Below are 57671 nucleotides of genomic sequence, written 5' to 3'. Positions count from 1 at the left end.
ATCGTAGTGTTGCTCGATGATATCCTGGAGCTGGCGAACGCTTCCGTAGCAGTTGTCGACGGCGACATCGAAGAAGCCTTGAATCTGTTCAGCGTGAAGATCAACGGTGAGTACGCGGTCAACCCCAACGCCTACTAGCATATCCGCAACAACCTTCGCAGAGATTGCGACGCGGGCTGAGCGTACGCGACGATCTTGGCGAGCATAACCAAAGTAGGGAACTACAGCGGTAATACGCTGAGCTGACGCTCTGCGGAGGGCGTCAACCATCACGATCAACTCCATGAGATTGTCGTTCGCTGGGCGACAGGTTGGTTGAATAATGAAAACGTCTTGACCTCGCACGTTCTCTTTAATCTCTACCATTACTTCGCCATCCGAGAAGGAGCCTACTGACGCCTTGCCGAGTGGAATGTGAAGTTCATCGCATACTTTTTTTGCTAATTCCGGGTTTGCATTCCCGGTAAATACCATTAGGTTAGCCACTGATATCGCCCTTGTTTGTTGAAGTCATTCAATCTGCGTTGTCGGTCTCGTAAAGAGATGGCTGGGGTGGTAGGGCTCGAACCTACGCATGACGGGATCAAAACCCGTTGCCTTACCACTTGGCTACACCCCAGTGTAAAAACTAACTAATTTGCTCTACAGGTGAATTGTTGATCCCCTGTGCTACGAAACCGTCGCATGTTTCAGGTCGCTGGCGAAAAATTGCCTCCGCGTCCTCTTTACTTTTGAATGCTGCAAAAACGCAAGCACCTGTCCCGGTTAGTCTAGCTGGCGAAAATTTATTCAGCCATTCTATTGTACTATCAATCTCCGAGTACAGTGATCTTACGACAGGCTCGCAATCATTGCGACCACCCTGCCTCAAAACGGCCGCTACTGTACTGCTCGGGGTGTCTCTTGTCAATTCGGGATGGCTAAAAATGGCAGCTGTAGAGACCGAAACACGGGGGCGTAATACAACGTACCAATGGCCTTGCGAAGGATGAGGCGTAATGCGCTCACCTATCCCTTCAACCCATGCGCTGCTGCCGCGGATAAAGAAAGGGACATCAGCGCCTAACTTCAATCCAAATGCCGCGAGTTCATCGATACTTAAGTTAAGTTTCCAAAGCTTATTTAAAGCGACGAGAGTGGTGGCGGCGTTCGAGCTTCCGCCTCCTAGACCTCCGCCCATCGGGAGCCGTTTTTGTAGCGTGATTTTAGCACCTAGTAGGCTATTCCCAACTGAGGTCTTGAGTAGCTTGGCAGCTTTAAAAATAAGATTTTCTTCGATCGGAATGCCCGAGACAGCAGGGGTTATAGTAATTTCCCTGGATTGCGCCGCAAAATTCATCGTGTCACCGAACTCAAGGAGTTGAAAATAACTTTCTAGTAGATGGTAACCATCATCACGCTGACCAATGATATGGAGGTTAAGGTTGAGCTTAGCCGGACTGAGAACTTCAATTGACATGATTGTCTCCGAAGCGCCAATTGGAGACGAGTAGGGTGATTTGCTCACCATTACGTTCGCAGACAATCCGATGAGGTAAGATATACCCATTTACCTCAAGGAATCTATCGAGTTTTACGCGAGTGCCGTTTTGCATGAAGCTTATCTGTGTAGGCGTACGTTGGTAATCTGTCACGGGGTTTTGAGGGGCAGGGACGCCATTCAACCAATGCGGCCAAGCATCGATGGGAGTGCTCCATCCAAGCTGCTCGAGCATGATCAATTCTGCTGGGCCGCTAATCAAGGTATTGTCGTTGCGGATACTCAGGTTGCTAGAATTACCACTTATTTCGGTAGCATAACTGCCGAATGGACCGCTTAAATTGATAAGGTTTGAGTGATCAAAATATCGCCAGCTAATTGTCGCAGAACCACTTTCATTACCTCGGTATCCGAGTTTACCGTTGAGTGACCAACTAGCGGGTAACGCAGTGTCATTAAGTGGAGCGGGGGCAAAGCTCTGGCATGCCATGAGCAGACTAGTAAGGAGTATAGTCATTATGCGATTCATGGACTTGTACCCCAGCTGAGGTTGGGGTATCGCTCCCGCGCGTAAGCGCGGACATCGTCGGCCTGCTTCTTGTTGCCCAACTGCTCTAGAATAACGATTAAGTGTGAAAGGATCTCAGGGTGGGCGAGCAACTGACTGGCGCGGTTGACGTTATCATAGGCCTGATCAAGGTTTCCCTGGAGATAGTACAGCCAACCTAGACTATCTAAGTAGGCTGGATTCTCAGGCTCCGCGGTTAGCGCGATAAGTAGTTGTTGCTCGGCTTCATCAAGGCGGGTCTCTCTAGATATCCAGCTGTAGGCTAGATTGTTACGCACTAGATGCGCTTCCGGGTTGTGGGTGAGAAACTCCTCGTAGTATTGCTCAAGCAGAATCTGTTCGCCGCTGCCGGTTAACAATTCAGTCATCACTTCTAGCGCGCTAAAGCTGCTAGGGTTTTGGGCGAGAATTGCGTCGGTTCGGTCCTTACAGTGAAGCGGACTGGCGCGCTGGCAAAGCTCTCCGAGTTCTAACTGGATCCAGAGCTCACTCGAATCTGGGTTGTCCCGCCGACGCTCATTATACCATTGCTCAACGCGAGTACGATCGGCGCTATTGAGCTCAATTCGCCCAAGTAGTTGAGCCACTTCGACGACACGCTCGGGTTGCTCGATTTGTAATGCCTCAGCCAATGCTGCCTCGCTATTTTGCTCGGCAAGATAAATTTCTGCATTCAATAACAGGGCACGATCAATTAAAACCGGACGCTGCGCTAGATGATCGGAGAACGCTTTAGCTTGCAACGTGAAACCTTGTGCGATCAACCAATTGGCCGTATCAATAACCCAGGCAATTGTGATACTCGGGTTTCGCAACAGCGGCCTGAAATCTGGCTCTACGCGGTCGTCAAAATATTCAGTTTTTAAGCGCTGTGTCTGAATATCTAAGCTTTGATGAGTCTGGAGGAAGTCGTTCAGTATGCGAAGAGCACGGTCTATTTCACCGGTTTCAGCTAACAGCCCTGCGGTATTCGCCACCACGGCTTCATCATCAGGATGCTCCTCGAGAAGTTGTTCCATTAGTTCAATCGATTGCTCAGGAAAGCGGTTAAAGCGCGTGAGGGCGATAGCGATGGTGACCCCTGATAAATCCGGCCTGGCGGCCTTCACAGCAGTAAGTACCTCCACGAATCGATCTTGATTCTCGGGTGGCCAGCGCATTGCCTTGGCCCCAACCGACTGGAAGAAAGGGTTAGCAAGCGAGGGATTTTTGATCTGACTCGCGAACCGAAGCGTCTCTCCATAATTTTGTCTACTCAACTGGTATCGTGCATTCGACGCAAGATAAGCATCGGAAGAACTATCCCATGAGGACCACTGGTTTAACGCTACGTTGAGATCGCCGCCGGCTTGCTGAGTATGCCAAAGTGACTCCTCGGCCAAGGAAGGCTCGTTGAAATCTTTTGCGGTCGACATCGTCAGCTCAGCAGCCTGCTGATGTTGGCCTCGAAAAGCAAAGATGTCGGCGAGAAATAAGTTTTCAACCATTTGTCTTGGTAACGGCTTTGCTGGCGCTTTTGCGCTGTCGCTATACTCCGCTTGAGGATGCTCAGGCGTGCCAGTAAGCTCAGTCGTTGTTTTGGGCGATAGGGAGCAGGCGCTTAGCACTAAAACAGTGCTGAGCATTGAAAAACTCTTAACGTGAGCAAATATTGATTTAGTCATGAGCTCCTGAGCACCGAAAACTAACATATCATTTATCCTTAGTGTAAAGGTATAATAGTGGCTTTGAAACGAAAGAATTATAATTGCTTAGCGCTTTTAGCGGCTCTGATATAGAAAACTACTTGGAACGAGATCTAACTTATATGCCTTTACTGGCGATTGGATTTAACCATAAGTCTGCGAGTCTCGCATTACGCGAACAGCTTGCCTTTGCTCCCGATGCGCTGCAGAACGCGCACCGAGCCCTGTGTTCGACATCGCATGCGGATGAAGCAGTTATTATATCTACCTGCAATCGCACCGAGATTATCGTTCATGGAGCCTGCGATACTCGTGAGATTACTGAATGGTTAGCGAACTTCCATCAAGTCAGCGCTGCAGAGCTTGCGGCAAGTCTCTATAGTTACACCGATCGAGATGCGGTCGCTCACCTAATGAAAGTAGCTAGCGGCCTTGACTCTCTGGTACTTGGCGAGCCACAGATTTTAGGACAGGTTAAATCTGCCTTTGCTGTGGCGCTCGAAGCGGGCACTGTGACAGGGACGTTCCATCAGTTATTCCAGCAGATCTTTTCGACCGCGAAGCGGGTTCGTTCGCAGACCGCAATTGGTTCAAGTCCAGTTTCGGTCGCTTACGCCGCGGTTACGCTGGCACAAAGGATTTTTAGTGACCTCTCTTCTACGCACGCTCTATTAATAGGTGCTGGCGAAACTATTGACTTGGTGGCGCAACATCTCCATCAGCACGGTGTTGCGAGCATGGTGGTAGCGAATCGAACGCTAGCTCGTGCTGAGGATGTAGCGGCTCGCTTCCAAGCGCGTGGAATCTTGCTCAGTGAGATTCCAGAGCACCTTCCGAAAGCCGATATCATCATTAGTTCTACGGCAAGTCAGCTCCCGGTTTTGGGCAAGGGCACGGTGGAAACAGCCATGAATAAGCGACGTCACCGTCCGCAATTTATGGTGGATATTGCAGTGCCTCGGGATATCGAGGGCGAAGTCGGACAACTGGAAGACGTTTATCTCTATACCGTCGACGATCTTGCTAACGTCATCAATGATGGATTAGCGGCTCGCGAGCAAGCGGCTGCGCAGGCGGTTAACATTATTGACGAACAAGTTGATCACTACCTTGAGTCGCTTCGAGCGAGAGACGCGGTAGACACTATCAAAGCATTTCGACAACAGATCAGTGAACAAAAAACGTTTGAATTGGAACGCGCCTTAAAATCATTGGAGCGTGGCGAAGATCCTGCGCGTGTATTGAACCAATTTGCCCGAGCCTTAACGAATAAAATTGTCCATCAGCCTACCAACGCGCTTAGTCAAGCGGGAAGAGAAGGGCGACTGGAAGTAATTAAGTGGAGTCGAGAATTGTTTGGTATTGATGACCAACCGACGTTACAAGAAGGTAATAATGAAACAATCGATACGTGAAAAACTTGAGCAATTAGTTGATCGTCATGAAGAAGTTGGCCAGCTGCTTTCGGATCCAGCTATTATTTCGGAGCAAAACCGTTTTCGCGAACTCTCCCAGGAGTATGCTGAAATTGAACCCGTCGTTCTAGAGTTTAACTCCTGGCAACGGGCCAATTCGGATATGGCTGAAGCAAAGGAAATGCTTGGTTCTGGCGACTCTGAAATGGAAGAGATGGCTCAAGAAGAAATTAATGAACTCGCTAGTCAAATTGCCGCAGCGGAAGTTGAACTCGAACGACTCATGCTGCCCAAGGATCCTAACGATCAGCGCAATGTCTTTCTTGAGGTTCGTGCGGGGACCGGCGGCGATGAAGCAGCGATTTTCGCTGGTGATCTATTCCGCATGTATAGCCGCTATGCTGAGGGCAGAGGTTGGCGCGTAGAAGTAATTAGTGAGCGTGACGGTGAGCATGGTGGCTACAAAGAGATCATTACTCGAGTCGTTGGGCAGGGCGCTTTCTCGGCGTTGAAATTTGAGAGTGGAGCCCATCGCGTACAACGTGTTCCTGAAACCGAATCTCAGGGGCGTATCCATACCTCAGCTTGTACGGTTGCCGTCATGCCAGAAGCTGATGAAATGGATGCGGTAGAGATTAATAAAGCGGATCTGCGAGTTGATACCTATCGCGCATCGGGCGCGGGTGGTCAGCATGTTAACAAAACAGACTCAGCAATTCGTATTACTCACTTACCTTCGGGTTTAGTCGTTGAGTGTCAAGAGGAGCGTTCTCAGCATAAGAACCGAGCTAAGGCGATGTCTTTGCTCGTGACTCGCTTGCGTGACTCGGCCGAGCAGAGCCGCGCCACTGAGCAGGCGGAGGAACGTCGCAACTTGGTAGGCTCCGGCGATCGGTCTGAGCGAATTCGTACCTATAACTACCCCCAGGGAAGAGTGAGTGACCATCGCATCAATTTAACGCTTTATAAGCTCGATGAGATTATGCAGGGAGACCTAGGCTTGGTCATTGAACCACTGATGCAGGAGCATCAAGCAGATCTACTTGCCAGTCTGTCCGAGGGCGATGCGTGAACGTAGCGCAAGCCATCGCCGCAGCGGCGGCTGAGTTACAGACATCCACGCCAGATGTGGATGCAAAGTGGCTGTTGGCGGACGTGTTAGATTGTGAGCTCACCCGCCTGACCTTAGATAGAGATAGAGCTCTGAGTAGTGAGCAGTTACAACGCTACCGTGAAATGGTTACTAGGCGTGCTACAGGAGAGCCCGTCGCCTACATTACTGGGAGCCGAGGCTTCTGGTCTATTGATCTCAAAGTGAGTGACAGTACGTTGATTCCGCGTGCGGATACAGAATGTCTGGTTGATTATGCTCTGCAGCTATCTCTCTCTGCCAAAGCCAGGGTATTAGATTTGGGTACAGGAACTGGCGCTATTGCGCTGGCGCTAGGCACTGAGAAGCCTAGCTGGAGCATTACAGCGGTTGATAAGTTCGCCGAGGTTGTCGCGTTGGCGAAGCGGAATCAAGAACAGCTGCAGTTAGCGAATGTGACCGTGGCTCAAAGTGATTGGTTTAGCGCTATTGAGGGGGAGTTTGATTTGATCATCTCTAATCCGCCGTATATTGATCCACTAGACCCTCATCTATCGCAGGGTGATGTTGTCTTCGAGCCTTTGTCAGCGCTCGTATCAGGTGAGAATGGCCTTGCCGACATCCAGATCTTAACACGTGAAGCCCGACACCATTTAGTTCACAGCGGCGTTTTGCTCATTGAACATGGTCATCAGCAAGGAGTAGCCGTTTGCAAGCTGATGAAGGATTATGGCTATGATGAGGTTGAAACCCATCAAGATTTCGGTCGTAATGATCGTTTTACTACTGCGCGCTGGCGCGGATAATTGCTTTAGGATTTCTTTATGTCGCCTCTCGTTCAGGATACCTTTAAATTTTTTAAGCAGCACTGGCGCTACCTCGTACTTTTTGTTGCCCCCATTGCGCTGATAGAGCATCTTGCCTTTCGTCAGCTAATTGACCTAACTTCAATCCAGGAAGCGCAAACGGATGAGGCTCTCGCGAATGCGCTCGCCGCGCAATTTCCAACGCTGGCCACGCTAGAGCTAATTTTTAAGCCGCTGCTAGAGGGTGTTGTTATTACGGCCACACTCACGGCGGTGATGTCCGGTGCAGTGGCGACGAAAGTAGTCATAAAACGTCTACTTACTGTTGCGCCACATTTATTGTTAGCCTTCGCGTTACGTACGGTGTTAGTTGTATTCGGCTTGTTAATGTTCATTGTCCCAGGTGTTTACTTGTATATGCGCCTAATATTGATGCCAGTTATTGTGGTGGATAAATCAGCGGGTGCGCTTTCTGCGATGAAGCAGAGTTGGCAGCTTACTGGACCGGCAATGGGTACGGTCTTCGTAGGGCTTCTGCAAATGATAATGTGGGTTTTCTTTCCGCTGTTCTTTATCGGGCAAGTGATTCCTGCCGGTGCCGCAATGTTTTTTTGGGCCGCTTTTACAGCAATAGCGCTAGCGACATTCGATATCTTTAAATGTCGGCTCTATAATGAACTAGACAAATAACTTTAAGGTTTTAAGTATGAATGTCATAACTAGGTGGGAACAATCGGTAAGTTCTAATTTTTCTAAGCTAAGTTTTCTCGCAAACTTAGCCTTAAGGATGTTTCTAGCGCCGATCTTCATTATGGCTGGGTCCAAAAAACTCAACAACATAGATAGTACTATTGCCTGGTTTGGCAACCATGATTGGGGGTTGGGTTTGCCCTTTCCTGAACTTTTAGGCTGGTCGGTGGCGCTGTTAGAATTCGCCGGAGGTTTTCTTATCCTATTTGGGTTAGCGACCCGTGTGATTGCGCTATTACTGTTTGTCACTATGATTGTCGCAGCGTTTACGGCACACTGGGCGAATGGCTGGCAGATGATTGCCGATCCGAGCTGGTTTGGTGTGAATGAACGTGTTGCTGAATCGGCGGAAAAATTGACTAGAGCGAAGGATATTCTGCGCGACCATGGTAACTACGGTTGGCTGACCTCTAGCGGCGCTATTGTCATCTTGAATAACGGAATTGAAACTGCGATTAACTATGCAGTAATGCTTTTAGCTTTGGCGAAACTCGGTGCAGGACGCTGGGTAAGTATTGACTACTGGATTGAACGAACCTTAGTCCGCAAAGTTGAAGCATCATAAATCGGCTAATTCGAGCCGTACTTAATAGGAAATGAACTTGTTAAAACGATTTTTTACCAAGAAAAAAGAATCTCTAATTGCTCCGAATGAAACCGCTACTAGCACTTCTAAGAATGTTAAAGAGGGCACAGGCGGCGATAGGAAGCGAGATAATCGTAACCGGTCTGCTAAGCCAAAGAGTGCGGCAAAGAAAAATATCGCACCCAAGGCGAAGCCTATTTGGACCGCAGCACAGTTTGAAGTTCCGGTACTGGAAGGTAAAACCCGTTTCCATGATCTTGGTATTGAAACATCACTACTGCACGGAATTGCCGATCTAGGTTTCCAATATTGTTCGCCTATTCAGGCGGAGTCTCTCCCCTTTGCATTACAGGGTAGTGACGTTGTCGGTAAGGCGCAGACCGGAACGGGTAAAACGGCCGCATTCCTGGTTGCTATTATTAATGACCTCCTCCGTAACCCCATTACCGAAGGTCGTTATGCAGGTGAGGCTCGATCGCTGGTGATCGCTCCAACACGCGAGTTGGTAATGCAAATTGCCGATGACGCTAAAGCGCTTACCAAGCATACTGATTTGAAGGTTCACACCTTAGTAGGCGGCATGGACTACGATAAGCAGCTGCGTCAGATTGAACGCGAATATATTGATATTCTGGTTGCTACGCCAGGACGCCTTTTAGACTTCGTCTCGAACCGCCATTGCTATCTTGATGAATGTGAATTACTGGTGATAGATGAAGCCGATCGCATGTTAGATATGGGTTTCATTCCCCAGGTACGCCGTATTATTCAGGCGTCACCGCGTAAGGAAAACCGTCAGACCTTAATGTTTTCTGCAACCTTCACGGATGATGTCAATAATTTAGCTAGCCAATGGACGATTGATCCTCACCGAATTGAAATTGAACCTGAGTCCGTGGCAACCGATTCGGTAGATCAAAAAGTCTACATGTGCAGTGCAGATGAAAAGTTTGACGTTTTGTATAACGTGGTCAAGTTGCCTGAAGTTGAAAACGTTATTGTATTTGCTAACCGCAGAGACACGACTCATCGACTATTTGATCGCTTGAAAGCGCATGGCTTTAAAGTGGGTATTCTGTCAGGTGATGTCGCTCAAGCCCGCAGAGTGAAGACTTTAGAGCAGTTCAAGAATGGGCAGATCAATATTATGGTCGCAACGGATGTTGCTGGTCGTGGTATTCATGTCGATGGGATTACTCATGTTATTAACTATACCCTTCCTGAAGAAGCAGAGGATTACGTTCATCGCATAGGGCGAACCGGTAGGGCAGGTTCTAAGGGCACCTCAATCAGTTTCGCCTGTGAAGATGATGCATTCCTGTTGCCAAATATTGAGGAGCTTCTTGGCGATTCACTTAAGTGTGAGCAACCTCCCGAGGAGCTTATGAAAACGGCGCCATACGTTAAGATTGAAACGAAGAGTCAGCCTCCTCGTCGTAATACAGGCCGCCGTCACCCATCAGGAAGACGATAACATCAAGAAGGCCATTAATGCCCGTGAGCGATAAAATACTCGCGGGCAACGACTGCTGCCTCAGTACGATTTTTCACCCTTAAGCGACGGTATATTGCGGTTAAATGTGTTCGCACAGTCGCTTCCGAAATAGCTAGTTGTCTAGCAATCTCTTTATTGACCAACCCTTGAACAATCAGATGAGCCACCTCTTCCTGCATTTTAGTGAGGTCGGCGGGGCGGTCTCTCACGTCATATTTTGCTGAAATAACGCGGCGAATCATTTCTTCAAAGCGTCTTAGGTCGATGTCTCGCTCTATGCTATGAAAGGGAAATGAGGGTTTAATAGTGCCGGGTTCGCCGATGATGACAATAGTCGTTCGATGGGTGTTGCTCTGATTTAACTCATCGATAATCCCTTCACTAAAACTGGATCCAGCATCAATGATCACCAGAGTAAAGGCTGCTATCGAAGGGCGTTGGTTTTCATAGTGGGGAGTCAGACAAATATTACTGACTTGATTAAACAGTGCGTCGATGGTGACAGAGATACCCTGCGCCATCAGTGCGGAGTTGGAGCAAATCAGTGTTGATATACGACTATGTCCCACTGCTTTGCTCCAAACACGTTCGTGTTTATTGAAGAATGAAAGAAATCGGCACGCTTGCTGTATACGTGGAGGTATCCAGTTCGCTCGGAAATCTTGGGTAAGGTGCTGAGCGATCGACGGCTCGAAGTGCCTCACGGTCCAAAATTCCATGGCCTGATGACTCGCTGACTACTGCAGAGACCACATTGCCAGCTTGATCAACGGTAACATCCATTATAACACGACCCTCACGACCGCGATCCAAAGCTCGAGAGGGGTAGCGAACGTTGCGGTTGGTCCATTGAAGCATTTGTGAAGAATACACCGCACCCATGAAGGCTTTCTGTGCTTCGAGTGCCGCTTCTTCTGCACTTTCATCTTCTTCAAATTCATCATCGAAACTTAATGCGACAACAACGGGCTCCGGCTCCGGCTCTGGCTCCGGTTGACGAACCGGCGCAGCCACTACTTCTACTACGGGTTCAGGTTCAACTTCGGGTACTAGCTCTTCAGCAGCAACCTCGATTTCCTCGGCGACCACCAGCCAGCTAGCGATAGCTGCGATTCGCTCATCGCTAGGCATTTCGGTATCTAGCGCTAGTAGCTCGCTGGTGTTGCTCGGTAATGACAAGATATTTTGGCGATAATCCTGGTCTACTCGCGGGCCTACCCAGTTTGCAATAAGTAGTGGCCAAAGTTCAGCGGAGTATTGTTTCAACTCAATGTCATTCAAGCTCACAACAGTGGCTTCACCTGGAATGAAGTCGATAGTAAAGCGATCGTTTTCCCGCATCCGACCTTTCAACACGGTTGCAAGGTCTAATAATTCTGTTTGGTGAGCGGTCATCTCCTCAAGGCCTGCGTTAATAGCAATACCGGAGAGCCAATACTGACGAAATTGTCGCGAACTCCAGGTTCGTTTGAGAAGTGTTAGTTCCATCTGCGCCGGCGCCCCCGGTATCCGCGCTTCGTTAGGCGTAGACGTAGGGTGAGTGACTTTTAGTTTAGCCAGGAAAATAGGCTGCCGAAGCTCTTGGTGAATGGCAACGCCGTTGAGTACTAGATTGTTTTCAGTCGCAAAATCAGCCTGGCTGAAACTGCTTAGCGATACTAAACAAAGTGCAACCAGTGCTCCGTTTATAAACTTCTTCATCGGAGAGTTCTCTCTATGTCAGGCAATAGTTTTTTTAGTTTTAATAGCCCCTACTATAACCCGATAAAAATATTGAGTACACAATCAAATGATTCATTTAAGATCATATTTATTTCCGAGTTCTGTGAGGTGTTTCTCGCAATCATTATTGTTTTTTAGTCACTATCGCTTCTAAGTAAAATTCGTCAAGATTGGCGCACTAATACATGGAAGGAAATAGAAATAGATGCGAGTACTATCAGGAAGTGAGTTATTTGAAGAGAGCACTCGACTCATTCTTAACGCGACGCGGTTTTTACGCTCGGTAGAGGCCTCATTTCCCGATGACTATGTCAGCCTGATGGCCTGCAGTCATCTCTGGTGGTATGAAGGAGGTGAGGCAGTGATTCAGGAAGGAGACTCCTCGGGTAGCGTGTTCCTAGTGGTTAGCGGAACAGTAAGCGTTAGATCTTCAAAGATCGGGGAACTAGCGGTGATAGGTGCTGGTGAATGGCTTGGTGATATGTCACTTTTTAGTGCGCGAACTCGAGCTGCCGATGTGCACGCAGAGAGCAGTGTTGCCCGACTTTTGATGATTCCAAAAAATATCTTACAGCCAACAGACAAAACGCTATCCGATCAGTTTAAACGTTACATCTATGAATCGATTAGTCAGGGAATTCGCTGGAAATTAGAGCAGGCTAAAATTAAACACCCTAGCCCGGAACTGAATGAATCCTTACTTAGGCTTTCGCGCCTCCCTGCTCGCGGTGGGGTTGAGGACTTTTATCAACTTTTAACCGAAATGGCAGCGTCTCTTGAAGCCTGGAACTCCTATCGAGAGTCTAAGTCAGTCGCGAATTAATCAGTGATGTTGACGGTAATAGGCACAGGTCTAGCTGCGCTGGGCCTTGATAGTAAAGCTGACTCGATTTGGGTGAATGTTCTCAGCGAATAGTTGATGAGCAAAGTGCTCACAAATTAATTTGCTAAGATAGAGGCCGAAGCCCAAATGGTTCGAGGATTCTTGAGACCTAAGGCTAACAAAGGCTTCGAATAATTGCTGGGTTGGTTCAGCTAACAAGGGGCCTTCGTTAGTTATCGTCATACTCACTGAGTCTTTGTCATCGATAACGCTCACGAGAATATGAGTACCCGGTGTATGAAATGAAATCGCGTTATCGATAAGTTTGGTCAAAGCCTGAGCCAGAAAGTCACCATCTGTGCTAATAAAGCGGGGCGCGGCGGAAGCGATAAACTCGATGTTGAGCGTTGGGTTAACAATACGATAGCCTTCAACGATTTGATGAACTAAGTGATTAACATTTACGGCTTCGGGTTTCACGTCACGCAGAAGTTGTTCAAGGTTTCGTGCTTCGGTAAGGCGTTGAAAAATGACCTGTAGTTGCTGAGATCCTTGAGCTGCGCGCTCAATATATGTCCCCGAATCTTCCGTAGCATGACGACGCAAATGTTCGAGACTTGATTGGATTACGGTCAGTGGCGTCTTCAATTCGTGACTTAGGCGACTGCCGAGTTGCTCCAAATATTCGGTATTCGCAACGATTTGTTGTTGCAAGTCATCAAAAACGTTGGCCAGTACGCTAATCTCATCGAGTCCCTGGCGACTCTTCCCTTGAGGTCCGAATCCCGTCATTCGGTTTTCCAGTTTCTTCAAGCGCTTAGCTAACCAACGAGCCCAAAAGCTAATGAGAATAATGATTATGATTGCACCGATAAATAGCAAGAATATCAGCTGTAAGTGACCTGCCGACCATAATACCTTGCCCATCACTTTAGGTTCGATAATGGTGAGTGTTGCGCAATTTGCAACACCACAGTCGAGACGAATGACCCCCGCTAGTGCTCCCGAGGGCCAAGCCGCAGCGTTTACATGAGTAATTGCCGGAGCATCTCTCTGCAGCGATGAGTGCTGAATGAGTTCTTCTAACTGCCAACTTGAGCTCAAGTTAATATGTTTTTCGTTGGAACGTTGTGCGGTCACTAGACTAAGTCGTTGAAGCCAATTTAGCGGTTCTGGTGTCACCATGTCACTTGAGTTCCCAGACCAAGCTAACAAGTTCAAATTATCATCAGTCAAACGAATTTCGGCCTGCTTATCCAACGCGTGATATTGGCGAAGTAACTGCTGCGCAGTAGCGTCAGTCCATACAATCGAAGGAGTGACCTCATTGTCATCGAAATTACGGAGTACTATCGACCCGGAAGAGGTCTCTATGATATGCAGTGCGATACCGAGTTGCGAACCCACTAAATCTTTAGGAATGCGTAATTCCAAGATGCTGCCTGTATTGAGGGGTTTCCAGTATCCTGAAACTCGTTGATTGACCGACTGGTCTCGTTCTCTTGCAATGATATCATTACCCAAGGAAGGAGTGATGGCGTACTGCCCGAATTCAGTGGTGATCGCGAGCTGGTCTCCCGCCACAAAGCGTCCGGACTGATAGAGGCGTTGGGGTTCATGGCCTTGGATATCAATTAATAGCCATAAATGCTGATTGGTCTCAACTGCGCTAACTTGTGCCCTCGTTGTTCCATTATTTAGTTCAGGTCGACTGTGGAGGTTTATGCCGCGCCGTGGAACCATTGCCCAATCGTCGAGGTAGCCGTCAGTCCGCATTTCACGTTGAATCGCGAAGGGGTTGATAGCAATTGAATCACTGCGTTCACTGATCAGTGAGGTTTGCGAGGACAGTAAGGTGCCAAGCGCCTCTAACCGCTGCGATAGTGTCGTGGCTTGATAGTCGCTTAAACGAACTTCGACAAGGCGCAGCGATAGTAGCCCGAACGCCGGGAGTAGCAGAAGTAGCAGGCCTATGATGCCGATTTGACGTTTCAGGGGAATCCACATTGCTTAACGGTCCGATTTAGCTTTGAATAGCGGGAAAATACTTCTGTCCTCGAATGACTGATAGTTGACTACTTTAGTGGCGCTATTATCGATGTAAGAGGATATAACTATACGTTGAGACTAACTCCAGTCTAATCGTTTACTGCGGAACATTCTAACAAATGAATAAAACACTGCTTTCTCTTATTTTCACAGTACTTCTTGTTGCTTGGTTGGCTTCAGGGGCGCTTGGTGATGACCCTCAATTAGACACATCAGTGACTGCCGGTGACAATTTCAGTGTCCGAATTGTTAACTCTGAAGCGCAAGCTCATCAGCTGATGATAGAACTTCGTGGCCGAGTAGACGCAGACAAAGAGGTGTTGGTTGCGGCTAAATTGCAGGGGCAGGTGATTGCTACCCCGAACCGCGAAGGCTCAACGGTCAAGGCAGGAGATGTGCTTTGTGAGCTGGAAGCGGGTGATCGCTACTACCAGTTAGAGCGGGCGGAATCTGCGGTTCGATTGGCTGAGCTAGAATATGAAGGTGTCAGTCGTTTGACGAATGGTGGATTACAGTCAGAGCTTGCCTTAGCCAATGCTGAGAACGCGCTTGCCGCCGCACGCTTAGCCGAGCGGCGAGCGGAATTAGCCGTCTCCTATTTGAAGATTACGGCTCCCTTTGATGGAATTGTTGAAAAGTTGCTTGCCGACGAGGGAAGTTACATAAAAATTGGCATGGGTTGTGCCCGGATGCTAGATGTCACGCCAATGATTTTTAGTGCTCAAGTGTCTGAGTCTCAAGTTCGCTATCTATCTGTGGGTCAAGTTGCGGCAGTCGAGATAGGCGATTCGCTTGAAGTGTCTTCGGCGTTACGATTTATTTCGTCACAGGCTGATCCAATCACCCGTAACTACACCATTGAGTCAGTACTAACAATCGATGAGGTAATTCCTGCGGGGTTAACAGCAAAAATGCGTTTAAAATTGGCTGAGGTCGAGGCTCACTTATTGGCGCCATCTGTACTTAGCCTCAGTACTGATGGTGTCCTGCGCGTTAAAATAGTCAATGATCAGTCTCGGGTTGAGTACGTCCCAGTCAGTTTGGTGGACGAAACTTCCGCGGGTATATGGGTGGACGGCTTACCCCAGCGTGCTCGGGTTATTGCGGTAGGTGGTGAATTTGTAGCCGAAGGTGACCAAGTCTCCGTTGAATTGATAGAGGGTTAAGGCGTGCGGACTTTCCTAAACCTATGTATTGAACGCTCTAGAACCACGCTATCAATTCTAGCTTTACTCTTAATTGCTGGGCTTTATGCGCGGAGTGATATCGCTATTGAAGCGAGTCCGGATGTTCAGGTTCCGGTTCTTCAAGTACTAATTATTAACCCAGGGATCTCCCCCGACGATGCCGAACGCTTACTGTTGAAGCCCGTTGAACTTGAGCTGCGGACCATTGATGGCGTTGACGAGCTCAATGCTGCCGCTAAGGAGAGCTTAGCTTCGTTTATGATTCGCTTCGATTCAACGATTAATATTGATTTGGCGATGAATGACGTTCGCGCTGCAATTGATCGAGCTCGAGAAAAGCTCCCAGAATCAATCGAAGAACCGGTCATTAACGAAATCTCTGCTGATAAGTTCCCCACCATGGTGGTGGGGCTATCTAGTACTGCGTTGGATGAAAGAGAGTTGTTCACCATCGCGCAGACGATGCGTCTTGATATTGAGATGATTTCCGATGTGCTATCTGCGGAGCTCCGTGGAAGCAGAGAAGAAGTCGTTGAGGTGAAGATCGATCGAGATAAGCTCGAGAACTTCAACATCACGCCTTTCGAGCTTATTCAAGCAGTGAATGCTAATAATCAGTTGATCCCAGCTGGCGAGATTGATACGGGAACGGGACGTTTCGGCGTGAAGGTTCCGGGTCTTATCGAAAGCTACTTTGATGTGATTAATCTCCCGATCAAATCAACGCCAACAGGTGTTGTGGTCCTGTCTGATATTGCTGAGATTACTCGCAGATTTAAGGACGCTGATGGATATAGCCTAATCAATGGTGATCCCGCAATTTCGATTGAAGTGAACAAACGATCGGGAACCAATCAGCTTGAAGTGGCTGGGAAAATTCGCCAGGTTGTTGATAGTTATCGGGGGGTGTATGCCGATTCACTCACCATCCAGTCTATCCTTGATCAAACTCCCCAGACTGAGCAGATGGTTAGCGAGCTTCAGGGTAATATTGTTACAGCGGTTTGCTTGGTGATGATTATTGTGGTGGGAGCATTAGGCTTCCGTTCAGGGCTCTTAGTGGGCGCTGGCATCCCAGTTAGCCTATTGATGGGAACGATTTGGATTTATCTGCTAGGTTACTCTTTCAACTTCATGGTGATGTTTGGCATGTTGTTGGCACTGGGGATGTTGATTGATGGTTCGATTGTAATTACCGAATATGCAGATAGGCGAATGGCCGATGGTGCATCGTCTCGTCAAGCATATATCTCGGCAGCTCGACGAATGTTCCTACCAGTACTTGCATCGACTGCTACGACGCTTGCGGCATTTCTACCAATGATGCTGTGGCCGGGGACAGTGGGCGACTTTATGGCTTATCTGCCTACCACGGTTTTTGCCGTGCTAACTAGCTCGTTAGTTTACGCGTTAGTTTTCGCTCCGGTACTGGGCTCGATGTTCGGTCGGTCAAATTTCACCAAAAAAGATATTGAGCATTTCCGAATATTAGAATCGAGTAATCCGGTTGAGTTAAAAGGCGCAACGGGAATGTATGCTCGCGTTCTAGCGCGACTCGTCCGTTTCCCAGTGTTAGTGACATTGATGAGTGTTGTACTGATTGTGGCCATCTATTCCGCATATGGGAAATACAGTAAAGGCGTCGAGTTTTTCACAACGTCCGAGGCGGTCTACGGTCAGGCCGCGGTTCGAGCACGCGGTAATCTATCGGCACTTGAGGTCCTAGAAGTTGTTCAAGGTGTCGAACGAAGGATTGCCGAAACGCCGGGAGTTCAAACGGTCTATACCTCTACCTATCAGCCCGGAAAGGGCAGCGGCCCAAATGAGTCTCCCGATAGAATTGCAACCGTGCTAATTCAGTTAGTTGATCATAATGACCGCGAGCTGAATTCGGCGGAGACCTTTGAACTCATCCGTCAGCGCACCGCCGATATCTCGGGTGTTTATGTCGAGGCAGGTGTTATTGAGCAGGGTCCACCAGTAGGCAAACCGATTAAGATTGAGCTTAGCGCTGTAGATAGGGAATTGTTGATTAGCCAAACGGCGCGTTTAAGTCGCTTAATACAGTCTGAAGTGACTGATCTTCGCGATATCGACGATTCACGACCGCTACCAGCAATAGAATGGCAAATTGATGTAGATCGCCGATTGGCAGCTCAGCTTGGTGCTAACGTCCTTGAAGTGGGCACCGTGGTGCAATTATTAACGAATGGTGTAGAGATTGGTGATTATCGCCCCAACGACGCTGAGGAAGAGGTTGAGATTCGAGCTCGCTTCGCGGCAGCCGAACGCCGTATGCAACAACTAAATGAACTTCGGGTCTACACTCCGAACGGCTCAGTTCCGCTATCGACTATTGCCTCCATATCGCCACGCAACGCAACGGGCACCATTGAACGCTTCAATGGTCGACAGGTGATGTTTATCAACGCCGATACGATTGAGGGTGTTCTAGCGGATACCAAAGCGAAGGAAATCATGGCGTTGGTTGAACGATATGATTGGCCGAGCGAATTGACGATTACTTTCCGAGGAGCTAATGAGGAGCAAGCGGAGTCTGCCGAGTTCCTTCAGGTCGCTATGTTACTCGCCATGTTCCTCATGGCGGTATTGCTAATATCGCAGTTTAATAGTTTCTATCAAGCCGGCCTGATTATGACTGCCGTGGTGATGTCTACCGCAGGGGTCATGGGCGGATTACTCATTACCGGTAGTGTATTTAGCGTTATCTTAACGGGAGTAGGGGTGGTGGCGCTCGCCGGTATCGTCGTTAACAACAATATTGTTTTGATTGATACCTTTAATGTGCTTCGTCGTGAGAACCCTGCGATGTCACTCTCGGAGGTTATTATTCGTACAGGCGCACAGCGATTGCGTCCAGTTTTTCTCACGACCGCAACCACCATTTTAGGTTTGTTACCGATTGCAACGAATTGGTCAATAGATGTAGTAAGTCGAACTCTTGATCATGGCGGCACTGTGGCTTCCTACTGGGTCCCTCTTGCTTCCGCAATTGTTTGGGGCTTGGCTTTTTCTACGCTCTTAACGTTGATCGTGACGCCGTGCATGCTTCTGCTTCCTCAGGCGTTAAAGCGTAATTTGCGTTGGCTTAAGCAGCAGCTACTAATTGGCGTGAGTAGAGTACTAACACGGACCTAAGCATTTTGTGACAGCTGCGGTGCAAGGAATAAATTGCACCGCTCTGCCACGCAATTCGCTATATCGGTAGTTGTGTAGTTGCCTTGAGCTCTTCCATCACAAATGACGAACTTACATCGTATAGATCGGCCTTGATCAGCGCTTGGTAAAGGCGATCGAAATCCTTCATATCAATCACAACGGCCTTAATTAAGTAGTCCAAGTCACCGCTCATTCGGTGCACTTCTAAGATATTATTTAATTGGTGGGTAATTTCTTTGAACCGCTGCGACCAATCTACATTGTGCTGATTGGTGCGCACGGAAATGTATACCGTTAAAGCCAAACCCAACGATTCAGCATTGAGAATGGCCGTTCGTGTCTTGATAATTCCTGCCTCATCGAAGTTTTGGATACGCCGCCAGCAAGCAGATTTCGACAAATTACATCGTTCCGCAATATCGCCAATGGAGAGATTACCGTCACCTTGCATGAGTCGAAGTATTTCTCGGTCTTTGTTGTCTATTGGGTTCATTTTTGAAACAATGTTCCTTTTTAGGTTATTAAAATGAAATTAAGTTCATCAATTTGTCATTTATGTGGTTCATATTAGCACAATGTGTGGTTTTTGTTTAGCTACTATAGAGCCATCTAAATTGACGAGTAGTAGAGCGATGTCTAAGCCATTGATTGAGCAAGTCCGTGCGGGTGTTATCGGTGAAACACAGGCGATCAGCACACCCTTCGGCACCAGGCCGTTAATCTATGCGGATTACACTGCGTCAGGAAGGAGTCTAGATTTTGTTGAGAACTTCATTCAACAACGGGTACTACCATACTATGCCAACACGCATTCAGAAAGTTCGCTTACGGGGCGTCAAACTACCGCGCTACGTGAAGAGGCGCGGGCTGCGATCAAGCAGTCGCTTAACGCGACCGAAGAACACCGGCTCATATTTTGCGGGTCAGGCGCTACCGCGGCCATCCATAAATTTATTGGGATAATGGGGCTACATGAAGAAAAGGCCGAGCGCCCAGTGGTTTTTATTGGGCCCTATGAGCATCATTCAAATGACCTCCCTTGGCGGGAGGCGCCGGTTGACTTGGTGCGAATTCCTTTATGCTCACAAGGCCTTATCGACGAGGCTGAGTTGACGGCTCAGCTTCGCAAGTACCAGAAGCGAAAATTACTGATCGGTTCGTTTTCTGCCGCATCGAATGTTACCGGGGTAAAGACCCCCGTTAAACGCATTAGCGCACTGCTACATAAGTTTGGCGCGCTATCATGTTGGGACTACGCAGCAGCGGGTCCCTACGTTGAAATTGATGTACAGAATACGTTGGCTAGCGGTGAAGGAGATAATAGTCTTGACGCGGTGTACCTATCGCCACATAAATTCATCGGTGGGCCAGGCACCCCTGGGGTGCTACTACTAAAATCTGTGCTGTCTGACAATGCGTGCCCAACTGTCCCGGGTGGTGGCACGGTATCTTTCGTGGCCGCAAAACGTCATACCTTTTTAACTGATATTGAACGCAGAGAAGAGGGCGGTACACCAGCGATTGTAGAGGCTATCCGAGCGGGCATCGTATTTAGCATTAAGGATCAGGTGGGGGCTTCAAACATCGTTGAGCTAGAGCATGGCTATCTTCAGCGTGCCTTTGCGGTGTGGGAGCAGAATCCGAGCATTAAAATTCTTGGTGGTACCACCTTAGATAGGCTGGGTATTGTTTCCCTGCGCTTCTTGGAGGGGAATAAGGATTTACATTACGGCTTCGTTGTCGCGCTGTTAAATGATCTCTTTGGTATTCAAGCTCGGGGCGGCTGCTCCTGTGCTGGCCCCTACGGTCACGAGCTACTTGGCTTGAGTGAGGAGCAATCGTTGGCGATAGAAGCGGCTAACCACCGCGGTGATATGGTGTTGAGACCGGGCTGGCTCCGCTTAAACTTCAACTACTTCATCGATGATGAAACGGCGAATTATCTTATTAGCGCGGTCGATTGGGTGGCTTCTCACGGCATCAAACTTCTTAATCACTATTGTTATGATCGTAGCTCAGGGACTTGGAATTATCGTGGCGAACGTCTGCCACTAACGGTCAGTTTAAGCGATGTCTTTGGTCATCGCTCGGTGCCAAACCTGTCGCCCATCGACAAACCGCTGAATCACTATATTGATCGCGCCGATGCGATCGTAGATCACTGCAACGAAACGACTGGTCGCGGCGGTTGTCGGATAGGCGATGAAAGTAAGGATCTCTGTTGGTTTGTGAGACCGAATGAGCCGGCTTAGTGAGTAAAATTCAGGTGTTAAAAATACATAGCAGTTTAGTTTGTTGATGATTCAGCTATGTATTCCGCAAGCGCCTAATCGTTGAATCGAAGTATTCATAAGATCAATCGACAATGTAGGCAATTAGCCATTGTTTTTATAAGTTGAATCCCTTATTTTGAAGTAATGAAGTGACGATGATCTATTGCACTTCTAGCGGGAAATAATGCCATAAGTGACAGTAGATCACGGCTAAAGAAAAAGTCTTTCCCGTTTATTACTCAATCTTTACCTTAGGGGAAATTATGAAAAACAATTCTCGCAGGCTACTTAGTGTAGCGATTGCTGCTGCAACGTTATCGAGTGCTGCTGCTTGGGCACAACCGGAAGGCGAAGTCGAAGAAGTAGTAACCATTGGTAGCCGAAGCGAAGGCCGTTCGGTGACTCAATCTATGGCGCCTATTGACGTGATTAGTTCTGAGAGCTTAACGTCTCGTGGTGATGGTGACATGGCTAATATTCTTCGTTCCGCCATTCCTTCCTACAATGTTAACGACCAGCCTATTTCTGACGCCGCTACGGTAGTTCGACCGGCAAACCTCCGTGGTTTAGCGCCGGATCAGACTTTGGTCATGGTAAACGGTAAGCGTCGTCATCGTGCAGCGGTTATCTCATTCCTCGGTGGTGGACTATCGGATGGTGCTCAGGGTGCTGATATTTCTGTCATTCCCGCCGCGGCGCTAAAGCAGGTAGAAGTACTTCGCGATGGTGCTGCCGCACAGTACGGATCTGATGCGATCGCTGGTGTGATCAACTTCGTCCTAAACGACTCTGCGGAGGGCGGTTCAGCTGAAGTTAAATTAGGCTCAACCTACGAAGGTGATGGCAATTTCTACACGCTTTCACTGAATAATGGTTTTGCTTTAGGGCCAAACGGATTCGCGAACCTAACCTTAGAATATGGTGAGAAGGATCCGACGAGTCGTTCAGTTCAGCGTGCCGATGCGGCGGGTTTGATTGCGGGTGGTAACACCGCTGTAGCTAACCCAGCTCAAGTTTGGGGACAGCCGGAAACTCGCGGTGATCTCAAAGTTTTTCTAAACACTGGAATTGATATTGGTAACGGCAACGAGGTCTATGCGTTTGGTAACTATGCTCGCCGTACGGTAGAGGGTGGTTTCTATTTCCGAAACCCAACTAACCGAGGCGGCATTTACTCGAACGACGGTGGCGCCAGTGATTTAATCGGTGACCTCACGGGCGATATGTCAGGAAATTGTGCAGGTTTATCTCACGAACAGGCTCAGGGCAATCCTAACTGCTTCTCATTTACTGAGATGTTCCCCGGCGGCTTTACACCTAGCTTTGGTGCTGATGTTGTAGACCTCTCCGGTGTTGTAGGCTTCCGAGGCGAACTATCCAATGGTATCAACTACGATGTGAGCTACGGTACGGGATACAACGAAGCGGCGTTCTTTATCTCGAATACAGTCAACCCTTCGTTAGGGCCGAACACTCCCACTAACTTCGAACCGGGTACTTATATCCAATTAGAAAACACCTTCAATGTGGACCTTAATAAATCAATGGGCGACTTTAATGTTGCTGGTGGTTTTGAATGGCATGAAGAAACCTTCGAAGCAAAGATTGGTGATATCGCGTCATGGGAGAGTGGCCCACTTACGGATCAAGGCTTCGGAATTGGTTCTAATGGTTTCCAAGGCTTTGGCCCTCAGGTTGCCGGCAAGTGGTCGCGTGAAAACTATGCCGCTTATGGTGATGTAGAGTGGACACCCATTGACGCCTTGACCTTGGGTGCAGCGCTTCGTTATGAAGATTTCGATAGCTTTGGTTCGACTTCGAATTGGAAACTATCTGGCCGCTTCGACTTTACCGAGTCTTTGGCTATTCGAGCTACTGCATCAACGGGCTTCCGAGCTCCAACTCCAGGTCAGGCTAACGTAGTTAACACGACAACGGCTTCGGTCTCTGATGGTATGGGCGGTCAAATGCTGGTGGATCAGGGAACGATCGCACCAACTACTGCTATGTTGATTAACTCAACCGCTGAAATTCTTCAGCCAGAAGAGTCAGAGAACATTAGTGTCGGTGTCGTGGCGCAGCTTGGTATGTTTGACATCACTGCGGATGTTTATCGTATTGACGTTACTGATCGAATTGCGTTGACCGACAACTTCGATGTGACGCCAGCTGATCGACAGGTCCTTTTAGATAATGGTGTTCCAGGAGCTGAAGGCCTAGCCTCGTACCGTTTCTTCGCCAATGACTTTGACACTCAGACTACCGGTTTGGACGTGGTAGTTTCTACCTCATTGTTCGACGATCGTGGTGATCTTTCGTTGGTATACAATTACAACGAAACGGAAGTTGTCGGTGGATCTTTGAGTGCCGATCGTCAGCGTCAATTGGAGGAAAATCTTCCTAAGCAGCGCGCGAACTTGAGCTACCGTCATATGATTAGTGATTCCTTCTACGCGATGGCGCGAGTGAACTACTACTCGTCAGTATGGGAAGCTCACCTTGATGATGCAACGTTACCCATCGATATTGATGCAGCACTTACCATGGACGCTGAGTTAGGCTACAACGTATCCGATTCTCTCGCTATTATTGGTGGTGTGGCGAACTTAACAGACGAAGCGCCGGACAACCCATGGGCTGACATCGCAGGTGCTCAGTACGCTGTGACTTCTCCCTATGGTTTCCAGGGCGGCAGCTACTACGTCCGTGTACGTTACGACTTCTAATAGGAGCTTAGGCGCCTAAAACGACAAGCCGCGATTCGATCGCGGCTTTTTTTCGTCTGTAGTATTTTGCTCGGTGCCGAAGTTTCAAAAAAAAGCCCAACTATTTAGCTGGGCTTTGGAGGTGCGTTAGCAGAATAGTAATCTTACTGCGATTACAGTGAACTGATCTCGTCGCGTTGAAGGCCCAGCTTCTTGAATGCCAACTCAGCGGCAGTCAACTTCTCACGTTCCTTCTCGATGACTGCTTCCGGCGCTTTGGCAACGAAACCCTGGTTGTTTAACTTGCCTGATATCCGAGCAACCTCTTTTTCTAACTTGGCAATCTCCTTATCAAGGCGAGCTAGCTCTGCGTCCTTATCAATCAGTCCAGCCATCGGTACCAAGACTTCCATATCGCCAACAAGCGCTGTAGCAGACATTGGTGCCACTTCATCTGAAGTAAGTACGGTGGCCGTTTCAAGTTTCGCTAGGGAAAGTAGGGTAGCGCTATTAGCCGTCAGTCGAGATTGGTCGATCTCACTCGCGTTGCGGAGCAAAACGGGAATGGGCTTACCTGGGGCGATATTCATTTCGCCACGAATAGTTCGGATGCCATCGATGAACGACTTGAGCCATTCAATATTCGCTTCGGCTTCGAGGTCGATTTTCTCGTCGTTAGCAACGGGATAGGCTGCTAGCATAATAGATTCACCGGACTGGCCGGCGAGTGTTTTAACTCGCTGCCAGATTTCTTCCGTGATGAAAGGCATGAACGGGTGTGCTAATCGGAGCGCTGTTTCCAGGACCCGAATCAAAGTACGACGGGTACCTTGCTTCAGTGCCTCTGGGCTATCGTCATTCCATAGCACGGGTTTTGATAGCTCCAGATACCAATCACAGTATTCATTCCAGATGAACTCGTAGATGGCCTGACTGGCAATGTCGAAACGATAACTACTTACTGCCTCAGCGACGGCTTTCTCGGTGTGTTGAAGGCGAGAAATAATCCAACGGTCGGCCAAACTTAGTTCGTAATTCTCACTGCCATCTTGGGCGCAGTGATGGCCCTCGGTGTTCATTAATACGTAGCGAGCAGCGTTCCAAATCTTGTTGCAGAAATTTCGGAAACCCTCAATTCGACCCATGTCGAATTTTATATCTCGACCGGTTGAAGCAAGCGAAAGATAAGTAAAGCGCAACGCATCGGTGCCGTAGGCGCCAATACCCTCAGGGAATTCTTTACGTGTCTTCTTCTCGACTTTCGCGCGCATCTTGGGCTGCATGAGACCGGTGGTGCGCTTCTCAACTAGCGTATCGATATCGATGCCGTCGATGAGATCAATAGGATCAAGAACATTACCCTTGGACTTAGACATCTTCTGGCCTTCACCATCGCGAACCAAACCGTGAACATAAACGGTATGAAACGGTATCTCGCGCTTGAAGTGAAGAGTCATCATAATCATCCGTGCCACCCAGAAGAAGATGATATCAAAGCCTGTAACCAAGACGCTGGTAGGATGGAAAGTCTTAAGCTCAGGGGTTTCTTCAGGCCAGCCCAGAGTACTAAAGGTCCAAAGCGCTGAGGAGAACCAAGTGTCTAGGACATCGTTGTCCTGACGCAGTGGCCGATCGCCAAGGTCATTCTTGGTGCGAACCTCTTCCTCAGAACGACCGACATAAACTTTACCTTGATCGTCGTACCAAGCAGGAATGCGATGTCCCCACCAAAGCTGACGGGAGATACACCAATCTTGGATATCACGCATCCACGCAAAATAGGTGTTCTCCCACTGTTTTGGTACAAACTGAATGTCACCAGACTCAACGGCTTCAATGGCTGGTTTCGCGAGTGTTTTTGCGTCCACATACCACTGATCCGTCAACCAAGGTTCAATGACCACACCAGAGCGGTCACCACGCGGAACTTTCAATTTGTGAGGTTCCACTTTGACTAGCAGGCCGGCCTCGTCAAAATCAGCAACGATTTGCTTACGTGCTTCGTCTCGAGTTAAGCCTCGGTAGGCTTCGGGCGCCACATCATTAATCTTCGCATCGGCAGTAAAGATGTTAATTAACGGCATGTCGTGACGTTGGCCCACCTCATAATCATTGAAGTCGTGGGCAGGGGTGATCTTAACGCACCCGGTTCCGAATTCAGCGTCTACATAGCTGTCGGCGACAACCGGAATATTGCGCTGGCAGAATGGTAGAGCGATCTCTTTACCAACTAGATCTTGATAGCGTTCATCATCGGGGCTTACTGCCACACAGGTATCACCCAGCATGGTTTCTGGGCGGGTGGTCGCAACCACAACATCACCACTGCCATCAGCGAGCGGGTAGCGGAAATACCACATGAAGCCGTCTTCTTCCTCTGATACCACTTCCAAATCTGAAATAGCCGTATGAAGCTTAGGATCCCAGTTAACCAGACGCTGCCCGCGGTAGATTAGCCCTTCATTGTAGAGCTCTACAAACACTTCCTGAACGGCATGTGAGAGTCCTGGATCCATGGTAAAGCGTTCGCGGCTCCAATCCGGCGATGCACCTAAGCGGCGGAGCTGCTTAGTGATGGTGCCACCTGATTGCTCTTTCCAGTCCCACACTTTCTCAATGAAGGCATCACGGCCAAGTTCCTGACGCGTCGTTTCGCCCTGTTCAAGAAGCTGGCGCTCAACAACCATTTGCGTTGCGATACCTGCGTGATCCGTTCCCGGCTGCCAGAGGGTGTTACACCCTGTCATTCGATGGTAGCGAGTCAAGACATCCATGATGGTATCCTGGAACCCATGCCCCATATGGAGGCTGCCGGTTACATTGGGCGGTGGAATCATAATCGAGTAGGGAGTGCCCTCGCCCGAGGGACGGAAGTATCCACTCTCTTCCCAGTTTTGATAAATGCGCGTTTCGATGTCTTGTGGCTGGTAGGTTTTATCCATGAGTCCTCTAAACGGTCCGCTTTGAAGCGCTACCGGAAAATACAATTGTCTTCGCGCGAGTATAACTCAAGGTACAACGTTTGTTGACTAGGAATAAAGATTTTAATGTGGTTTGGTGGCGAAATTTGACTGGAACAAGATTTTCTTGAGCTCAGATTTCGTGATAGCGCAGTGGATAGCCGCGAGATTTGTAGAACTTCCAAGCCTCGCGCTTTGCACTGGCATGCTGCTCGTCGGTATTGGTAATCTCTAGCAGGCGCGCAAAGCGACTGAAGCACTTCGAGATTTCTGTACTCAGTTGAATCATGATATCAGCTGTGGCGATAGGAGCATGAGACTCGTCATAACCGAAGGCAATTCCATTCGACTGTGGTTGGTGTGAGCCAATATAGCCAGGAATCAAGGAATGATCGGAGAGGGTGTTGAGTTGTGTTAACAGCGCATTCGCCTGTTCTTCAGAGGAACAGTGAACGTAGGTAGGGTGGCCTGCACGCCATGACTTACAGGCAAGTCTAAGCGCACAGAATGATAGCGACGCGGGGTCGCTATCATTGATCTTATAGAAGTCGACAGTGGTCATGCTGAGGCGTTGCGCAACCATTCTACCAATAGCTTCACGGGACGACCTGTCGCGCCCTTTTGTGCACCAGATAACCAAGCTGAACCGGCGATATCGAGGTGTGCCCAAGGTGTATCACCCACAAAGCGAGCGAGGAAACACGCGGCTGTGACGGAACCAGCTTCTTTACCACCAATGTTACCCATATCGGCAAAGTTGCTGTTCAATTGCTGCTGGTAGATATCCCACAGCGGCATGCGCCATGCGCGATCGCCGGTTTGTTCGCCCGCAGACAGAAGATCGTCCGCTAAGTCTTCATTATTCGAATACATTCCTGAAGCGTGGTGACCTAGAGCGATAACACAGGCGCCGGTAAGGGTAGCAATATCTACTACGGCAGCCGGCTTAAAGTTTTCGATGGTGTAAGTTAATGCATCACACAGTACTAAGCGGCCCTCGGCATCGGTATTAAGGATTTCAACGGTTTGACCGCTCATCGTGGTAACGATGTCACCAGGCTTTGAAGCGTTGCCAGCAGGCATATTCTCCGCGGCGGCAACAATACAGACCAAATTGATGGGTAGTTCCATGTCGAGAACGGCTTCGATGGTGCCAAATACCGATGCAGCGCCACACATATCGAACTTCATCTCGTCCATGCCTGCGCCGGGCTTAAGGCTGATACCGCCCGTGTCGAAGGTAATACCCTTACCAACTAGCGCAATAGGCGCGCTATCTTCAGGGCCGTTGTTGTATTCCATGACAATTAACTGCCCAGGAATAGTGGAGCCTTTGGCTACCGAAATGAACGCGCCCATACCTAGGGCTTCCATTTCATCCATACCCAACACCTTGGTGTTAAGCTTCTCGTGGACTTGCGCCAGTTCAACGGCACGTTCTGCTAGGAATACTGGGTGAGCGACGTTTCCTGGCAAGTTGCCGAGGGTGCGAGCTACGTTGACACCTGACGCGATAATTGCGCCTTCGTTCAGGGCTGCATCCAAGAGGTCGTTGTCACCATCGCAGTGCAGGGTAACTTCTTCAAGCGCGCTGGCTGGCGCTGGCTCGCTTTTATAGTCATCAAAACGATAGGCCGAGTGAACGATGGCTGAAGAAACCGCTTCAGCGCGTTCTGACAAATATTCGTCGCCCAGCAGCTCGTTAAGATAAAGCGTTGCATTGGAGGCATTCGCTTTGAGCATTGATGCGGCCATGGCCGTTAAGCATTTTTGCAGGTTAGCTAAATTGTCTTCATCACCGCAGCCAACTAGTAAGATGCGCTTAGCGGGACCGTCAACGAGGGGAATTAAAAAGGCTTCGCCGGTCTTTGCCTTGAAATCGCCAGACTCCAATACGCGAGCGATAGCTCCGTTTGCTGCAACATTGAGAGCTTCCGATTGACCTTGTAAGTCTTGTTCGGGACGCAGTGCGAGTACCGCGAGTTCTGTCGTTTGGGTAGTGACATCACATGACTTGGCAGTAAATTGCATAATACTTAATTCTCTTTTTAAGGTTAATTTCGACTAATATGGGGTATAGTGTAAGTCAAACTGTCCCAACAAAGAAAATATATTACAGTGATCTTGTTTCGATATGTATCGCGTGAAATTTTAGCGACCTTTTTTGCGGTAGCCAGTGTGCTGCTGTTAATCGTTGTGAGTAACTCGTTAGCGCACTACTTAAGCCGTGCCGCAGCGGGCTCATTAGACCCTAGCGTTCTCTTCTGGATCCTACTTTACCGCATTCCAGCTAGTCTAGAAATCATCTTCCCTCTGAGTCTTTTCCTTGCCGTGCTGTTAGGGGTAGGGCGCATGTATATGGATAGCGAAGTAGCAGTATTATTTGCGACGGGTACTAGTCTGAAGAGGCTAAGTAGATGGATCCTTACACCCGCATTAGTCATTGCCGCTGCTGTAGGTTGCATTACCTTCTATGTTGGCCCTGCGGGGTTGCAGGCGGCCAACACCGTGTTTGATGAGCAGCGAAGTCGATCTGAGGTTGATCGCCTAATTCCAGGGCGATTCATGAATATAGGCGGTGGATCGGGTGTTGTTTACACCGAGTCCGTTGGCGAGGGCAGATTGGGACGCGTCTTTGTGGCTTCTGCTGAGAAGGACGAACAGGCCTTCGTAATTTTAGCTCCGTCAGCGCACGAAGAGCAATTAGCTGAAAATCGTTATATCGTACTCAATGATGGTGTGCGTTTTGATGTGACACCGGGCGAATTAGGTGGAAGAGAATTACGCTTTGATGCGCATGGGATATTAATTCCCCAAGCGGATATTGAAGAAAAAGAATCGAAGTTGAAGATCTGGAGCACAATGGAACTCTGGGACGCCGGTGAACGTGAACATATGGCGGTACTCCACTACCGACTTTCGCTGACTATCATGGTGCCTATCATCACTCTCCTAGCAATCGGGTTTGGTCGCTCCAACCCGCGTTCGGGTCGCTTTGCCAAAGTGATCCCGGGAATTTTAATATTCCTATTGTACTTCTCACTAATTACCGCGGCTCAGTCGGCGATTGAAGATGGGCAAATACCAACATGGTTGGGAATGTGGTGGATTCATATAAGCTTTGCCACGCTCGCGTGGTGGTTACTAACATCAGATGAGCGAGAGATGAAGAAATCAGGCGGGGGTGTTGAACATGCGCCTGATTAAGCAGTATGTATCAAGTAGTGTGCTAAAAAGTACATTAGTAGTCCTGCTCGCTGTTTGTTCTCTGGACATTATTACCACTATCGTAGACCAAGCAAATGCAGTGCGCGGTGATTATACCTTCCCAGATGTCTTGGAATATACCGCATATTTAATCCCCAAGAAATTAGTGACAAGTGTTCCCATCGCTGTGCTTATTGGTGTGCTATTCGGCTTAGGGCAATTGTCTTCCACCAGTGAGTTAACCGTGATGCGAGCAGCGGGGCTTTCGGTGCGAAAGTTGGGCTGGTTCGCAATGCGGGGCGCGTTGCTAATTATTTTCTTGGGAATGTTTATTGCCGAGTATGTGGCCGCTCCATTAGAACTTCATGCCGAAGCGACGAGAGACATAAAGCGAATGGGGGCGGAAGTTAGTGCTATTCAAGATTCGGACAATGGTTTCTGGGGGCTTGAAGGGGATGAATTCTTTCATGTTAATACCATTCTTCCATCGGGTAAGATCTACGGCTTAGTTCGCTTTAGATTTAACGATAGTTACCAACTCGAACGGGTAGAATTTAGCGAAGAGGCGCTTTACCTTGATGGTTCTTGGCTACTTCAGGAAACATCGGTTTTGGTTATCAATGAAGAGCAAATGACTGAAAGCGAGATACCCGAGTCATGGTGGCAGTCCGAAATGTCACCAAGAGTCATGCAAATTGTTGCGGCAGACGAGGCTAATTTATCTATTAGAGACCTCTGGTATTATGCTGACTTCCTGTCATCACAGGGTTTAGATAACCGAGTATATGAACTGACTTTCTGGCAAAAGGTGCTCCAGCCGCTAGCAAGTATGAGCTTAGTTTTCATCGCTATCTCGTTTGTTTTTGGACCGCTGCGACAGGTTACCATGGGAGCACGAATCTTTACCGGAGTGATTGTTGGTATCGTTTTCTCTACGGTACAACATATTTTGGGACCAATTAGCTTAGTTTATGGCTTATCACCAATCTTAGCCGTGGCAATGCCGATACTGGGTTGTTTCATTATTGGTGGCTATCTCTTGAGACGCGCGAAGTAATAGGGTCCTATTGACTCATCGTATCTTAAAAGACGCCGCCACTTTTTACTCCGATACGCTGATCTTTAGGTACTTCAACAATCCTGGTTGAGCTCACTAAGTCAGTCAAGCTAGCTTTTTGCGCGATTAAGCACGCCGCATAGTTAGCGATAAAAAGCCCATAGGAAATCCACGCCATAATCGCTGATTCAAAGTTAGAAGCAGCTAAAAATATACCGACGCCTAGTCCCACCACAACAAATCGCAGCGCGGTCTCGCGCCAGTTAATAAGCTCTCCATTGGTTTTTTGAACACGAAGCTTCCAGGCTTGCATCCCTAAAGTCTGACCATTTCGAGTCCAAAATAAGCCGAAAAATAGGATTAGTACTAGAACCCATCCAGCAAAGAGAATGAGCTTCCAAGCATCACTATACATGACGCTGTAGTCACCCTCTGTCGGAGCACTTTGCAGTTGGTAAGCAATTAGGGTAACGATACCGAAGTACGCCAGGCTCACCGCCATGATAAGGAGAGTGTCGTAAGCAAGCGCAGCAATACGGCGCCAGATTCTGCCGGGAGGCATTTGTTGATAGTCGGCTGCGCTAAGCATTGAGTTGTTCCAAATTATTTTTCCCCGCAGTCTACCAAGATTTTGGGTACTTAAAAAGTTCTACGCAGGTTACCAGCTGCTCCAAATTGAAAATAGAGATCTTTTTTCTCTAAGAGTTGGTACAGCTGAAAAGCGCTAGCGTGCCCACTCAAGGCGACTTTACATTCATGATTCAAGCGGACGAGATTAATGATCATGCGGCCGTTGAGGTTCTCGTTATGAGTAGGAAGGCGCTTTGAATCCAAGGTATTGACATCCAGCGCGTCAATCTTGGCTTCCAGGTACTTATGGAACTCCTCAATTTCGCTCAGTTCAACACGATAGCGTGACCGCAGAATCTGGTGTGAGGGCTGATCGATGGAAGGTTTGAAATACAATATCTGGGACATCAAAGTAACTCTAAATCAATGCGACTACTGGAAGAGTGTAGTCGCATTTAGGCCATCTGCCGTTTAATGTTTTAGTCTATCTGCCGTTTCATCTCGTCAAACAAAGCTAGTTTGAGTGGCGTAGGTTTTGGCGTCAACAGACTCACTAGAATGGCCATGCCTAAAGCGGCGATGAAGCCCGGCACAATCTCATAGATCAGACCTCCCAGCCCAAGACGAATCCAAATTAATACGACAACGGCACCCGTAATCATTCCAACCACCGCACCCCAATAGCTGAGGTTACGCCAAAATAAAGCGAGTAGAATAATGGGCCCAAAAGCAGCTCCAAATCCAGCCCAAGCATTACCAACTAGTCCTAAGATGCTTTCGCTAGGATCGAGTGCTAGCCATCCCGCTACAAGGCAGACAGCCACAACAGATAGTCTTCCAACGAGTACCACCTGAGAAGAGGAGGCATTTCGCGCAAATGCCTTGTGGAATAGATCTTCGCTCAGCGAACTAGCCGACACCAATAATTGTGATGAAATCGTACTCATAATTGCAGCGAGAATAGCAGCTAACAGAAATCCAGCTATTAACGGGTGGAAAATGATTTGCGACAGAATAATAAAGATCGTTTCAGGGTCGGAGACCGTAACATCAAATTCGCTACTGTACGCTCGACCTATCAAACCGACACCGAGTGCACCGAAAACCGAGACGATCATCCAGCCCATGCCGATACGTCGAGCAGTCGGTAATTCTCGAATGGACCTAATTGCCATGAAACGAACAATGATATGAGGTTGACCGAAATACCCAAGTCCCCATGCCGCGCTGGAGATAATAGCAATGACACTGACTCCCGTAGTCATTTGTAGCAGCTGAGGGTCAATTTCCTTTAGGTTTTCGACCGGAGCCTCCGTCAAGGTAAAGGCTACGACGGGCACAATGACTAGGGCGAGGAACATAATACAGCCCTGAACGAAGTCCGTCAGACTAACCGCCAGAAAGCCACCGAAGAGCGTATACGCAACAACAACCCCGGCGGTCAACATAATGCCTAGCTCATAGCTTTGTCCAAACGCAGATTCGAAGAGTTTGCCGCCCGCTACCAATCCTGCAGACGTGTAGAGAGTGAAGAAAACAATGATCACTAGTGCTGAGATTGTCCTTAACGCCTGCCCGTCGTTATTAAAGCGACTGCCTAGGAAGTCGGGGATGGTGACGGCATCGTTAGCAAGCTCGGTATAGACGCGCAGACGCGGCGCAACCATGCGGTAGTTTAAGTAGGCGCCCACTACCAGGCCCACTGCAATCCAGGCTGATGACAGCCCGCTGATATACATAGCGCCCGGTAAGCCCATTAGGATCCAACCACTCATGTCAGAAGCCCCGGCGGATAACGCCATAACGCCAGGAGTGAGTTGTCGTCCGCCTAATAAGTATCCTTCAACATCATCTTGAGTATTACGATAGGCGTATAAACCGATGGCAAGCATAACTAAAAAGTAACTGCCAATTGAAATGAGAAGATAGGTATCCATGATTACTCCCGTAGGTTATTTCGAAAGCATGAACGCTTCGAGCGGGATTTTCAACCTAGGCTGCGATTTGTGGGTAAATATTGAGGCTCTACTCCTAGGAAACTAAACCCTGGGGGATTGAAAGAAGTAGGTTCTTAACGCGAAAAAACAAAAATGCCCCGCGATTGCGAGGCATTTTTAGATATGGTACCAGAGGCCGGACTCGAACCGGCACGCTGTTTAGGCGGGGGATTTTGAATCCCCTGTGTCTACCAATTTCACCACTCTGGCATCTGGGGCGCATATTACTGAGACGCCCTAGGACTGTCAACCAACTTTATAGCTAAGTTGCTGTTTTTAATGCAGTTAGCTTGTTCGCGTTTGATGTCTAAGCAGTTAAGTGGCGCAATGAGTTGCCCAGATGGAACTATAGTTAGTATTTCGAAGTGGTAATCGAGCAGGTTTTTCGCTAAGGTTGCGCGCGCAAAAAATACACAGAGACTATTATGAAACGATCGTCCTTTAGCTTTGATCTTCCCTCCCATCTCATTGCAGATATGCCTATGAGTGAGCGGACTAGCTCGCGCCTTTTAAAATTAGATGGACATACGGGTAGTACTGAGGACCTCGGTTTTCGTGATGTATTGTCACTGATTCATCCCGGTGATCTCTTAGTATTTAATGATACCCGCGTCATACCGGCTCGCTTATTCGCTCAAAAGGCGACGGGTGGCAAGCTTGAAGTGCTTATAGAGCGCGTATTGTCCGATGACTCAGTGTTAGCGCATATCCGTTCATCTAAGTCCCCGAAAGAGGGCAGTCTCATCAAGTTTCCCGACGAGTCGAGTGCTCAGGCTGAGATGGTTGGGCGCGAGGGCGCTTTATTTAAATTAGTCTTTAACCAGCCGGTACTCCCGCTCCTTGACCGCATTGGTCATATGCCTTTGCCGCCCTATATTGAACGCTCGGACACCGAAGCGGATAAAGAGCGCTATCAGACAGTTTATAATCGCGCCCCCGGAGCGGTGGCGGCGCCTACCGCTGGATTGCATTTTGATGATGCATTGCTCTCCGAGTTAGCAGCCAAAGGTGTTGATACCGCATTTGTTACCCTTCACGTTGGCGCCGGCACCTTTCAGCCCGTTCGAGTGGATGACATTGAAACGCACGATATGCATTCCGAATGGGTTGAGGTTAGTGAGTCCGTGGTTGAAGCGGTTGAGCAAGCCAAAGCACGCGGCGGGCGTGTCATTGCAGTGGGGACCACTTCGGTTCGGAGTTTGGAGAGTGCGGCACAATCAGGCCAGCTCAAGCCCATGCGTGACGATACTTCAATATTTATCTACCCAGGCAAGTCATTCAATGTCGTTGATGCGTTGATTACCAATTTTCACCTGTCTGAATCAACACTCATTATGTTGGTCTCCGCGTTCGCCGGATACAACTTTACTATGAATGCTTATCAGCACGCGATAGCAGAAGAATATCGATTCTTCAGCTATGGTGATGCCATGTTTATTACTCGCAATGACGCTGCGAAGGCAGAAGAGGTTCCTGATGCGTAAAGAATGTTTTATGAGTTTTGAGTTGGACAAAACATCCGGGCGCGCTCGCCGTGGACGTTTGAAGTTTCCTCGGGGTACCGTTGAAACGCCAATTTTCATGCCAGTGGGAACCTACGGCACGGTAAAAGGCATGACGCCTGAGGACCTACTGAAGGTCGGGTCGCAAATCATCCTTGGAAATACTTTCCACCTTTGGCTGCGCCCAGGGACTGAGGTCATTAAGGCGCACGGAGATCTGCATGATTTTGCCGGTTGGGATAAACCGATTCTGACAGACTCTGGTGGCTTTCAGGTATTCTCATTGGGTAAGTTGAGAAAAATCACGGAAGCGGGAGTGAGCTTCCAGTCTCCCGTAAACGGTGATCGTGTTTTCTTGGACCCTGAAACTTCGATGCAAATTCAGCGAGATTTGGGTTCGGACGTGGTCATGTGTTTCGACGAGTGTACGCCATATCCGGCTACCCACCGCGAAGCAAAAGATAGTATGGAAATGTCGTTGCGCTGGGCGCAGCGTTCTAAGGATGCTCATGGTGATAATCCATCGGCACTCTTCGGCATTATTCAGGGCGGAATGTTTGAGGATCTGCGCAAAGAGAGTGTAGAGGGCCTGTTAGAGATCGGCTTTGATGGCTACGCGATCGGTGGCTTATCAGTGGGTGAACCCAAAGACGATATGTTCCGAGTATTGGATGTTACCGAACCCCTTATGAACGAGGATCAGCCGCGCTACTTGATGGGCGTTGGTAAACCGGGCGATTTAGTTGAGGGCGTGCGTCGTGGTGTTGATATGTTCGACTGTGTAATGCCAACTCGTAATGCTAGAAATGGTCATCTTTTTGTTCATGAAGGTGTCGTAAAAATTCGTAACGCTAAGCATAAATTGGATACTGGACCCTTAGATCCGCACTGTGATTGCTACACCTGTCAGAATTTCTCACGTGCCTATCTCCATCATCTGCACCGCTGTAACGAGATGCTGGGTGCCCAGTTGAACACGATTCACAACCTCCGCTTCTACGTTCATTTGATGGAGCGAATTCGTGATGCGTTAGATGAAGATCGTTTTGATCAGTTCGTGACTGACTTCTACGCGGCGCAGGGACTTGAAGTCCCAGAATTGACGCCGCCAAGCGAATCCTAACGACCATCAGGTCATAAAAAACACGTTAAGTAGGGAATTCAGTTGAGCTCTCTACTTGAAGTGCGCATAATCGACCCCATATAACCCTTTCATAATGATAATTGGATCAGCTGCGGCTGAAGACGTTTTATGCCTAATAAAAATAGCTTCTTGAAAAGCTTTGTTATCCTTACGCTGTGTTTACTTGGCGCATTGTATGCACTCCCTAATATTTATGCTCCGGACCATGCTTTGCAGATTAATGGTTACGATGGTCGACTTGAAAATGTGGATGTTGTAGAGCGTCAGATTAATACCGCGTTGGAAAATGCGGAAATTGAAACCATTCTTATGGAACAGACCGATGCTGGAATTTTAGTTCGACTAAACAGCGCCGACGCCCAACTGCGTGCCAAAGAAGTAATTAGCGAGGCGCTAGGACGGGAATTCGTGGTCGCGATGAACCTCGCAGATACCACGCCCGAGTGGTTAATTGATCTTGGTGCTTCGCCCATGACATTGGGTCTTGATCTCTCTGGTGGTGTTCACTTCCTACTTCAGGTAGATACTGCCCAGGCGGTTCAAAATAGTTTAGAGAGCCGTGAGAGCGAAGTCCGCACTCAACTCCGGGAAAACCGGATTCGCTATAGTAATGTAGCGACTGAGAATGGTCGTTTGAATGTTGTGCTTCGTGATGTCGCTAAGGTTGCGGAAACCACGACGCTGCTTCGTACCACTTATCCAGACTTGAATGTTGAGGTAAGCGAGACTGATGCCCTAGCAGTTAATATTAGTTTTTCTGACGCTAAGGTTAGAGAGCTAGAGGATTATGCGGTTCAGCAGAATCTGACTAGCTTACGAAATCGTGTCAATGAACTTGGTGTCGCCGAACCTATCGTTCAGCGTCAAGGTCGCTCGCGTATTGTGGTGCAGTTACCTGGCGTTCAAGATGCGGCGCAAGCTAAGCGTATTATTGGTAAAACGGCCAACTTGCAATTCCACCTTGAGTCAAATTCATCGACGCCGTCGTATTTGCGCGAGACACTGCCGAACCGTGATAATCCAAATCTCACCGCCGTCATCGATCGCACGCCGATTGTAACGGGTGATCAGGTGACGAACGCTCAGCCTACCTTTGATCCACAAACTAGTACTCCACAGGTTTCTATTACCCTTGATGGTGCGGGTGGTACGCAGATTAACCGCGCGACTCGCGATAACGTTGGGCGTCGGATGGCAGTTCAATTTATTGAATATAAAACGCGTTTCCGCACGGTAACTAACGAAAGTGGTGAAACGGTTGAAGAACCTTACCAAGAGGCGGAACGCAGCTGGATTTCACTAGCGACCATTAATTCGCCGCTATCAAACCGCTTTGTGATTACTGGAATTAGCCCCGTTGAAGCTCGAGAGCTTTCACTGCTTCTTCGTGCTGGTGCACTTGCCGCGCCGGTATATTTTGAAGAGGAGCGAACTATTGGTCCATCACTGGGTGCCGAGAATATCGCGAAAGGTATTGATTCGATTAAGATTGGCCTTGGCTTAGTGGTTATCTTCATGATCCTTTACTACCGTGTTTTCGGTGTTATTGCCAACGTAGCGCTGACCGTAAACTTAGTGCTAATGGTTGCGGTAATGAGTGTCCTGGGTGCCACGCTAACGATGCCAGGCATTGCCGGGATGGTCCTTACAGTGGGGATGGCGGTAGATGCTAACGTACTGATCTTTGCTCGAATACGGGAAGAGTTAAGGAATGGAAAGAACCCTCAGGTGGCGATTAATTCTGGTTACGAGCGAGCCTTCAACACCATCTTTGATGCGAATATCACGACCTTCCTTGTAGCGGTGATTCTTTACGCAGTGGGTACAGGGCCAGTTCAGGGCTTTGCCGTCACCTTAATGGTGGGTATTGTCACCTCTATGTTCACGGCAATTTTGCTAACCCGACTCATCGTCAATGCCATTTATGGCGGTCGTCGTGTGTCGAAGTTGATGATTTGAGGAGCGAGTTATGAGTGAGCAAAAAACAATTGATTTTATGTCGCGTCGTAAATGGGCGGCACTTTTCTCTGCCATTTTAGTGGTTGCTTCCATCGCATCGATTGCGACGAAGGGACTAAATTTTGGTTTGGATTTTACCGGCGGAACCCTACTCGAACTCGAGTATGAACAGCCGGCAGAGCTTACCGCCATCCGAGAGCAGCTTAACGGCGCGGGCTTCGCTCACTTTACGGTTGTGAACTATGGTTCCGAGCGTGATGTGATGGTTCGTATGCAAGGTACGGGGAGTGCTCAGTTATCCGATAGCGTACTAACTACTTTGCGCGAGTCGGGCGAGAAAATTGTGCTAAAGCGAGGCGAGTTTGTAGGGCCTCAGGTAGGTAATGAACTTCGTGAACAGGGTGTTCTAGCAATGATTGCTGCGTTGGCGGTGATGATGGTCTATGTATCCGTCCGGTTCCAATACAAGTTTTCGGTCGGCGCCGTAGCGGCGTTGGCGCACGATGTTATCATTACGGTGGGTATTTTCTCGTACTTCCAATGGTCCTTTGATTTGACGGTTCTTGCGGCGGTGCTTGCGGTAATTGGTTACTCGCTCAACGATACCATTGTTGTATCGGACCATATTCGTGAGAATTTCCGTAAGTTACGTAGTGATGACTCTGCTTATGTGATCAATTATGCAATTACCCAAACACTCGAGCGAACGGTAATTACCTCATTTACAACCTTGCTAGTGGTACTTTCTTTGTTCTACTTCGGTGGTGAGATGATTCATGGCTTCGCGTCAGCGCTGTTAATTGGTATTGTTGTGGGTACTTATTCATCAATTTACCTTTCTGCGAATGCCCTGATGTCGATGAAGCTCTCTCGAGAGGACCTACTCCTTAAAGAGAAAGAGGACATTGATCCGAACGGTGTTGTTTAAGCGTTAGGAACCTTTTTTCGAAAACTAAAATGCCCGCTACTGGTCCAGTAATGGGCATTTTTTTTTGCAGTACGCCTCATGGCGAACCCCGACAACTCCGCTAACTTCCTCGATATCCCATTCGGTCGCTGAGCATTGAAAATGTTGGTAGTTAACTAGTCCAGCGGCAGTGCGGTGCTGTTCTTGATCTCGGTCACGGCGATATGGGAGTGGATCTCACGTACCAGTTTGTTCGCGGTTAGTGTATGGCGAATGAAGTGCTCATAGCTCTTGATGTCTTTAGTGATGATCTTGAGCATGTAGTCCCATGTCCCTGCCATGGTATAGCATTCCACGACTAACGGCTCTGTGGACATGGCTTCCTCGAATGCGTTGAGGTCGAGATTGCTCTGTGCAGCGAGATTCACAGTTGCGAAGACAACAATATCTACGCCAACGGATTCACGATTCAGAATAGCAACTTGGCGCTTGATGACTCCTAAGTCCTGTAGTCTTTTAATTCGCCGCCAACAGGGTGATTGGCTCATATTTACCCTGTCGGCAATCTCGGATGAGGTAAGGGAGGCATCCTGCTGAAGGACATTCAAAATACGCTTATCCTGTTGGTCGAGCTCGGTCACAAGCATCTCCTTATCTAAGTGGAATTAATATTTTGTAAATTATATACATAAATAAATCAAAAGTTGAATAAAAAATTCAAATTAAGGCAAAACTTAGCTTATTGAAAATAACAATTTCGCCGCGGAGATTCTAAGATTATGTAATAACTAATCGCCTGATCTTATAACAAAAATGAAGTGGTGGAGTAGCAATTATGATCGATAAGTCGGTAACGCTCGACGATAAGTACAATCCAGAGGCAAAACGTGCCTACATGACTGGCATTGAGGCCCTGGTAAGACTGCCTCTTCTTCAGCGTCAGCGCGATCTTGCGCGAGGGATTAACACCGCCGGATTTATCTCGGGATATCGCGGCTCTCCGCTAGGTGGCGTGGACCAAGCACTTTGGCGCGCTCGCAATTACCTCGAAGAAAACCATGTGAAGTTTCAACCCGGTATAAACGAAGACCTTGCGGCCACCGCAGTCTGGGGCACTCAGCAGGTCAACTTTAACCCGGGAGCGAACTACGATGGTGTGTTCTCAATGTGGTATGGCAAAGGACCAGGTGTTGACCGCTCGATGGATGTTATTAAGCATGCCAACGCCGCCGGCACGTCTAAGTACGGCGGTGTTCTGGCTGTAGCTGGTGATGACCACGCCTGTAAATCGTCTACTCTACCTCATCAAAGTGAGCATATGTTTATTGGTGCTTCAGTACCGGTACTCAATCCCGCTAACGTTCAGGAAGTACTTGATCTCGGTATCTTTGGGTGGGAGCTTTCACGCTATTGTGGCTGTTGGGTTGCCCTGAAGGCAATCACTGAAAATATGGATTCTGCGATCTCTGCCAATATTGATCCGAACAGAATTGAGATCAAAATCCCGACAGATTTCGCCCTGCCGGAAGGAGGCGTACACGCGCGCTGGCCCGATAAACCGCTTGAGCAAGAAGAACGACTTAATAAGTATAAAATCTATGCCGCGCGAGAGTTTGCCAGGGTCAATAATCTAAACAAAATTGTGATCGATTCCGAGAAGCCGCGCCTCGGAATCATTACTACCGGAAAGTCCTACCTCGACGTTATGCAGGCTCTGGATGATCTCGGTATTGATGAAGGCCTCGCCGCTAATATTGGTCTGAGAGTTTACAAGGTGGGTATGAGCTGGCCGCTAGAGCCGGTTGTTACTCACCAGTTTGCTGAAGGCCTCGACGAAATTTTAGTTGTCGAAGAGAAACGATCTATCATTGAGGATCAGCTAACGGGTCAGCTGTATAACTGGCCAACCGAGGAGCGGCCACGTGTAGTGGGTGAATTCGACGAAACGGGCAAGGACCTACTACCGAATTTAAGTGAATTAACGCCGGCGATGATCGCTCGTGTTATCGCTCATCGAATCGCTCGTTTCTTTACGTCAGACATTGTTCAACAGCGCTTGGACTTTATTAACAACAAGGAATTAGCGCTCTTTGCAAGAAAACCGCTAGTGGAAAGATCGCCGCATTACTGTTCCGGTTGTCCCCACAATACCTCTACCAAAGTTCCTGAAGGCTCTCGAGCTATGGCGGGCATTGGCTGCCATTATATGGCGACTTGGATGCCCGGAGAGCGTGAAGGAGTGAGCTTCACCCAGATGGGCGGAGAGGGTGTTACCTGGGTGGGGCAAGCACCCTTTACTTCAACGAAGCACGTATTCCAAAATTTGGGCGATGGCACCTATTTCCATTCTGGTATTCTTGCTATTCGCCAAGCGGTGTCAGCGAAGGTCAATATCACCTATAAAATTCTCTTTAATGACGCCGTTGCAATGACTGGTGGTCAGCCTATTGATGGTGAACTCAGCATCGATAGACTGCTATTTCAGCTGAAGGGCGAAGGCGTTGATCGTATCGCTTGGGTCATTGACCCCAAAGAGGTTGATGATGTTATGCCTCAGGCTCCGTTTGACGGAGTTAGTGTTCATTGGCGAGATGATCTTGATGCGGTGCAACGTGACTTGCGCGAAACATCAGGCTGTACCGTGATTGTTTACCAACAGACCTGTGCTTCAGAGAAACGTCGTCGCCGTAAAAAGAAAGCCTTTCCTACCCCAAAACAACGGCTCATCATTAATCCTGAAGTCTGTGAAGGCTGTGGGGATTGTGGTGTAGCGTCAAATTGTCTCTCACTTCAGCCTCTTAAAACGGAAGTGGGTGTCAAACGTCGCATTGACCAGAGTGCCTGTAATCTTGATTTCAGTTGTGTAAAGGGCTTCTGCCCAAGCTTTGTCAGTGTGGAAGGGACCTTGCGAAAGCATAGTGCACAGAGCGACATGCCGTCGGTGGTGTTGCCCGAGCCGGAGCAGCACGTGACACTGGATAAGCCCTGGAATATCGTGGCTACCGGTGTGGGTGGAACCGGGGTATTAACTGTCACGAGTCTCATTGCTATGGCCGCGCACCTCGAAGGTAAGGGCTGCGCAACCATGAATCAAACCGGTCTTGCACAAAAGTTTGGTGCGGTAGTTTGTCATGTTCGCGTAGCGGCTAGGCAAGAGGATATTCACGCCGTCCGTGTTCCAGCGGGCGAGGCAGACTTATTACTTGGTTGCGATTTGGTGGTTGCAGGAAGCGATGAGTCACTAGCGAAGGTCGACAGTCAGCGCTCATTTGCGATTATTAACGAAGTCGACACCCCCACATCAGAAATCTTCAAAGATCGCGATCACTCTTTGCCTATGGATGCGATCAAGGCCGAGATTTCAGATCACTTAGGTACTGATCGCGTCGCGTTCTACCATGCGACAGATCTCGCTGAACAGTTGCTTGGTGATTCCATTGGATCAAACTTAATGTTGATGGGCTGTGCCTACCAACGAGGTCTGCTGCCGGTTTCGCAAGAAGCTATCTTCCGCGCAATTGAATTGAACGCAGTAGCGATTGATCAAAATAAGCGAGCCTTCGAACTTGGTAGGTTGCTTGCACATGACCCTAACGCCTTCACTGCGAAAGTTCATCAAGAGGTCGCGTTGCTGACCGACTATCAAGATGTCGTCGACGATCGTTTTGAACGCCTTGTTGACTATCAGAATGAAGCTTATGCCCAGCAATTTGTTAATGATGTTGCCGCAGTGGCTAAAGCTGAAAGCGCATTATTTGACGACAGCACATTGCCATTAGCGACAGCAGTTGCTCGGTCACTGTTCAAATTGATGGCCTATAAGGACGAGTATGAGGTCGCGAGACTACAGACCACGAGTCACTTTAAAAAGTCGTTAGCGACGCAGTTTGAAGATGGCTTTAAGGTGGCCTATAACTTGGCACCGCCTATGTTATCGAAGAAAGGAACCGATGGCCGAATTCACAAACGTCGCTTCGGCGCCTGGTTAACCCCGGTACTATCAGTGTTGGCGAAATTTAAAATGCTACGTGGAACTCGCTTCGATGTATTTGGTTATCACCAAGATCGGGTAGAGGAACGTGAACTGATCGAAGAGTACCGCAACGTCCTGACCCGCCTTACTCAGCGCCTAACGACAGAAAACTTTGATGTGGCGCTAGAGATCGCGGCGCTGCCGATGTCACTTCGGGGCTATGGTCACATTAAAGCCGCCGCGGTTCCGGAGTATCGCCAGCAGTTACAGCACTCAATGGGTGCCATGCTCGCTGAACGGATACCCGTAACAAACATTAGCAACGATAATAATAAAATTAATGAGGAAGTTTGATGAGTGTTTTTAGTAATAGGAACTTCGATCAGCATGAAAATGTGGTATTTCATGAATGCAGAGAGAGCGGTTTAAAGGCGATTATCGCGATACATGATTCGCGTTTAGGGCCAGCTATGGGCGGCTGTAGAATGTTTCCCTACCAAAATGATGCAGCGGCAATAGACGATGTGCTTCGCCTGTCTCAGGGAATGACCTATAAAAATGCTTTAGCAGGGCTCCCCATTGGCGGTGGTAAAGCGGTTATCATAGGTAATGCGCGTGAAGCCAACGCGGAAACTTGGCGAGCAATGGGTGACTTTGTCCAATCCCTTTCGGGACGATACATCACTGCAGAGGACTCCGGTACAAGCGTATCGGCTATGCAGCTTATCGCACAGCGAACTCCCTATGTGACGGGCGTATCGAGTTCACAGGCACATCACGGTGATCCGTCACCCAGCACAGCAAAAGGTGTGTATTTTGCGATGAAGGAATCGGTTCGAGTTCGCTACGGTCAAAATCATCTCTCTGGTTTAACGGTAGGAATTCAAGGATTTGGCAATGTTGGTCGGCACCTCTGCAAGCTACTCATTGAAGCGGGCGTTAGCGTCTTTGGTGCTGATCCGAATCTGGATAATGCCGACAGAGCTCGCGCTCTGGGAGCTAAGATTGTCGATCCTGGTCTACTCATGACATTACCCATGGATGTTTTCGCTCCGTGCGCGATGGGCGCTATTCTCAACACTGAATCGATTGCCAAGTTGCAAACCGGATTGGTCTGCGGTGCCGCGAATAATCAGCTTGCGACGGCATCGGTAGAACAGGAGTTAATGAAACGAGAGATTCTTTACGCGCCTGACTTTGCGGTAAATTCAGGTGGCATTATTGATGCGTTCTCACAGTATTCCCCAACGGCAAATATCAACGTTGAACGGCAAATTTCCGAGATATCAAATACCCTCGCAGCAGTTTTCGATTATGCGAATTCACATAGTGTTACTGCCGGGGCTGCCGCTGTTAAGTTAGCTAAGTTACGTGTTGAGAACGGCCTGTCTTCTAAGGACAAATTATTATCCGCATAACAGAGTTTTTAAACAAAATCCTGTAATCGCTCGGCCCATGTCCATGCATGGGCCGTTTTACGTTATAATAGGGGTGAGATTTAGCGGAATTTCGTATGCGTGTATTAATGATTGGCTATGTTTGGCCGGAGCCTACTTCGTCAGCGGCAGGTAGACACTTCATGTCACTCGCCAAACTGTTTGCCGCCAAGGCTAGCAGGCTTTGCATTGCCAGCGCGGCAGAGCGCACCGAGTATTCCGAGAACATTAGCGAATTAGGCTACGAGTCGCAGCAGTTGGAACTTAACAGTGCTAGTTTTGACGAATTTGTGAGTCAGTTCGCCCCTCAATTAGTGGTTTTCGACCGTTTTATGACCGAAGAGCAGTTCGGTTGGCGTGTTAGTCAATATTGTCCGAACGCCATAAAAGTATTGGATACTGAAGACCTACAGTCGTTGCGAGAGGAACGCCGACGCTGTGTTATGGCGGAAGAGGAATTTCGAGTTGAACGACTGCTGAACGCGGAGAAGTTTAAACGTGAATTGGCGGCAATTCATCGTAGTGACTTGAGTTTGATAATCTCCCCGCATGAGCACCAACTGCTTGTTAATACCTTTAAGGTACCGTCATCTCACCTGGCGTTACTACCGTTCCTAATTGAAGCTGAGGAACTAGAGGTTGCACCTAAACCCTACACTGAACGAGAAGGCGCAGTCGCTATTGGCAACTTTCGACATGCGCCTAACTGGGATAGTGTCCGGGAGCTCTACCGGCTGTGGCCGCGTGTACGCGAGCAGCTTCCTGCAGCAACTCTTAGTATTTACGGCGCCTACTTACCCCCGAAAGCCATGCAGCTTAATCAACCGAAGCAAGGTTTCACTATTAAGGGGCGAGCCGACGATGCGTTATCTGTCATCAGTAGAGCCAAGGTGCTGTTAGCACCGTTGCGTTTTGGCGCAGGGCTGAAAGGGAAGTTATTAGAAGCAGCGATTGTGGGGACGCCTTCGGTGACGACCAATATAGGCGCCGAGGGTATGCTGATGGAGTTGGATCAGTGGCCCGGTGTCGTAGTCTCAGATGATGAGAGTTTTGTTGCAGCTACGATTCGATTGCTCTGTGATGACGAGTACTTTAACGAGAGACAGCGTCATACTAAGCCATTCCTCAGTCAGTTTGCTGCCCAAAAATGGATGGATAATCTAACAGATCGACTAACTAATATTTTAGAGATTGGCATTGAAACTCATCGGCAGGGCAACTTAACGGGGTTGCTAATGAATTATCACGGTGCCAAAAGCTATCAGTTTATGTCGCAATGGATTCAGGTTAAGACTGAATTCTCAGCGTTTCGAAACGCCGTTGACGAGCGCAATAACAATAACGAATAATTCGATAATTAGAATAATTGAGCAGAGCAAAATAGCATGAAACGATTACTAGTCTGCGTCGTGGTACTTGCCATGATCTACGCGGTGTTACGCGTGTGGCCCTCATCCGAGGCAACGGAATTTCCCTCCTTCTTTAGTGATAGTAGTTTTGATGTCATCGCTCATCGAGGCGGGAAGGCTCATCGTCCTGAGAATACGCTAATCGCCTTCCGGCATGCGGTGGCAATAGGTGCCTCGGTGTTAGAGCTTGATGTGCACCTAAGTTCGGACGAAAAGTTGGTAGTGATTCACGATGACCGGGTGGATAGAACTACTAATGGAAAAGGTTTTGTAGCGGATTTAACTTCGATTGAGCTCGGCGCCCTTGATGCGGGCTACGGTATGCTTGTAGGCGAAGACTATTCCTACCGAGGATTAGGCATAGGTATACCTACTCTGCAGTCAGTAGTCGACGAGTTTAATCACATACGTTACGTCATTGAGATCAAGCCGAAGAGTGAACACGCGGCGAGACGCCTATGTGAATTTATCGCGACGAACGATCTATCTGACCGAGTAATCGTCGGTTCATTTCATACTCAAGCGATGAGTGCCTTTAGAGCAATGTGTCCAAATGTCGTGACATCTTCGCCAACCATGGAGGTCGCACGGTTCTATTTTCTCCACAAATTGGGTCTAAGTCATTGGTACAGTGGCGAAGGGCAAGCTTTGCAAATACCGTTAGAACACTTTGGCTTGACCGTAGTGACTCCGGCGCTTATTGCCGACGCGCAAAGTAATGGGCTAAAGGTTCACGTATGGACGATAAATGATGTTGGGACGATGCGCCAACTGCTCGATTGGGGTGTCGATGGTATCGTCACCGATGTCCCAGAGACGCTTCAAGAAATGGTTCAGACAAACGATTAGCGGGCTTGGGGCTTCCACTGGACGGCTTTGAAAACTATCCAGTGGGACCAAGTGATCTTATAGCGACCTCAGAGCGATAAATGAGGACGAACATTCTGTAGAATAGGTTTAATCAGCTTCGGCGAGGCAGCGACGATATGTCCGGAAGTGAGGTAATCATGGCCTCCATCGAGGTCAGCGACTAAACCACCGGCTTCCTTCACGAGTAATGTTCCCGCTGCCATGTCCCAACTAGCCAGACCAAGTTCCCAAAACGCATCGACTCTGCCCGCAGCAACGTAAGCGAGATCAAGACTTGCCGCTCCGGCGCGACGAATTCCCGTAGAGAGTGCTGCAAGTTGTGCCATTCCTTTGGTGTAGCCTTCAATATGCTTATCTTGCTTGCCTCGGAAGGGGATGCCGGTAGCAAGTAGAGCGCTGTCTAGGTTACGCGCCGAGCTTACTCTGATACGACGGCCATTTAAGTTCGCACCACGACCGCGAGTTGCGGTGAACTCTTCACGACGAATAGGGTCGAGTACCACGGCATGTTCGACTTTGCCACGATAAATACAAGCGATAGAAACAGCGTAGTGGGGGATGCCACGAATGAAGTTAAGAGTGCCGTCGAGGGGATCAATAATCCATTCGTATTCGGCGGTGCCATCAGTGGTTCCTGACTCTTCGCCTAAGATCTTATGATCAGGGTAGGCTTTGCGCAGGTGATAAATGATTTCCGCTTCAGCAAGCCGGTCGACTTCAGTGACAAAGTCATTTAGGCCCTTCTCATCAACTTTAACTAGTTCAAGTTCTTCGGAGGCACGAACGATTAACTCGCCTGCCTTACGCGCAGCGCGAAGCGCTATGGTTAGCATGGGTTCCATGATGGCAATCTCTTTTTAAAAAAACGGTTCGACTTAGCGAGCGGCAAGCTTAACAAAATTTTGCCTGCATCCCTATAAGAATTTTTCCTCATTATAGCTAGTCATATCTCGGTAGTGCTAAACTTCAGTTCAACTTTAGTTTAGTCGAGAAATTTTGCATGTTAGATCGTGTTTCAGTTGTCATGGTAGGAACTAGCCACCCCGGGAATATTGGAGCAACCGCTAGAGCGATGGCGGTTATGGGGTTGTCTAAGTTAGTACTAGCGAAACCACGGTGTGAAGTGAATGAGCAATCTGAAGCCATGGCGTCGAAGGGACTTAAGGTATTACAAAACCGAGTGGATACTACTAGTTTAGCCGAAGCGCTGGCGGGTCAGCAGCTTGTAATTGGAGCTAGCGCCAGGGTTCGAGGTCTGGATTGGCCATTGGTAAGCCCACGGGAGGCCAGTGCAATCATGGCAGCCAAACTTAAGAGTGGTGAGGCAAACCAAGTCGCTTGGGTGCTAGGTCGCGAAGACACTGGCTTAACAAATGAAGAATTAGCGCACTGTCATTATCATGTACATATTCCTACCAGTGCCGAGTATTCGTCACTCAACGTCGCGGCAGCGGCTCAACTCCTCGCTTATGAAAGTCGACTAGCTCTGTTGGATAGTACTAAAACTGCGGTTGAGCGCAGCACCGAGGAAAGTTTGGCCACCGGCGATGATTTGGAGTTCTTTTTTGATCACTTGGAGCAGGTGATGGTTGATGTGGGTTTCCATAATCGAGCAGAACCTAAACTTACCATGCAGCGACTGCGTAAATTGTTTTACCGAAGTCATCCCAAGTCAGCGGAAATATCAATTCTTCGTGGTATTCTGAGCGGCGTGCAAAGAAAGCTAGACAACAAATAATGAACATTGTTTCAGCCATTAATGAGGAAGCTTGAATGAAACGTCCTATTTTTCTTGATTACGCAGCAACGACTCCTGTCGATCCCCGCGTAGCGAAGGAAATGATCAACTGCCTCGAGCTTGATGGCAATTTTGGTAATCCCGCTTCGCGCTCACATGTGATTGGCTGGCAAGCCGAGGCCGCCGTTGAGGCAGCACGCTCCCATGTCGCCAAGCTGATTAGTGCTAATCCTCGAGAGATCGTATGGACGTCAGGTGCTACTGAGTCAGATAATCTTGCGATTAAGGGTATTGCGGAGATTCGAGCTGAGCAGGGGCGGCACATCATCACTTCAGTCATCGAGCATAAAGCGGTGCTAGATTCCTGCGATTACCTCGCGACCAAAGGTTTTGAAATCACTAAATTACAGCCGGATTCGACGGGTCGAATCAGTGCCGTTCAAGTTGAACAGGCACTTCGTAGTGATACGATATTGGTGAGTATCATGCACGTTAATAACGAGATTGGGGTGGTGAATCCCATTGCTGACATTGGCGAATTGTGTCGTCGTAATAACGTGGCGTTTCATGTTGATGCGGCGCAATCTGCGGCCAAAGTGGCGATTGATGTCGAGGCGTTGAATATCGATCTGTTGAGTATCTCGGCCCATAAAATGTATGGCCCCAAGGGAATTGGTGCGCTCTATGTTCGTAGAGCACCAGAAATTAAAGTCGCTGCTCAAATTCATGGTGGTGGGCACGAGCGAGGTATGCGTTCGGGTACACTTCCAACTCATCAAATAGTTGGCTTCGGCGAAGCCGCCAAAATAGCAACGGCCGAGCTTGAGCAAGACAGGGCACACGCCTTGGCATTGCAGCAGGCATTTTTGGCTGAATTACAGGGGGTTGAGGGCATCCATGTTAATGGCTCCATGGAACATCGATCACCAATGAATTTAAACCTTAGCTTTTCGGGGGTTGATGGCGAATCACTGTTGATGTCGTTGAATAAACTTGCCGTCAGCTCTGGTTCAGCCTGCAACTCTGCGAGCGTCGACCCCAGCTTTGTTCTAGTCGGAATTGGTGTGCCGGCAAAGCTTGCCCTCACTTCTTTGCGCTTCAGTTTTGGACGGTTTAGTACGCTTGATGAGGTGGTGGAGGCAGCTAGAATACTTCGTTCTGTCTACCAATCCTTACGTGGTTAGTCACTTCTGAAAGCTAATTTTTTCGGAGTGACTACCGCAAGCGCTACGCAGCTAATTAGCGCTAAACACCATAGCATTGTGGTAGCGCTGATCAGATAAAGGTTGTTGATTAAATAGCCGCCTATCCCACTCGCAAGCACTATACCGATGGCATCGGACATGCTTGCTACTGTAGAAGTCTTACCAATTTGATCCTTTGGCGAACCATCCATAAGTTGTGCCGATGCACAATTATATACTAGGCCCATTCCTGCACCCACCAGTGTCCAACTCAGTGCGAATAGCATGGGTTCCCAACTACGCTGGAGAATGGCGATGGAGCCTAAGATGCCAATAAATAGTAGCGCGTTGCCTCCCAAAATGAGTTTCCGCCGGTAATGTCGCGTTCGTCTCGATGCAGCTAGCGCACTCGCCCCGGTCCACCCTACGGCACCGATTACGAGAACTAAACCCGCTTCGCTTGCACTATAGCCGTATTGCCTCACTAGAACGAGTGGAATCATTACGTCGGCAGCATAAAAGGAAAAATGAACGAGACCTCTCGTTGTCGCTAATGCGGCTTGCGGCGAGTGCTGAGCTCGCATGGAGTAGGGCGCAATGGAACGAACGCCCACAATCGCCAAGGCCACAAGCAAGATGGCGAACAGAATGTAGTTAAGATTGGTGCCATAGCTAAGCGCTAGCGACCCAGCGGTGACAAGCAGCGCGATCGCAAGCGCTATAATCATCGTTCGTCGCTTAGCGGCAGCACCTGTTGATTCGAAGCTGAAGCGACGCAGACGAATAAAAACGGTTGTTAATGACACCAATAGAAGTGGTATTTGCAGGATAAAAACTGCTCTCCAGCTTAGGTTATCACTGAGCCAACCCGCTGTAACAGGCCCAAGCATTGCTGGGACAAGCCAAGCAGCGGAAATTAGACCAATCACCTTAGGACGAAGTGCTTCGCAATAGCAATGGGCTGTTAGCGAAAAAAGTACCGCATAGAGCGCGCCGCCGCCTATGCCTTGAAGGAAACGAGCGGCGACAAAAGCGTTCATTGAGGGTGCTAAAGCGGCGACACCTAACCCCAGCGAGAAGGCACAAATGGCAGCGACCAGCGGTAAGATAGGCCCCTTTCGATCTAAGCGGTCGCCTGCCCAGACCACAGAAATGAGCGAGCCGATCATATAGAACGAAAAAGCGGCTCCGTAGAGTTGGTCGCCATTTAGATCTGAGCTGATAAAAGGCATAATGGTGTTTATCGCGAGTTCGTCGAATGCGTATAGCATGATGCCGAGTATTTGGCCGATAAGCAGTAGTTTTTGCTCGCGAGAAAACATGTTTAATCCTAGTGAAAAGCGTAACACCGCTATTCTGTATTAGTCTGAAGTTGGGGTAAAATTATTTATGTCATTAAACGCCGCGCAGACTTCAGAATTTGCAGAGTTCTACCATTCGCTGATGCAACGTCTTGGGGATGAGGGTAGTGCATTGGCGGTATTTAAGAATGGTGAATGTCTGTTGAATTTGGTCAGTGGTGAATCAAGCCCAGGAGTACCATGGCGAGACGACACTCAAGTGATCTGTTACTCGGCTTGCAAGGGCGCGTTAGCAATGGCTATTTCGAGGCTAGTTACTCGCACAGATCTCTCCTACGGCGATACGCTGGCTAGGTGGTTAGTCATACCACCGGAACACGCTTTGAGTTCAATTACTGTTGGTCAATTGCTATCCCATCAGAGTGGCATGGTTGCTTTCCATGATCGCCTAGCCGAAGAGTCTATCTATCACTATGAAGATATGTGTCGCGCGGCGCTTAGAGAACTCCCGTGGTTTCAAAAACCAACGCTCGCCTATAGTCCATTTCTATGGGGCTGGCTAGTCTCGCAGTTGATCGAGGCGGTGACCGGCGAACCCTTCGAACACTCTGTCTCAGGCGTAAGCTATGGCAAACTCGGAGACGACGAAACACTGGCTGTACTAACTCCTAACCGCGCCGCGCTTAAATCATATCGAACCCAGTCGTTGAAACGATCCTTAGGTCCTAATGGAAAGGAAATGACTCGTTCTGCTTTTATGAATCCGAGTTCATTGATGGTGGGACACAACGCCAAGAGATGGACCTCTTCGATGATCCCAGCAGCAAGTGGAAGGGCCTCAGCCTTTGGACTGGCGGGAGCCTATGCTGAATTTCTGACTGTTACCGTAAAGGATACGGACTATTCGCCGGCAAAAACTATTATTCATGGACCCTGTAAAACGACCCAAACGGAGATGGCATTCTCCTATGGATTTATGCGGCCGCAGGGTACAATCGATACCCAATTCGGTTCCATGACAGGTGGTTTTGGGCACAGTGGCGCTGGCGGTAGCTTTGGCTTTGCCGATATTAAGCATGACCTAGCAGTCGCGTACGTGACTCGGTCACTTGGACAGGCGATGTTTCTCGATCAGCGCGGTGCAGAGCTTATTGAACGGTTATATTTACTCTTGGAGATAGATAATGAACTATGAAACTGAAGTAGAGCAGCTGCAAATACAAGTTGCGTTTCAGGAGTCGGCCATAGCTGATTTAAATGAGGTAGTGACGAAACAAGATGAAGAATTACGTGTAATTAGAAAGCAACTGCGTTATTTGAATGAAATGCTAAGGCGAAAAGATGAAGGGGGCTCAGCGCCTACCAATGAGCCACCTCCACATTATTAGGGCTGGCGTTATCCGCGTTTAAATATTGATTTAAGTTTCGCGAATATCCCTTTACTCTCTGATGTTTGAGTAGCTACTGGAACATCCGGTTCGTTATCCGGGACCACCACGTCATCGGTCGCGATGGACATTGACTCGGTAGCGACATCCGCAGCTTCAACCACACACTCAAGACCACAATCTTCGACTAACTTAGCTAGCGCATGAGCTTTTTCGCTACTGAGGTCAGGCTTAATAACAATTGGTGCGATAGTCATTAGCTTTTCGGCATCTGAACTACTAATTGAAAATAGCGACGCAAACGCCTCAAGCGCTTCCAACCAGTCACTATGCTCTAGAGTAGAACCTGTTAATTTTAGGTTGTAGCTCATGAGATTATCCTTCTGCATATTCGAAAACCTTTACGATACGCTGTACCCCCCCTGTCTGTCGAGCAATATCGACGGCGACGTCAGCTTGTGTTCGAGTGACGATACCCATGAGATAAACGACACTGTTTTCCGTCACGACTTTAATATTGGAGAAATCATAATCAGAATCGGAGATAGCGAAACGACTTCGAACTTTTGCCGACAAATAGGTGTCATTAGCACCTACTAAGGTTGAGATAGCGCCACTGATTGAAATTTGGTTATGTACCTGACGAACTCCTTTAACCTCGCGTGCGATTTGTGTCACACGTTCTCGTTCCTCCTCGGTTGATAACTGCCCAACCAAAAGCACGACACCGTTATAACTAACGACTGAGATATTTGCCTCAGCTAAGGTTTCGCTGCTATGTCGAATATTGACTGCAACGACCGTTTCAATTTGTTCATCATCAATGAACCGGCCAAAGCTGCGATCGAGCTCGTTGTTCTCGATGGGACCATCCGTTGATGCGGTGATGATACTAGTACAACCTATAAGTCCAGCTAATACCCCTATACTGCAGATTTTCGAAAGTTGGCTTAGTTGTCGCATTCATCTACTCCAAAAAGTTGTGCTTCTAATAATTCAATTAAACAGGCAATCGCCAGTTGATGAACTTCGGTTAGCCGAGGTGAGGGCTCAATAGGCGCAGAGATTTCAATGTCATCTTCACTAATGGCTGCCAGATAGCAATCCAGTTCTGGACCACCCAAGATGACAATGCTCATTCCACGACTCTTTGCGGCGCTAATCGCCGTAAGCAGGGCGGGTGAAAATTCCTGTTGAGTGACAACCACTAAGCTATCGCCCTCTTGGCCTAAACCTATAATTTGGCGGGCGAAAATATCATCCAGACCATGATCACTCGCGATCGCGCTAATGGCAGTAGCATCCTGATTAAGCGAGAAAATAGGTAATGCAGGCCGTTCTCGTTCCAGCCGATGCATTAAGCTTGCCGTCAACTGTTGCACGACACTCGCTGATTCGGCTGAACCACAGGCCAGTATTCTCCCATCATGAACTAAGGTGTGAGTGAGAAGTTCGCTAGCTTCGGCAAGCGGTGCCGCAATGGCCTCGCATGCGGCCATTTTTGCAGCAATACTCTCGTGAAACTGATCAATAATATACTGTTCTAAATCCATGATGACTCGCAATCAATAGCATTTCTTATCCAAGTGATCTCTTTGTTTTCATTAGTTATGAGATCAAACCGGAGTGGTTGATTCTGATATTCTTGATTTTCACATAAAAAGTGATGGGCTGCTTTAATTAATTTCTGCTGTTTTGCGGAGGTTAGGTAGTCTTCTGGACGACCGAACGTATTCGCGGAGCGATACTTGACTTCGACAAAAATAAGCGATTCTTGCGAACTCGCTATTATGTCAATTTCACCGTAGCGACAACGATAATTAGTGGTGACGATATCAACGCCATTTTCAGTCAAATACTGCGCAATATGAGCTTCATATTCAGCGCCTTTAGCGACGCTATTTTTCCCCATCGGCCAACGGGATCAGCGCGCCGTTCTGGTATACTCCCCAACTTAACCGCCGTGATACAGAGCGATCTTCGCTAACACTAAGCTTGCCGGTGTAACCGGGCAATCGAGTCCCGGGTACAAGGTGGAGGTAGTTTAATCTCGTGCCAACAATCATACTGTCCGCACCCAATGCCATGAGTGCTTGCAGTGCTGGCTGGCCCTCCGCCGAGGAAAATATAAGCGCATTGCTACCGTCTTCGTGGAAAACGGACCATGGAGCGACTGAGACGAAAACGCCATTAAGGTCTTGATTGCGAGTTTGGTTGGCTTCGCCAGAATAGACTCGGCTACTCGCGAAAACATCAAGATCGTTACCGTGATTGAAGTCAATCTGAGGCTTGATTTGGCGCGCTTCGATTGGGGTGCCGCTAATGAAAATACTATCAATATCCTGACGGCGTCTATCCTCCGATTCAACGGGCAGCTGCAACGCGCGTGAAATTGCTCTAGCCCGCGCTCGTGATTTGTCAACGTGAAGTGCACTCGCGATTTCAGTGGCAAATTGGCTCCCAACCGTTAATCGAGCTAAGGCCAGTTCAACCGTGTGTGGGGAGCTTTCATCAGATAACTGGTCGAGCCAGGCTGATTCGAAGGAGTGCTTAATTTCGTCGTTATTTTTGCCTGCCGGCAATAACACTAATGGTTGGCGATAGCCCCTGTTGTAGATCATCCGAGCGACCTCGGCTCCGTCTTCGGATGAGTTCAAGCTAAACGAAAAAAGCTGCTCATTATCACTAACTAGATCGTAGCTATTGAGCAACAGTGTCGGTGTGGTAGTCACTTGCTCAAGCGCGGCAATCTGGGCGACTCGATCTTTTAGAAGTGGGCCGATGATTAAATCGTAACGATCAGCAACGTCTAAATAGAGTGCGATAAAGTCGTCGTTGTTACTATCATAAAAATCAATGCTAGAGACGCGGCCACCGGCGGCACTCATATTGTAGTGTGAGAGAATAATGCCATCTTGAATAGCGCTACCGAAGGCTGAAAGCGGTCCGCTAAGCGGTAGCAGGACCGCGGTTCTAGGTGGGGGTAGCATTGACAGTTCAATCAATTGCGAGATGAGTTCGGGCGTATCATTAAAGAACAGGTCAGGGTTGACTTCAATAAAGCTAGTTAGGGCTTCGCCCTGCTTATCGAGTGACGTCCTTGAATCAGCGAGTAGTAGAGTTAGTGTGATCCATTTGTTCCAACTAGTGCTTTCAGTTTTGGACTCTTCGATAACTTGAACTTCCTCTTCTAGCAGAAGTTGAATAATCCGTTGATCACATTCATTTGAAGGCGATAGTGAGCACTGAACGAAGACGGCGTAAGCGGCATTGTAATATTGCCCTACCAGTTCAAAACTTATAGCGGATCTCTGATTGATATCAATTGCTACGGCGTTGGTGAGCTGAATAGCTGGCCGTAATGCCGCTGTATTATAGAATGCAGCGGAGTCAGCATGTCGCCCTTGAGCATTGGCGATAGCCGCTTGGATGAAAACCAATCTACTTTGATCTGTGTTATTAAGGAAGGTACTTTGCCATTCAATTAGGAAGGTATCAAAGCTCTGACTGTTAGCGGCGTTAAGGTGAGGTGTAAGTGCCAATGCTGACTCAAGCTGCTCACTTATAGAGAGGTCGGGTAATTCATTGAGTTCGTTAGTTATATCTAGCTCGACTAGTTCTTCAGCAACGCTAGGAACGACAGGATTGCTTGTTGGCGCACACCCAACGATAATGCCGATTAACAATAGGATTGCAGTGCTTCGGATAACTGACGAGTACATAATCTATAATTGACCTTACTGATTAGGGCGGAACACATTTTGACACAAGCTTTAACACCGACACTTTACATCGTAGCGACACCTATCGGCAATCTGAATGATATCACGTTACGAGCAATTGACACCTTGAAGCAGGTCGAATTTATCGCTGCGGAAGATACTCGTCATACACGTCGGCTCCTCTCGCACTTCGAAATCGAGACCTCCGTCATAAGCTTTCATGATTATTCCTCAGAAGAATCCGCTCGTAAATTACTTGAACGTATAGTAAGTGGCGATAATTGTGCGCTAGTTAGCGATGCGGGTACACCACTAATTTCTGACCCAGGCTACCGTTTAGTTAGTTTAGCTCCTGAGTATGGCGTGACGGTTTCGCCGATCCCTGGAGCGTGTGCTTTGATTGCTGGTTTAAGCGCTGCGGGGCTGCCATCAGATCGATTTTGCTTTGAAGGTTTTCTTCCCGCTAAGCCATTACAAAGGCAAAAACGCCTCGCGTCGCTCGCCAGTGAAACGCGTACGCTTGTATTTTATGAAGCCCCTCATCGAATCGAGGCGCTGCTATTGGATATGCAGGCAGAGTTCGGCGAACAACGTGAGGTAGTTCTCGGTCGTGAACTTACCAAAACGTTTGAAACTATTACTCGTGGCTCGCTCTCGGAGTTAATTGAGTTCACCTCAGCGGATTCGAATCAGCGCCGCGGTGAGTTCGTTGTGATGGTGACCGGAGAGAATAATGTTCAGCTATTCGATGATAAAGCGAAGGATACCTTCCGGTTGTTGAATGAAGAATTGCCGCCAAAAAAGGCTGCAAAGATCGCCGCGCAGATTCATGGCGTGAACGCTAAGGATATCTACCAATGGAGCTTGACCAAGAATAGCTAGTTAAGTAAGGTGCGCGCTTGGGAGTCGGCTAGGCAATCGCTATCTATTTATAGGTAGAGGAAAGTCCGGGCACCAAAGGGTAGAGTGCCAGATAACGTCTGGGGGGTGAAAGCCCACGGAAAGTGCAGCAGAGAGTAGACCGCCTAAGCTTCTTCGGAAGCCGGTAAGGCTGAAAGGGTGCGGTAAGAGCGCACCGCGTAACTGGTAACAGTTTACGGCAAGGTAAACCCCACTCGGTGCAAGACCAAATAGGCCTCCATTGGCGCGACCCGCGTTGGAGGCGGGTAGGTTGCTTGAGGCTATTGGTGACGATAGCCCTAGAGGAATGATTGCTCACGACAGAACCCGGCTTATCGGCCGACTTCCAAACTAATTTCTATCTTTGCTAAAAACGTATTGACGAAGGTCAATGCGATCGGTATTATTGCCGACCTTGCTTGACGGCGGTAACCCGTCGCTAGCCAGAAGTTTTGGCTAAGAGCTGTCGTATCGCGTGTAATTTCACCTAGGCGAATCGCCTTAAAAAATCACCTTTACATTGAGTTGGGGCGCCCTATAATGCGCTCCATCACAACGCAGCAGCGAGTGATTAAAGCGGATTGAAACGCGGGTTTGAAAGTTTGAAAAAACATTTCAAATCAACGGTTTACA

At 48.5% G+C, this 57671-nt stretch carries 48 protein-coding genes, 2 tRNA genes and 1 other RNA gene (1 of these 51 running past the window's edge); 27 read left to right on the top strand and 24 right to left on the bottom strand.

Translation table 11 applies throughout. The features are described 5' to 3' along the window. The 5 genes from Q0698_RS06405 to Q0698_RS06385 all read right to left on the bottom strand — a co-directional run. A protein-coding gene (locus tag Q0698_RS06405; RefSeq protein WP_366140292.1) for a ribose-phosphate pyrophosphokinase crosses the window boundary here: on the bottom strand, positions 1-486 show its 5' portion. 456 nt of this gene lie to the left of the window's left edge; 486 of the gene's 942 nt are visible here — the first part of the coding sequence; the start codon lies at positions 484-486; the stop codon falls past the left edge of the window. A gap of 58 nt (positions 487-544) precedes the next feature. After that, positions 545-619, bottom strand: a tRNA-Gln gene (locus Q0698_RS06400). A 9-nt stretch (positions 620-628) separates the two neighbouring features. Then, positions 629-1459 carry a 4-(cytidine 5'-diphospho)-2-C-methyl-D-erythritol kinase gene (gene ispE, locus Q0698_RS06395; protein ID WP_298634890.1) on the bottom strand — a complete coding sequence of 277 codons (831 nt, stop codon included), beginning with the start codon at positions 1457-1459 and terminating at the stop codon, positions 629-631. Next, positions 1449-1997 carry a lipoprotein insertase outer membrane protein LolB gene (gene lolB / locus Q0698_RS06390; protein ID WP_298634888.1) on the bottom strand — a complete coding sequence of 183 codons (549 nt, stop codon included), beginning with the start codon at positions 1995-1997 and terminating at the stop codon, positions 1449-1451. Before lolB ends, ispE begins: the two co-directional genes overlap by 11 nt. Before the next feature lie 8 nt (positions 1998-2005). Then, positions 2006-3712, bottom strand: a complete 1707-nt coding sequence (locus Q0698_RS06385) for a tetratricopeptide repeat protein (protein WP_298634886.1) — start codon at positions 3710-3712, stop codon at positions 2006-2008. 83 nt (positions 3713-3795) lie between these two features. Between Q0698_RS06385 and hemA the strand changes: the two genes are divergently transcribed. The 6 genes from hemA to rhlB all read left to right on the top strand — a co-directional run bounded on the left by hemA (position 3796) and on the right by rhlB (position 9854). Next, positions 3796-5148 (top strand): glutamyl-tRNA reductase, encoded by a 1353-nt coding sequence (hemA, locus tag Q0698_RS06380; protein WP_366140291.1) that lies wholly within the window; start codon positions 3796-3798, stop codon positions 5146-5148. Next, positions 5129-6220, top strand: coding sequence for a peptide chain release factor 1 (gene prfA, locus Q0698_RS06375; RefSeq protein WP_298634884.1), 1092 nt, complete (start codon positions 5129-5131; stop codon positions 6218-6220). The genes hemA and prfA overlap by 20 nt, the downstream gene beginning before the upstream one ends. Further along, entirely contained in the window at positions 6217-7044 is an 828-nt protein-coding gene (prmC, locus tag Q0698_RS06370) for a peptide chain release factor N(5)-glutamine methyltransferase (protein WP_298634882.1), read from the top strand. The genes prfA and prmC overlap by 4 nt, the downstream gene beginning before the upstream one ends. Before the next feature lie 18 nt (positions 7045-7062). Further along, complete coding sequence (locus tag Q0698_RS06365) at positions 7063-7734, top strand: YciC family protein (RefSeq protein WP_298634880.1); 672 nt, start codon at positions 7063-7065, stop codon at positions 7732-7734. A 121-nt stretch (positions 7735-7855) separates the two neighbouring features. Continuing rightward, positions 7856-8359, top strand: a complete 504-nt coding sequence (locus Q0698_RS06360) for a DoxX family protein (RefSeq protein WP_298634878.1) — start codon at positions 7856-7858, stop codon at positions 8357-8359. Positions 8360-8390: 31 nt separating this feature from the next. Beyond that, positions 8391-9854 carry an ATP-dependent RNA helicase RhlB gene (gene rhlB, locus Q0698_RS06355; protein WP_298634877.1) on the top strand — a complete coding sequence of 488 codons (1464 nt, stop codon included), beginning with the start codon at positions 8391-8393 and terminating at the stop codon, positions 9852-9854. 14 nt (positions 9855-9868) lie between these two features. Here rhlB and Q0698_RS06350 read toward each other — a convergent pair whose 3' ends face one another. After that, the gene (locus Q0698_RS06350) at positions 9869-10444 is read right to left on the bottom strand and encodes a response regulator transcription factor (protein WP_298634876.1); all 576 of its coding nucleotides are present in this window, start codon (positions 10442-10444) and stop codon (positions 9869-9871) included. A gap of 25 nt (positions 10445-10469) precedes the next feature. Then, positions 10470-11576 carry a TonB family protein gene (locus tag Q0698_RS06345; RefSeq protein WP_298634874.1) on the bottom strand — a complete coding sequence of 369 codons (1107 nt, stop codon included), beginning with the start codon at positions 11574-11576 and terminating at the stop codon, positions 10470-10472. Positions 11577-11802: 226 nt separating this feature from the next. On the opposite strand from Q0698_RS06345, the gene Q0698_RS06340 reads away from it, so the two are divergent. After that, complete coding sequence (locus Q0698_RS06340; protein ID WP_298634873.1) at positions 11803-12420, top strand: cyclic nucleotide-binding domain-containing protein; 618 nt, start codon at positions 11803-11805, stop codon at positions 12418-12420. 30 nt (positions 12421-12450) lie between these two features. Here the strand turns inward: Q0698_RS06340 and Q0698_RS06335 are convergent, their stop codons facing one another. Continuing rightward, the gene (locus Q0698_RS06335) at positions 12451-14427 is read right to left on the bottom strand and encodes an ATP-binding protein (protein WP_298634869.1); all 1977 of its coding nucleotides are present in this window, start codon (positions 14425-14427) and stop codon (positions 12451-12453) included. Between the two features lie 161 nt (positions 14428-14588). On the opposite strand from Q0698_RS06335, the gene Q0698_RS06330 reads away from it, so the two are divergent. Beyond that, complete coding sequence (locus Q0698_RS06330; RefSeq protein ID WP_298634867.1) at positions 14589-15635, top strand: efflux RND transporter periplasmic adaptor subunit; 1047 nt, start codon at positions 14589-14591, stop codon at positions 15633-15635. A 3-nt stretch (positions 15636-15638) separates the two neighbouring features. Next, the gene (locus Q0698_RS06325; protein ID WP_298634865.1) at positions 15639-18815 is read left to right on the top strand and encodes an efflux RND transporter permease subunit; all 3177 of its coding nucleotides are present in this window, start codon (positions 15639-15641) and stop codon (positions 18813-18815) included. A gap of 58 nt (positions 18816-18873) precedes the next feature. Here the strand turns inward: Q0698_RS06325 and Q0698_RS06320 are convergent, their stop codons facing one another. Further along, the gene (locus Q0698_RS06320) at positions 18874-19329 is read right to left on the bottom strand and encodes an Lrp/AsnC family transcriptional regulator (RefSeq protein WP_298634862.1); all 456 of its coding nucleotides are present in this window, start codon (positions 19327-19329) and stop codon (positions 18874-18876) included. Positions 19330-19468: 139 nt separating this feature from the next. On the opposite strand from Q0698_RS06320, the gene Q0698_RS06315 reads away from it, so the two are divergent. Beyond that, entirely contained in the window at positions 19469-21088 is a 1620-nt protein-coding gene (locus Q0698_RS06315; protein ID WP_298634860.1) for an aminotransferase class V-fold PLP-dependent enzyme, read from the top strand. A gap of 284 nt (positions 21089-21372) precedes the next feature. Beyond that, positions 21373-23835 carry a TonB-dependent receptor gene (locus tag Q0698_RS06310; protein WP_298634858.1) on the top strand — a complete coding sequence of 821 codons (2463 nt, stop codon included), beginning with the start codon at positions 21373-21375 and terminating at the stop codon, positions 23833-23835. A gap of 152 nt (positions 23836-23987) precedes the next feature. Here the strand turns inward: Q0698_RS06310 and Q0698_RS06305 are convergent, their stop codons facing one another. The 3 genes from Q0698_RS06305 to Q0698_RS06295 form a co-directional block, all read right to left on the bottom strand. Then, positions 23988-26756, bottom strand: a complete 2769-nt coding sequence (locus Q0698_RS06305) for a valine--tRNA ligase (RefSeq protein ID WP_298634856.1) — start codon at positions 26754-26756, stop codon at positions 23988-23990. 151 nt (positions 26757-26907) lie between these two features. Then, the gene (locus Q0698_RS06300; RefSeq protein WP_298634854.1) at positions 26908-27357 is read right to left on the bottom strand and encodes a DNA polymerase III subunit chi; all 450 of its coding nucleotides are present in this window, start codon (positions 27355-27357) and stop codon (positions 26908-26910) included. Then, positions 27333-28805: a leucyl aminopeptidase gene (locus Q0698_RS06295; protein WP_298634853.1), complete on the bottom strand. Its 1473-nt coding sequence runs from the start codon at positions 28803-28805 to the stop codon at positions 27333-27335. Before Q0698_RS06295 ends, Q0698_RS06300 begins: the two co-directional genes overlap by 25 nt. A gap of 87 nt (positions 28806-28892) precedes the next feature. On the opposite strand from Q0698_RS06295, the gene lptF reads away from it, so the two are divergent. Both lptF and lptG read left to right on the top strand, forming a co-directional pair. After that, complete coding sequence (lptF, locus tag Q0698_RS06290; RefSeq protein ID WP_298634851.1) at positions 28893-29981, top strand: LPS export ABC transporter permease LptF; 1089 nt, start codon at positions 28893-28895, stop codon at positions 29979-29981. Continuing rightward, positions 29968-31038 carry an LPS export ABC transporter permease LptG gene (gene lptG / locus Q0698_RS06285; protein WP_298634850.1) on the top strand — a complete coding sequence of 357 codons (1071 nt, stop codon included), beginning with the start codon at positions 29968-29970 and terminating at the stop codon, positions 31036-31038. The genes lptF and lptG overlap by 14 nt, the downstream gene beginning before the upstream one ends. Before the next feature lie 25 nt (positions 31039-31063). On the opposite strand, the gene Q0698_RS06280 is transcribed toward lptG, so the two are convergent. The 4 genes from Q0698_RS06280 to Q0698_RS06265 all read right to left on the bottom strand — a co-directional run bounded on the left by Q0698_RS06280 (position 31064) and on the right by Q0698_RS06265 (position 33815). Then, positions 31064-31627 (bottom strand): RDD family protein, encoded by a 564-nt coding sequence (locus Q0698_RS06280; protein ID WP_298634848.1) that lies wholly within the window; start codon positions 31625-31627, stop codon positions 31064-31066. 50 nt (positions 31628-31677) lie between these two features. Continuing rightward, a complete protein-coding gene (locus Q0698_RS06275; protein ID WP_298634846.1) occupies positions 31678-32016 on the bottom strand; it encodes a hypothetical protein in 339 nt (112 codons plus the stop codon). Between the two features lie 71 nt (positions 32017-32087). Continuing rightward, positions 32088-33545, bottom strand: coding sequence for a sodium/proline symporter PutP (gene putP / locus Q0698_RS06270; protein WP_298634843.1), 1458 nt, complete (start codon positions 33543-33545; stop codon positions 32088-32090). 184 nt (positions 33546-33729) lie between these two features. Next, positions 33730-33815, bottom strand: a tRNA-Leu gene (locus Q0698_RS06265). 215 nt (positions 33816-34030) lie between these two features. On the opposite strand from Q0698_RS06265, the gene queA reads away from it, so the two are divergent. From queA to secF, 4 genes are all read left to right on the top strand, one after another. Further along, the gene (queA, locus tag Q0698_RS06260) at positions 34031-35089 is read left to right on the top strand and encodes a tRNA preQ1(34) S-adenosylmethionine ribosyltransferase-isomerase QueA (protein ID WP_298634841.1); all 1059 of its coding nucleotides are present in this window, start codon (positions 34031-34033) and stop codon (positions 35087-35089) included. Beyond that, positions 35082-36230 carry a tRNA guanosine(34) transglycosylase Tgt gene (gene tgt, locus Q0698_RS06255; protein ID WP_298634839.1) on the top strand — a complete coding sequence of 383 codons (1149 nt, stop codon included), beginning with the start codon at positions 35082-35084 and terminating at the stop codon, positions 36228-36230. The genes queA and tgt overlap by 8 nt, the downstream gene beginning before the upstream one ends. A 129-nt stretch (positions 36231-36359) precedes the next feature. Continuing rightward, entirely contained in the window at positions 36360-38210 is a 1851-nt protein-coding gene (secD, locus tag Q0698_RS06250) for a protein translocase subunit SecD (protein WP_298634837.1), read from the top strand. Between the two features lie 10 nt (positions 38211-38220). Further along, complete coding sequence (gene secF / locus Q0698_RS06245) at positions 38221-39138, top strand: protein translocase subunit SecF (RefSeq protein ID WP_298634835.1); 918 nt, start codon at positions 38221-38223, stop codon at positions 39136-39138. Between the two features lie 155 nt (positions 39139-39293). On the opposite strand, the gene Q0698_RS06240 is transcribed toward secF, so the two are convergent. Beyond that, positions 39294-39764 (bottom strand): Lrp/AsnC family transcriptional regulator, encoded by a 471-nt coding sequence (locus Q0698_RS06240; RefSeq protein ID WP_298634833.1) that lies wholly within the window; start codon positions 39762-39764, stop codon positions 39294-39296. A 188-nt stretch (positions 39765-39952) separates the two neighbouring features. Here Q0698_RS06240 and Q0698_RS06235 point away from each other — a divergent pair, with 188 nt between their 5' ends. From Q0698_RS06235 to Q0698_RS06220, 4 genes are all read left to right on the top strand, one after another. Next, on the top strand, positions 39953-43444 hold the full coding sequence (locus Q0698_RS06235; protein WP_298634831.1) for an indolepyruvate ferredoxin oxidoreductase family protein: 3492 nt from the start codon (positions 39953-39955) through the stop codon (positions 43442-43444). Then, positions 43444-44508: a Glu/Leu/Phe/Val dehydrogenase dimerization domain-containing protein gene (locus tag Q0698_RS06230; protein ID WP_298634829.1), complete on the top strand. Its 1065-nt coding sequence runs from the start codon at positions 43444-43446 to the stop codon at positions 44506-44508. Before Q0698_RS06235 ends, Q0698_RS06230 begins: the two co-directional genes overlap by 1 nt. A gap of 95 nt (positions 44509-44603) precedes the next feature. Continuing rightward, the gene (locus Q0698_RS06225) at positions 44604-45875 is read left to right on the top strand and encodes a glycosyltransferase (RefSeq protein WP_298634828.1); all 1272 of its coding nucleotides are present in this window, start codon (positions 44604-44606) and stop codon (positions 45873-45875) included. Between the two features lie 36 nt (positions 45876-45911). Then, entirely contained in the window at positions 45912-46784 is an 873-nt protein-coding gene (locus tag Q0698_RS06220; RefSeq protein ID WP_298634825.1) for a glycerophosphodiester phosphodiesterase, read from the top strand. 68 nt (positions 46785-46852) lie between these two features. Here the strand turns inward: Q0698_RS06220 and Q0698_RS06215 are convergent, their stop codons facing one another. After that, complete coding sequence (locus Q0698_RS06215; RefSeq protein WP_298634823.1) at positions 46853-47647, bottom strand: inositol monophosphatase family protein; 795 nt, start codon at positions 47645-47647, stop codon at positions 46853-46855. 158 nt (positions 47648-47805) lie between these two features. On the opposite strand from Q0698_RS06215, the gene Q0698_RS06210 reads away from it, so the two are divergent. Continuing rightward, the gene (locus Q0698_RS06210) at positions 47806-48543 is read left to right on the top strand and encodes an RNA methyltransferase (RefSeq protein ID WP_298634820.1); all 738 of its coding nucleotides are present in this window, start codon (positions 47806-47808) and stop codon (positions 48541-48543) included. 35 nt (positions 48544-48578) lie between these two features. Next, entirely contained in the window at positions 48579-49727 is a 1149-nt protein-coding gene (locus Q0698_RS06205; protein WP_298634817.1) for an IscS subfamily cysteine desulfurase, read from the top strand. Here Q0698_RS06205 and Q0698_RS06200 read toward each other — a convergent pair. Continuing rightward, the gene (locus tag Q0698_RS06200) at positions 49724-51049 is read right to left on the bottom strand and encodes an MFS transporter (protein WP_298634815.1); all 1326 of its coding nucleotides are present in this window, start codon (positions 51047-51049) and stop codon (positions 49724-49726) included. The genes Q0698_RS06205 and Q0698_RS06200 overlap by 4 nt on opposite strands. Before the next feature lie 67 nt (positions 51050-51116). Between Q0698_RS06200 and Q0698_RS06195 the strand changes: the two genes are divergently transcribed. Both Q0698_RS06195 and Q0698_RS06190 read left to right on the top strand, forming a co-directional pair. Continuing rightward, a complete protein-coding gene (locus Q0698_RS06195) occupies positions 51117-52223 on the top strand; it encodes a serine hydrolase domain-containing protein (protein WP_298634812.1) in 1107 nt (368 codons plus the stop codon). Further along, on the top strand, positions 52213-52416 hold the full coding sequence (locus tag Q0698_RS06190) for a SlyX family protein (protein WP_298634810.1): 204 nt from the start codon (positions 52213-52215) through the stop codon (positions 52414-52416). The genes Q0698_RS06195 and Q0698_RS06190 overlap by 11 nt, the downstream gene beginning before the upstream one ends. Before the next feature lie 8 nt (positions 52417-52424). On the opposite strand, the gene Q0698_RS06185 is transcribed toward Q0698_RS06190, so the two are convergent. The 5 genes from Q0698_RS06185 to Q0698_RS06165 are packed head-to-tail and all read right to left on the bottom strand — an operon-like array spanning position 52425 to position 56138. Continuing rightward, the gene (locus Q0698_RS06185; protein WP_298634808.1) at positions 52425-52787 is read right to left on the bottom strand and encodes a hypothetical protein; all 363 of its coding nucleotides are present in this window, start codon (positions 52785-52787) and stop codon (positions 52425-52427) included. Between the two features lie 4 nt (positions 52788-52791). Next, positions 52792-53379, bottom strand: coding sequence for a BON domain-containing protein (locus Q0698_RS06180; RefSeq protein ID WP_298634807.1), 588 nt, complete (start codon positions 53377-53379; stop codon positions 52792-52794). Continuing rightward, complete coding sequence (locus Q0698_RS06175; RefSeq protein ID WP_298634806.1) at positions 53367-53969, bottom strand: SIS domain-containing protein; 603 nt, start codon at positions 53967-53969, stop codon at positions 53367-53369. Before Q0698_RS06175 ends, Q0698_RS06180 begins: the two co-directional genes overlap by 13 nt. Beyond that, a complete protein-coding gene (locus Q0698_RS06170; RefSeq protein ID WP_298634805.1) occupies positions 53960-54328 on the bottom strand; it encodes a YraN family protein in 369 nt (122 codons plus the stop codon). Before Q0698_RS06170 ends, Q0698_RS06175 begins: the two co-directional genes overlap by 10 nt. Continuing rightward, entirely contained in the window at positions 54315-56138 is a 1824-nt protein-coding gene (locus tag Q0698_RS06165) for a penicillin-binding protein activator (RefSeq protein ID WP_298634803.1), read from the bottom strand. Before Q0698_RS06165 ends, Q0698_RS06170 begins: the two co-directional genes overlap by 14 nt. Before the next feature lie 39 nt (positions 56139-56177). Here Q0698_RS06165 and rsmI point away from each other — a divergent pair, with 39 nt between their 5' ends. Together rsmI and rnpB are read left to right on the top strand one after the other, a co-directional pair. Then, positions 56178-57020, top strand: coding sequence for a 16S rRNA (cytidine(1402)-2'-O)-methyltransferase (gene rsmI / locus Q0698_RS06160; RefSeq protein ID WP_298634799.1), 843 nt, complete (start codon positions 56178-56180; stop codon positions 57018-57020). Between the two features lie 20 nt (positions 57021-57040). Further along, an RNA gene (gene rnpB, locus Q0698_RS06155) (RNase P RNA component class A) lies at positions 57041-57389 on the top strand. Positions 57390-57671 lie beyond the last annotated feature (282 nt).

This window comes from uncultured Umboniibacter sp., assembly GCF_947497555.1.
Classification (GTDB): Bacteria; Pseudomonadota; Gammaproteobacteria; order Pseudomonadales; family DSM-25080; genus Umboniibacter.
The sequence above is the reverse complement of the archived record's forward strand: the minus strand, read 5'-3'. Positions and strand labels throughout refer to the sequence as shown.

What these genes read in the sequence shown, in the direction of transcription:
- tgt (WP_298634839.1), top strand. Translation starts at nt 35,082, where the DNA reads ATGCGTAAAGAATGTTTTATGAGTTTTGAGTTGGACAAAACATCCGGG.
- queA (WP_298634841.1), top strand. Translation starts at nt 34,031, where the DNA reads ATGAAACGATCGTCCTTTAGCTTTGATCTTCCCTCCCATCTCATTGCA.
- Q0698_RS06295 (WP_298634853.1), bottom strand. Translation starts at nt 28,805, where the DNA reads ATGCAATTTACTGCCAAGTCATGTGATGTCACTACCCAAACGACAGAA.
- Q0698_RS06210 (WP_298634820.1), top strand. Translation starts at nt 47,806, where the DNA reads ATGTTAGATCGTGTTTCAGTTGTCATGGTAGGAACTAGCCACCCCGGG.
- Q0698_RS06300 (WP_298634854.1), bottom strand. Translation starts at nt 27,357, where the DNA reads ATGGTTGCGCAACGCCTCAGCATGACCACTGTCGACTTCTATAAGATC.
- lolB (WP_298634888.1), bottom strand. Translation starts at nt 1,997, where the DNA reads ATGACTATACTCCTTACTAGTCTGCTCATGGCATGCCAGAGCTTTGCC.
- Q0698_RS06185 (WP_298634808.1), bottom strand. Translation starts at nt 52,787, where the DNA reads ATGAGCTACAACCTAAAATTAACAGGTTCTACTCTAGAGCATAGTGAC.
- Q0698_RS06345 (WP_298634874.1), bottom strand. Translation starts at nt 11,576, where the DNA reads ATGAAGAAGTTTATAAACGGAGCACTGGTTGCACTTTGTTTAGTATCG.
- Q0698_RS06195 (WP_298634812.1), top strand. Translation starts at nt 51,117, where the DNA reads ATGTCATTAAACGCCGCGCAGACTTCAGAATTTGCAGAGTTCTACCAT.
- Q0698_RS06320 (WP_298634862.1), bottom strand. Translation starts at nt 19,329, where the DNA reads ATGAACCCAATAGACAACAAAGACCGAGAAATACTTCGACTCATGCAA.
- Q0698_RS06280 (WP_298634848.1), bottom strand. Translation starts at nt 31,627, where the DNA reads ATGCTTAGCGCAGCCGACTATCAACAAATGCCTCCCGGCAGAATCTGG.
- Q0698_RS06315 (WP_298634860.1), top strand. Translation starts at nt 19,469, where the DNA reads ATGTCTAAGCCATTGATTGAGCAAGTCCGTGCGGGTGTTATCGGTGAA.
- Q0698_RS06205 (WP_298634817.1), top strand. Translation starts at nt 48,579, where the DNA reads ATGAAACGTCCTATTTTTCTTGATTACGCAGCAACGACTCCTGTCGAT.
- Q0698_RS06175 (WP_298634806.1), bottom strand. Translation starts at nt 53,969, where the DNA reads ATGGATTTAGAACAGTATATTATTGATCAGTTTCACGAGAGTATTGCT.
- lptG (WP_298634850.1), top strand. Translation starts at nt 29,968, where the DNA reads ATGCGCCTGATTAAGCAGTATGTATCAAGTAGTGTGCTAAAAAGTACA.
- Q0698_RS06215 (WP_298634823.1), bottom strand. Translation starts at nt 47,647, where the DNA reads ATGGAACCCATGCTAACCATAGCGCTTCGCGCTGCGCGTAAGGCAGGC.
- Q0698_RS06220 (WP_298634825.1), top strand. Translation starts at nt 45,912, where the DNA reads ATGAAACGATTACTAGTCTGCGTCGTGGTACTTGCCATGATCTACGCG.
- Q0698_RS06340 (WP_298634873.1), top strand. Translation starts at nt 11,803, where the DNA reads ATGCGAGTACTATCAGGAAGTGAGTTATTTGAAGAGAGCACTCGACTC.
- Q0698_RS06360 (WP_298634878.1), top strand. Translation starts at nt 7,856, where the DNA reads ATGGCTGGGTCCAAAAAACTCAACAACATAGATAGTACTATTGCCTGG.
- secF (WP_298634835.1), top strand. Translation starts at nt 38,221, where the DNA reads ATGAGTGAGCAAAAAACAATTGATTTTATGTCGCGTCGTAAATGGGCG.
- Q0698_RS06230 (WP_298634829.1), top strand. Translation starts at nt 43,444, where the DNA reads ATGAGTGTTTTTAGTAATAGGAACTTCGATCAGCATGAAAATGTGGTA.
- Q0698_RS06275 (WP_298634846.1), bottom strand. Translation starts at nt 32,016, where the DNA reads ATGTCCCAGATATTGTATTTCAAACCTTCCATCGATCAGCCCTCACAC.
- rhlB (WP_298634877.1), top strand. Translation starts at nt 8,391, where the DNA reads ATGAACTTGTTAAAACGATTTTTTACCAAGAAAAAAGAATCTCTAATT.
- Q0698_RS06335 (WP_298634869.1), bottom strand. Translation starts at nt 14,427, where the DNA reads ATGTGGATTCCCCTGAAACGTCAAATCGGCATCATAGGCCTGCTACTT.
- Q0698_RS06365 (WP_298634880.1), top strand. Translation starts at nt 7,063, where the DNA reads ATGTCGCCTCTCGTTCAGGATACCTTTAAATTTTTTAAGCAGCACTGG.
- Q0698_RS06170 (WP_298634805.1), bottom strand. Translation starts at nt 54,328, where the DNA reads ATGGGGAAAAATAGCGTCGCTAAAGGCGCTGAATATGAAGCTCATATT.
- Q0698_RS06385 (WP_298634886.1), bottom strand. Translation starts at nt 3,712, where the DNA reads ATGACTAAATCAATATTTGCTCACGTTAAGAGTTTTTCAATGCTCAGC.
- Q0698_RS06165 (WP_298634803.1), bottom strand. Translation starts at nt 56,138, where the DNA reads ATGTACTCGTCAGTTATCCGAAGCACTGCAATCCTATTGTTAATCGGC.
- putP (WP_298634843.1), bottom strand. Translation starts at nt 33,545, where the DNA reads ATGGATACCTATCTTCTCATTTCAATTGGCAGTTACTTTTTAGTTATG.
- Q0698_RS06180 (WP_298634807.1), bottom strand. Translation starts at nt 53,379, where the DNA reads ATGCGACAACTAAGCCAACTTTCGAAAATCTGCAGTATAGGGGTATTA.
- Q0698_RS06225 (WP_298634828.1), top strand. Translation starts at nt 44,604, where the DNA reads ATGCGTGTATTAATGATTGGCTATGTTTGGCCGGAGCCTACTTCGTCA.
- ispE (WP_298634890.1), bottom strand. Translation starts at nt 1,459, where the DNA reads ATGTCAATTGAAGTTCTCAGTCCGGCTAAGCTCAACCTTAACCTCCAT.
- Q0698_RS06305 (WP_298634856.1), bottom strand. Translation starts at nt 26,756, where the DNA reads ATGGATAAAACCTACCAGCCACAAGACATCGAAACGCGCATTTATCAA.
- Q0698_RS06190 (WP_298634810.1), top strand. Translation starts at nt 52,213, where the DNA reads ATGAACTATGAAACTGAAGTAGAGCAGCTGCAAATACAAGTTGCGTTT.
- Q0698_RS06200 (WP_298634815.1), bottom strand. Translation starts at nt 51,049, where the DNA reads ATGTTTTCTCGCGAGCAAAAACTACTGCTTATCGGCCAAATACTCGGC.
- prfA (WP_298634884.1), top strand. Translation starts at nt 5,129, where the DNA reads ATGAAACAATCGATACGTGAAAAACTTGAGCAATTAGTTGATCGTCAT.
- Q0698_RS06240 (WP_298634833.1), bottom strand. Translation starts at nt 39,764, where the DNA reads ATGCTTGTGACCGAGCTCGACCAACAGGATAAGCGTATTTTGAATGTC.
- secD (WP_298634837.1), top strand. Translation starts at nt 36,360, where the DNA reads ATGCCTAATAAAAATAGCTTCTTGAAAAGCTTTGTTATCCTTACGCTG.
- Q0698_RS06310 (WP_298634858.1), top strand. Translation starts at nt 21,373, where the DNA reads ATGAAAAACAATTCTCGCAGGCTACTTAGTGTAGCGATTGCTGCTGCA.
- Q0698_RS06235 (WP_298634831.1), top strand. Translation starts at nt 39,953, where the DNA reads ATGATCGATAAGTCGGTAACGCTCGACGATAAGTACAATCCAGAGGCA.
- Q0698_RS06330 (WP_298634867.1), top strand. Translation starts at nt 14,589, where the DNA reads ATGAATAAAACACTGCTTTCTCTTATTTTCACAGTACTTCTTGTTGCT.